Below are 55,933 nucleotides of genomic sequence, written 5' to 3' on the forward strand. Positions count from 1 at the left end.
CAGGCCGACGCGCTGGCGGTGTTCGAGGACTACTGGGCGGACTGATCGGCCTCGGGCCGTCGTGGGCAATCCATTTGTGGCCCGCGTCCGTCTCGACACCCGAACAGATGACATTCGAAGTCCCACGCGGAGACGGCTACGTCGAGGTCGATCTCCCCGACTGTGACGTGACGATCGCGGAACTCCCCGGCGGCGAACCGGTCGACGTTCGCGAGGCAGCCGAGGCGGCGGTGGCCGATCCACACGGCCCGCCACTCGCCGAGCGCGCGAACGCCGACGACGACGTCGCCATCGTCGTCACGGACGTCACGCGGGACGCCCCCGACGGGATTCTGGTCGACGTGCTCTTCGACGAACTCGAGGCCGCCGGCGTCGACCGCGAACAGGTCACCATCGTCCTCGGACTCGGCCTCCATCGCCCGATGGACGAGGCGGAGATCGAGGCCGAACTCGGCGAGTACGCCGACCTCGCGGAGAACCACGATCCCGACAACACTGTCACGCTTGGCGAGGTCAACCACATTCCGATCGAGATCTACACGCCGGTCGCGGAGGCTGATCTCGTGCTCACGACCGGTCAGAGCGAACCCCACCAGTACGCGGGTTTCTCCGGCGGTGCGAAGACAGTCATCATCGGCGCGGGCGGCGAGTCCTTCATCAAGTACACCCACGGCCCGGACATGCTGGGCCAGGAGTCGGTCAAGCTTGGCAAGATCGACGGCAACCCGTTCCGGGAGGCCGTCGAGGAAGCGGGCGAACTGGTCGGCCTGGACTTCTGTCTGAACGTCACGCCCGGCCCTGACGGGTTTCTGGATGCTTCCGCGGGTAACTCCGGCGCGGTGGTCCGGGACCTCGCCGAGACCGCCCGCGAGGCGCTGGCCTTCGAGGTCGACGGCAAGTACGACGCCGTCGTCTCGGGCGTCGGCGCGCCCAAGGACGCCCAGCTCTACCAGACGACCCGCGGGATCACCTACGTCGTGCTCTCCGATGGCGCACCGGTCAAGGAGGGCGGTCGCGTGGTCGTGCCCGCCGTGCTCGACGAGGGCTACGGTGCGGGTCGGGGCGAAGAGCGCTTCTACGAGTGGCTCTCGGGTGCCGAGGACGCCGAGTCGGCCTACCAGGCGATGCTACAGGGCTACGAACCCGGTGCCCAGCGCGGGTTCGTCACGGTGCGGTCGCTGCGTCACGCCGACGCCTACATCACCACCAGCGAGGACCCGGAACTCGTCGAGGAGTGTCTCATGCACGCCGAGGAAACTGTCGAGGACGCGATCGAACCCGGAAGTGATGTCCTCGTGGTGCCGAAAGCACCCAAGACACTGCTGGTCTGACGGTCTGGGGTCGACATTACCGCCAAGCGAACGTTTAACCGCGAATTTTGGCTAGCTCCGCGCGTGCCGTCGCCGTACCAGATCCTGGAAATCGACCGGGCTGCGAGCGAAGATGCCATCCACCGTGCGTACCGTCGTCGCGTCAAGGAAGCCCATCCGGACCAGGGTGGCTCGGCCGCCGAGTTTCAGGCTGTCCAATCCGCGTACGAAGCGTTGCTCTCACAGTGCCGCGAGGACGGGGACGAACAGGCCCGCTCGGATCAGTCAGTCGCACACGTCACTGTCGAGTATCTCGATTACGATGTCCTGGACGATCACGGATGGGATCTCGATGACGAGGATCTTTTCAGCAAGGCCGCCGGTGCGGATCTCGGTGGGGCTGAGCACGGGACGTTTTCAGTGACGTCCGAACGAACCCTGCTGGAATCCGCCGAAGCGACCGGTCACGAGTGGCCGTACTCCTGTCGCGGTGGGGCCTGTGCCAACTGTGCCGTGGCCGTACTTCGGGGGGAACTCTCCCAGCCGGTTAATCACATTCTGCCGGCCGACGCCATCGACCGCGGGATCCGCCTCTCGTGTGTCGGCGAACCGATCACCGACGAACTCACAGTCGTCTACAACGTCAAGCACCTGCCGTCGATCGCCGACCTCCGACTCCCGCCGCGGCCCGCCGACAGTCGCGGAATCGACTGACTCGACAGGGATCGGGCCGATAAAATCCGCATTTGACCCATCGGCACACCCTTTACAGTGGCCGTTTTATCGATCGATCATGGGGAAGTTACTGCCACGCCGTGGTGAGCGGGCCGACACCGCCGAGGAGCCGCGGGTGCTCGGCCTCAACGAGGGTGCTGCTGACGAGGCGTTTGCCGCCCTCTCCTCGGAGACGGCTCGTCGAGTCCTCTCACTGGTCTATGAGGAGCCCCGAACACCTGTCGAGATCCGCGAAGAGATCGGCACGTCGCTGCAGAACGTCCATTATCACATCGAGAAACTCGAGTCTGCGGATCTGATTGAGTCCGTCGGTACCGATTATTCAGTGAAGGGCAACGAGATGAACGTCTACGCGCCGACCAGCGAGGCGCTCGTCCTCGTCGCGGGTGAGAAAGCCGACGAATCGCTGCTAAAGAGAGCCGTCAGTCGACTGCTGGCTGGTGTTGGCGTCCTCGCCGCCGGGGCACTGGCGTTCGGATTCGCCGCCCAGCAGTTCCTGGCCGAGTCTGGGGTGGACGGAACTGATGGACAAAGCGGGACCGTCGGTGCGATGGACGCCGAAGCGACTGAATCAGCCGCTGAAGCCGCCGACCCGTCGACGCTGCTGACTGAGCCTGCTGTCGCCTTCTTCCTCGGCGGCGCGTTCGTCCTCGCTGTCGTCGGTGTCTGGTGGTACGCACGCAGGCGTTGACGGGTTTAGTGAGTCCTTCACTGTCGATAATCGCCATAGCGACGGATAGCAAGTAGTTTGTGACCTCGTCTGGAAGGCTACGGCGTATGGACGTACAGTCCATTTCCGACCTTTCGGACCGACGGCGACGAGCGCTCTTCGAGCGAGATTCCGGGATCGGCGAGATCCGCGAGGACGTCCAGGGGATCGTCGAGACGGTCCATCATGACGGCGACGAGGCCCTCCGGGAGTTCAGTCGCCGATTCGACGGTGTCGAGCTTTCGGACTTCGACGTCACCGAGGCGGCCGCCGCGGCGTACGAGTCGATCGACGACGAGATTCGGGAGGCCATCGAGACGGCCGCCGACAACATCCGCGCGTTTCACGAACGCCAGGTACCCGAGGACTGGGCGGTCGAACCGAGCGAGGGGCGGGAACTCGGTCGGAAGTACTACCCGCTCGATTCGGCAGGGGTCTACGCACCTGGCGGTACGGCCGCCTACCCCTCCAGCGTGTTGATGGGCGTCGTGCCCGCGAAGGTCGCCGGCGTCGAACACGTCGCCGTGGCGACCCCGCCCGCTGAGGAGATCAACCCGGTCACGATGGCGGCGATGCACGCGGCTGGCGCGGACGCCGTCTACCAGATCGGCGGCGCACAGGCGATCGCCGCGCTCGCCTACGGCACCGAGTCGATCGACCCCGTCGACGTGATCGTTGGCCCGGGCAACCGCTGGGTGACTGCCGCAAAGGCCGAGGTACGGGGCGATGTCCGCATCGACATGCTCGCCGGCCCCAGCGAGGTGCTGACGCTGACTGACGCGACGGCAGATCCCGAGATCGTCGCCGCCGAAGTGGTCGCACAGGCCGAACACGACCCGAACGCCGGCGTCGTCGCGGTGACGCCCGACGCTGCCCACGCCGAAGCGGTCGCCGATGAGATCGACCGCCAGGCACCCGAGCGCGAACGCGAGGGGATCGTCCGTGAGGCCCTTGCAAACGACGCCAGTGGCGTCTTCCTCGCCGGTTCGATGGATGCGGCCGTGGCGTTCAGCGAGGACTACGCGCCCGAGCACATCTTCGTCCACGCGGCGAACGAGCGCGATCTGCTCGACCGGATCACGAACTACGGGAGTGCGTTCGTCGGCGAGTTCACGCCGGTTGCCGCGGGTGACTACGCTAGCGGTACCAACCACGTGCTCCCGACAGGCGGCTCGGCAGCGATCGCCAGCGGACTCTCGGTTGACAACTTCGTCCGTCCGGCAACCTATCAGCAACTCTCCGAAGAAGGGCTCGAAACGCTCCGGGAGACGATCACGACACTGGCCGAGGCTGAAGGACTCGAAGCCCACGCCCACAGCGTCGAAACGCGCTTTGAGGACTGAGCCGGGGACCACGCCACTTACCGAACCGTAGAGTCGGCTTCGTCGACCGGTTGATCGTCCTCCCACTCGCGGAACCCGGACCCTGTTTTTTCGCCGAGTTCGCCGGCTTGGACTTTTGCCCGGAGAATCGCCGGGGGCTCGAAGCGCTCGCCGAGTTCAGCGGCGAGTCCGTCGAGTGTTTCCAGACGATTGTCCAGTCCGGCCCGGTCGGCGGCGGCCAGCGGTCCCTCGGCGTGCCCGAATCCCCCTTCGATGACAGCGTCGATCGCTGCGGGCGCGGCCACGTCAGCTTCGACGGCGCGCATCGCCTCGGCTTCGAGCGCGAGTTGGAGCCGACTCGATATTCGCCCCGGTGCGTCGTTGACGACGACGGGTGTCCACCCCAATCCGTCGAAAAACCCGGTCGTGGTGTCGACGGCTGCGTCATCGGTCTGGACAGCCCGGACCACCTCGATGACGGCACTAGCTTGCGTATCCGCCTGCGCCGGAGAACCGGGGACGACCATCGAGAGCCCGATCGCGCGCTCGGGGTTTTCCAGCGCGGCTGCCGCGGCGGTCGGGTCAGCGACGTCAGCCTGGATCGCGATGGTGGTCCCGTCGTCGAGGCGCTCTTCGACGCCGGCGAGGCGACGGCGGACCGTTTCGAGGTCGTCTGCCCGTGTTTCGATCACGATGTCCGCGTCGCCGACGGCGGTGTCGAGATCGGTTGTTCCATCGACGCGGTCGAGTCGGTCGGTCAATTCCGACTCGACCTGATTGTGGAGCGCGTCTTCGAGCGCGTCGACCGCATCCATCACTGCGCTGGCATCGGACCCATACAGCGTGACAGCCGGCGACTGGCCGGCGGCGTCCGAATCCCCAGTGTCTACCGTGCCTGTTTCGCCCGGTCCTGTATCGGACGACTCTTTGCCATCTCCAAAAAGACACGCGCGGGCGAATCGCTGACCCACCGCACCCGTTCCAAGGATCGCAACGTCCATGGGAAGTGGATCGACGGCGGGGCCGATAAGCGTTTGTCCCGGTCAGTCGTCGCCGGACCCGTATCCGGTCGCGTCGGCGACATCGAACGTTTCCAACGTCCCCAGGCCGTTCAGCGCGATCAGGCCGAAGCCGACCTTGGCCACCACGTCGATGTAGGTGATGACCAGCGACGCGGTTTCGTTGTCCATGAATCCGTAACCGGTCGGCGCGAGCAGCCAGATGATCGGATAGACGAGCCAGAGCACGATCACGAAGTTCCGGAGCTTCCGGTAGAGGCCCGCCGTCACGTCGTCGCGCTCCGCTGCGTCCTTGGCGGCCTCGATCACCAACAGGTAGACGACGCCGACGAACGCCAGGCTGCCGGCGATGAAGAACAGTTCCTTCAACGGCGTCGCGAAGACTGCGCCGAGAAAGCCCAGCACGATCGTCGCTGCCTGCAGCGCCGCGGCTTTCGCGATCAGCCGCCGCCCGGCCCCCGCGATGAGTGCGATGAAGACCACGTGCAGCGGCGTCGTCAGCAACCAGTCGACGTATCGCGGGACGAAGAGCTCCGCCCCGCTCGCCGTCGTGATCTCGCCGATGCCGAGGGCCATCAGTCCGTAGGCGACAGTCGCGATCAGCGTGACCACGACGACGTCGGCGTACTCGCGGTGCCGATCGCTCGAGAGAGTGACGAACCCGTAGGCGAGGCCGACGCTGCCAAGCGCCATTCCGAGCGTTCCGAGCGTAAACCAGAGTGTGATGTCGATGTCGATCATGCGTTATCCACCGTTGTTGCTTTTCCGCTGATTCCCGCATCCCCTGTCGATTGCTCGACCTCGAAGCGGTCAAGCAGCGACTGGAGTTCGTCGGCCCGATCGAGCAGGTCACCGGCCGAAGCCGTCACTTCCGCGATGGAGTCCGTCTGCTCGTCGGCTGCACTCGCGACCGTGTCTGCTTCCGTGACAGTCTGCTGGCTAATCGCCGTCAGGTCGTCGACCATCGCCATGACCTGCTGGGCCGTCTCCGCCTGGTCGCCCGTGGCGGCGTCGATCTCCTGGATCCCCTGGTCGGCCTCCTCGGCGCGCTCGACGATCGTCTCCAGGGAGTCGACCGTCTCGGTCACCGTTTCGACGCCGGCGGCCATCCGCTCGCTGGTCGCCTCCATCGTCTCGACGGTCTCGCCGGCCTGGGCCTGGATCTGTTCGATTCGCGCCTCGATGTCGCCGGCCGCTTCTTTGGTCTCTTCGGCGAGGTTCTTGACCTCGTCGGCGACGACAGCGAACCCTTCGCCGCCGTTCGAATGGGCGGCCTCGATCGAGGCGTTGATCGCGAGCATGTTCGTCTGCTCGACGATCTCGGTGATCACGTCGACGATCTCGCCGATTTCGTCCAAGTCGGCGTCCAGATCGTTGATCGCTTGTCTTGTCCGTTCGGTTTCTTCCTCGATCGCATTCATCTCCTCGATCGCATCCTCGGCCGCCTGGCGACCGGTCTCACCGACTTCGGCCGCCTGCTGGGAGGTCTCGGCGACCTCCTGGGCCGAGCTGGCGACCTCCTCGGCCGAGGCCGAAAGCGTCTCCATCTCCGCGGCGATGTCCTGGAGGCGCTCGCTCTGCTCGCTCGCACCGTCGAAGATTTCGTCGATGGACTGGCTGACCTGGCGGCTGGCTTCACCGACGCGATCGGCGTTCCGGCGGACGCTATCACTCGATCGGGAAACCTCGTCGGCGAACGCTTCGACATCGGCGACGGTCGTCTCCAGGGCCTCAAGTGCGGCGTTGAGTTCCTCGCCGACAGTTGCCATCGCGTCGTTTTCGCTGTCGGGGTCGACCCGCTGGGTCAGATCGCCGTCGGCGACCCGATCGAGCACTTCACCGTAGGCAGTCGCCTTCGCTTCCAGATGCGTTGAAAGATCTTCCATCTCAGCGCGCTCGCGCTCTGCATCTTCTCGTGCTGCTTCGGCTTCTTCCTGGGCTGTCTCGGCCTCGTCGATCTTGGCTCTGAGCGAGTCGCGCATCTCCCCGAAGGAACGATACAGCGTTCCGATCTCGTCCTCCCGCTGGGTCGTGAGATCGACCTCGAGATCGCCCGCACCCATCTCACTCGCGCGGCTTGCGAGTCGACGCAGGGAGAGGGCCGTGTTCGAGCCGATCGTGACGCCGATCAGTCCCAGGTTGATGATCGCGAGCAACACCAGACCCAGCAGATCGGAATTGATCTGCGCAGAGAGGGCGTAGGCCGCGTCGGCCGGCTGTTGGGTCAGCACTGTCCAGTCGTGGCTATCCATCGCTGTCACCCCCATCACAGTGTCCCCCTGGCGGAGAAACGACCCGTTGGTCGCGTTGGCCGAATCGATCGCCTCGCCGTCGTACGATTCGAGAATCTTACTCGCGTTGGGATGGGCGACGTATTGCCCGTTGCCGTCCACCACGACGGTCGATGTCTCCTCGCTCGTCGAGAGGCCCGCCGCCCGAGATTCGAGATCGATCATATAGACCAGCGCGCGATCCTCGGCACCCTCGATCGGCGAGAGGACAGCCACGATCGGATGGTCGACGATGGGTACTGAGAACGGCTGGGAAATGTAGACGTCGTTTGGGCTGTCGAAGGTCGGCGGATCAGTCGCAAATGCCGCGCCCTGATCGGCCGGATTGACGCCCTCCATGGCGTCGCTCGAACTGGCCAGGAACTGCATGTCGGCCGTATCGAGATAGTGGGCGGCGACGACATCGCCGGGCAGGTCGCCGTCCGCGATCATCCCATCGAGTTCTCGACCTATCTGATCGGCGTCACCCGAAGCGAAGACGGGGAGTTTCGTCGTCGTTCTGACGTCTCCCTCGACGGCTGATAGCCACGTTTCGAGTTGATCGGCCTGTGCATTCGACTGTGTCATCAGCTCCCGTTCGACGTCGTTGCGCAGTTCACCCGACGTCTGGGCACTGATGACCCCACCGAACGCGATCATGATGATCACTGCGAACGCGAGGGCCACCCCGAGCCGTGCGGTGTACCGTTCGCGCACGAACGAAGGGATTGCTCCGTTGCGTTTCTCTGGCATTGTGCAACGCGACGATTCGAATTACCGTAAATGGTGACTTCCTATTCTCAGGCCTGATAACTTGGGGCTGGCCAGGCTCCCTTCGACCGTGTTGAACATACCGAAACGCTGATATTCCTCCCCGATGAGATTCAGCTAACACACACTACGTGGTACCATATGGCGGACGCCGGCGATACGCGGAGTCCAATCGAGACAGTCCAGTCGGTCCTTGCTGAGCCAGCGGACAGCGCCGATCTCCTGCCGTATCTGGTCGGGTTACTTGACGAAGACGAGTCAGCGGTCCGACTCGCCGGCGCGTTCGCACTCTGCGTGATCGCCGTTGCCGACCCCGACTCAGTTACGTATGTCACCGATCGCCTGTCCGATCGCCTCGATACCGACAACGCGGAGGCGGAACTCGTCTTTGAGTACCTCGCCACGACGTTCCCGCGACGGGTCGATGCGGGACTGGGGGACGGCACCCGCCAGGAGCGTGACGGTCGGGAGAAGACCCAGGGGGACGCGGATGTGCCTCCGTCCAGGGACTCGCCGACGGACGAAGTCGGGCGGGTTCGGCCGCCGGGTGTTGGCTTCGATCCCCGAAACGTCGAGCCGAACCCGAGCGTCATCGATCCGGCGGATCCACAGCGTCACGACGATCCATCCCGCGAACAGACTGGGGGTGGATCGGACACCGGTGAGGCGGCGTCGGCCGATGTGGGGGGCCGATCGCCACAGCTGAGTACCGCGGATCGGCAGCGATGGAACGAACTGTTCGAACAACTGTCCGATATCGTCGCGTACAGTCGGTTCGACGAGTTGATGATGCTGTCGGGCCAGCAACGCGGTCGGTACGCCGATGTGGCACGCGTCCTGACGGTTGCCGACGGGAGCGAGCGTGCCCTTGGGATGCGGTTGTTCCACCGGCCGCCGTCGGACGCCCCGGAGTCGTTCCGTACCGAACTCGGGAACGCACTCGATCGTTGGCAAGGGATCGATGAGCACCCCCACATCGCCACCGTCTTCGACTGGAACCGCGCGCCACAGCCCTGGGCGGCGACTGAACTCTTCGAGGCGACGGTCGCCGATCGTGTCGAGCCGGTCGCTCCCGCCGCTGCGTTCGCGATCGCGATCGACATTGCCGACGCACTCGCATACGCTCATAACCACGGGGTGGTCCACGGCGGACTCGATCCACATACTGTTGGACTTCCTGGCGTTACAGACGGGCAAGCCGAGGAGACGGGAGCGACACTCCTCAACGTTGGCCTGCTCGAAGTGTATCGCTTTCACGTCACGCCGGCTTCGTGTCTCGATCCGCGATACGCGGCCCCCGAGTACTACGATCGGCAGTTCGGCCGGATCGATCACACGACCGACGTCTACCACCTCGGGGCACTCCTTTACCGACTCCTCACTGGTCGACCCCCGTTTCTCGGCGAGTTCGACGCAGTTCGTGACGACATCTTGAACGCAGCCCCACCGACGCCGTCGCTCCAGACCGACGTCCCGGAGGCCGTCGACAGCGTGGTCACCAAGGCGATGGCCAAACGCACGCTCCGGAGATACGAAACGATAAATGACTTGCGGCAGGATCTGGTGCGTGTGCACGACGAGTTAACCGGACGTGGCGGCGATCGTAAACGGAGTGACCTGTCGTGACCGATCGGGCGGGGTGGTACCGATGACCGATCGAATGGCTGGATCGGACGCCACGAGCTGTGTCGGGACCGGTGACTGGACATGATCGGCGGCGGTCTGTCGCTACAGGAGATCGCTGGGAACCCGAACCTGACGTTTATCTATTTCGTCGGGTTCGTACTGATCGGTGTGCTCGGCATCCGGTTCGGGGTGTATGCCCTCTGGAACCGGCGGGCGAGTCAACTACCGTCCCAGGCGTCGATCTGGACGCATCTCACTGGTGTGGGCGCGGCGGCCTCCCTCTATGGTCTGGTCGGTGTCCTCCAGATCATCACGCCGGAGATGCCGGCCATCCGGCGGCCGATCCTGCTCGCATTCGTCTTCCTGCTTGCGTTGACGATGCGGCTCATCGCCCGCCAGGGGACGCCGGCGAACGACGAGGCTGACGACGAAGTGACCGCTCGCCAGCCGGCAGTCGCGTTCTCGCTCGTCGTCGTTGCGGTATTGGTGGCCGAACTCGCGGGTGTCAAGGAGGGGATCGTCGTCGGGATTGCGGGGATCGGCGCGGTGGTTTTCGCCGGATACGGCTTCTGGCACGGCCGAACACAGCTATCCCGGTCGATGGTCCAGGGGACGATGCTCGATACGCTGTTGCGTCATCTTCTGCCGGTGCTGGCGTTCGGTGCCTTCGTCCCGGCAGTCGAACTCGTGACCCTCGTGGGGATCGACCGCGCGATCATCCTCCACGTCCAGATCGTCTTCGTGATCATGGCCGCAACGGCGCTGATGACTGCGAACATCAAGCTCCGGCAGAACCTCGCGCGGCTCTAATGGCCGGGACAGGCCGTCGGTTCCTCGGCGACGATCCCGTCGACGTCCATCTTTTCCAGTGACTCCGCGCGTTCGATGTCGTTGATCGGCCAGGCATAGACGGACAGGTCCGACCGATGGGCGCGTTCGATCAGCGCGAAGTCGATGAGTCGCCAGTGGGGAGCGATCCCCGCACATCCGATGCCGGCCGCGCGCTCGATCGCGGCTTCGGAGGCGTCCTCGACGATCAACACGACCGGCCAGTCGGTCGTCTCCGCGGCGGTCCCAACCACGTCCGTGTCGAACGACGAGAGCCAGACATCGACATCCGTCCCCGCGACGGCCGCCTGGATGTCCTCGATCAATCCTGACTCCTTGAGTTCTAAGTTCAATCCGACGGCCGGCGGCACAGCGTCAAGAACAGCAGACAACGTCGGCACACCTTCCCCGGAGCCGTCGACGTTCATGGCCGCGAGTTCCTCGACCGAATAGTCCGCTACTGCGCCCGTCTCGTCGGTGAGCCGATCGACGGTCTCGTCGTGAAAGACGACCAGTTCGCCCGACCCACATCGTCGGACGTCGACCTCGATCATGTCCGCCTGCGCGGCCGCTTGCCGGACGGCTGTCAGGGTGTTCTCGGGGTAGAGCCCGGCGAAGCCACGGTGAGCGATACAGCGCATACTGTCCGTTCCGCGCCCATCCTGAAAGGGCTTTTCGGGGTGGGTCCCGCGAGTGCGATCGATCGTCTCGGCGAGATGGCCCACAATAAATACCTATAATCCTGGCGCTTGAACCAACGCATGAACATATGAGTGGGGACGGGCCATCGACGAACACTGAGGAACCAGAACCCGGCGACGAGAACGGGTTGGTCGCAACGTACCGGCGATACGTCCGATCCGACGTCAGTCGCAGGGAGATCTACAGCGGCTTCGGGTTGTTCTTTGCCGGCGTGACGCTCGGTATTGCCGCGTTCGTCGTGTTTCTGTACAGTGGGACCTATCCCACCGGATCCGAGCCCTACTGGTACATTCGCGAGGTTGCGATCGTCGCCGGGTCACTGATGGTTCCCGCCGTCTCGTTGAGCGTCGTCATCCTGCTGCCGGTTGGACGTCGAACGCGCGCGGTCAGCGCGGTCGGAACGATCATCATCCTCCTGTCGGTCGTGTGGTTCACGCAGGTCTATCCCTGGCAGTGGAGCTCGGCCAACGACATGAGTGTGATCAGCCTCTACGCCGCGGGGGTCGCGTTACTCGTCGGGGCGACGGGGGCTGCGTTAGTTGCCCAGTACGTCGATCGGGTCACCGAACAGCCGGGCGAGGATGCCCAGGCCGGCGGCCAGGAGTCCTCGGCAGACGACGTCAGCGACGAGGACGTCCGTGCGGACATCGACGACGCGATGGCTGATTCCTCGTTGACGTGGGGCGGCGTCGAGACTGAACCGACCACGAAACGGCTCAAATTCGACATGCCAGATGCCGCGGAGGTGGGCAACGTCGACGAAACTGTCGATGCTGTCACGGAGACCAGATCCGCCAGTGGATCCGTCGACGATGCAGTCGACGGGTTGCGAAAGCTCCAGGGTGGAGAGGATGCGACGGCACGGGCGGAGAGTCCTGACGAGCAGGTCTCCGCGCTTGCAGCGATGCGCGAGCAACAACAGGCCGAGGCCGACGTCGAGACTGGGGTCGAGCGCCCGGGCCTGATTGCTCGCCTCCGAGAACGAGTGTTTGGCGGTGACGGCGAAGGGCGACTCGCGGCACTCCGGCGACGACTGTTCGATTGATTTTCGGGCTCCGCATATCGGTCGAATTCGACGCGGTACGACGAGACCGCCACGGACGCCCCTGTCGGGGGAGCTTGGATCAGGTCGGCAGGACCGGGTTCACTGTTTCGTCACGCGAAATGAAAGTATGATAAATTATTTCTAACCCCTGGTGCAATGTCCCCTCATGGCAAAGGGACTTGACGTGGGGACGATGAATCTCCTGTCCGCCAGACAGGAAGGGAACGAAACGGTCTTCGTGCAACAGCGTAACTCGTTCGTCGAGATCGACTACAGCGACATGGCCGATCAGATGCTGTCTCGCAGCGACGTGTTGCACATCCGAAAGGACGATAAGGTGTATATCGTCGGGGACGACGCGCTCAACTTCGCGAACATCTTCAACGAGGAGACGCGCCGGCCAATGCAGGCGGGGATTCTTTCGAGCGACGAGAAGTCGGCGATTCCGATGATCAAGCTCATCACCGAACAGGTGGTCGGTGATCCCCAGTATTCCGAGGAGCGGTTGTTCTTCTCGGTGCCGGCCGATCCGATCGACGACGATACGTCGACGTTGTATCACCAGAAGACCGTCGAGTCGCTGCTCAGCGACATGGGGTACGATCCCGAGCCGATCAACGAGGGGATGGCGGTCATCTACTCGGAACTGGCCGACAAGGAGTTCACCGGGCTGGGCATCAGCTTCGGGGCCGGCATGACCAACGTCTGCCTGTCGTACTACGCGGTGCCGGTCATGAAGTTCTCGATCGCCCGGGGTGGCGACTGGATCGACGAGAAGGCGGCCCAGGCGACCGGTACGCCCGTCGACAAGGTTACCTCCGTCAAGGAGGAGGACTTCGCGCTCGACTTCGAGACCGACGTGGGCGGGATCGAAGGTGCGTTGAGCATCTACTACGACAACCTGCTCGATTACGTCATCGAGAACATCATCAACGAGGTCGACGAGGAGGACATCGAGGAGGGGCTTGACGTCCCAGTCGTCGTCACCGGCGGGACCTCGACGCCGGACGGCTTCGAGGAACTGTTCGCCGAACGGCTCTCGGAAGCGGACCTGCCGTTCTCGATCCAGGGCGTCGATCGGGCCGATAACCCGCTGTACAGCGTTGCCCAGGGTGCCCTGGTGGCTGCCCGCTCGGAGGAAGAGCGCGACGGCACGAGGGCCGCAGTCGAGGCTGACGACGAAGTGGAAGACGAGCCAGAAGCGGAGGCGGAAGCCGAAACCGACGACTGAGGTCTCTTCACAGTTCGGTTTTTTGACCCGAGACGTAGCGATGCGTCCACGGACGAGACAGAGGCGGACGCGGACGCCGAAAGTGACGACTACGGTCTCGTCACGCTTCGTTTTCTGACTTGGTATGGAGCGACGCGGCTACGGTCACCGTCTCTTCGAAGTCGTCGATGTCGACTCGGGACTCCGTCTCGAAATCCGGATCGTCGACCGGGACTCGAACGCCTTCTTCCCGGACGACCAGACAGGTGTGCTCCGTCGAGAGATTCTCATTCTCGAACCGTTCCATCGCCCGATCCCAGCTTTCGGGGGCGGCCCCTTCATACCGGTGTGATGCTGGAACCCCACTGAACCCACAGGAATCACAGACCACAGCCGTCGCTTCGGTTCCTCCGACAGCGAAAGTCTCCAGGTTCCCCCCGCAACGTGGACACTCCATACGAACACTTAGGACTGTATGGTAATGAATGTGATGCGACCGTAGCAGGGACGGTATTATGGCTCAGGACTTCGTTGACTCCGAGTATGGCTGAGTTGTCCATTACCGAACGTCAACACGACCGACTGGAAGACGTGCGCCAGGAGGTCGAAGCCGCGTACGTCGAGTCCTACGGCGAGACCCGACCGCAGGATGCCATCGAGTACCTGCTCGATACCTACACGCCACCCGAGGAACGGGCGATCGTCGCCGCCTACGAGAAAGTCGCCACCGCCACGTACCCGACGCTGCAGCAGATCGCGAGCGACGTCGAGGACGTCCCGGGCAGCGGCATCGAGGCCGCGGAGATGCGCGGGCGCTTGCTGGCGGCACTAGGCCCGGAGGCACTTGCCGAACGACTCCGGGCGGCGGAGACGGAGACTGACGAGGACGAGAGATCGCCCGCCGACGAATCCGCGTCGGATGGGGAGCCAGATGTCGACAGTACGCCGACCAAGCAAGCGGGACCACCAGCCGAGAAGGGGTCGCCAGCCACGACCGAGGCATCAACGCAAGCGGGGACCGAGACGGACACCAGCGGGGCTGACAAGTCGACCGTCGACGGGGATGACGGGGACGGATCGCTGTCAGCAAGCCAGACCGGCTCGTCCGCCGAAAGCCACACCGAATCGGCGTCGGATGGCCAAGCTGAATCGGCATCGGACGATCAAACTGACGCTCCCTCGACGTCACCGCTCGCATCGGTCAACAAACTCCTGGATGACCACAGCGAGAAGTGGCGCAAGGGGGAAGGCGATGCCCCGTACGAGGTTGATCTGCCCGATGGGACGACGAAATCGGCCCGGACGAAGGACGACGTGCGCCAGTTACTGTTTCGGCACTACTAGGCGATGTCTTCGACCAGGTCGGCGACGTCGCTCGGCGTCTCGCCGACTTCGACACCCGCGGCCTCCAGGGCGTCGATTTTACTCTGGGCCGTTCCGGTGCCGCCGCCGGAGACGATCGCGCCGGCGTGGCCCATGCGCTTGCCCGGCGGCGCGGTCCGGCCCGCGATGAACCCGACGACCGGCGTGTCCATGTGTTCGGCGATGTATTTGGCAGCCGCTTCCTCGTCCTCGCCGCCGATCTCGCCGCACATCACGACGGCCTCCGTTTCCGGATCTGCTTCGAACAGTTCCAGCGCGTCGATGAAGCCCGTCCCGACGATCGGGTCGCCGCCGATGCCGACGGCGGTCGTCTGGCCGATCCCACGCTCGGTGAGGCTATCGACGATCTGGTAGGTCAGGGTGCCGGACCGCGAGACCAGACCGACCGACCCCTCGCTGAAGATGTTGCCCGGCAGGATGCCGAGTTTCGACTCGCCGGGGGTGATCACGCCGGGGCAGTTCGGTCCGACCAGGTGCGTGTCAGTGTCTTCGAGTTCGGCGTACACCTCGCTGACGTCCTGGGTCGGGATGCCTTCCGTGATCGCGACCACAACATCAAGTGGTGCATCGAGCGCTTCGAAGAGTGCGTCCGCAGCGAAGGCGGGCGGGACGAACACGACCGAGGCGTCGGCGTCCTCCTCGCGTGCTGCCCGATCGACGGTGTCGTAGACGGGGACGCCGTGGACTTCCTGGCCGCCTTTACCCGGGACCGCGCCGGCGACGACGTTCGTGCCGTACTCGATCATCTGCTCGGCGTGGAACTCGCCCTCCCCGCCGGTGATTCCCTGCACGATGACGCGGGTGTCCTCATCGACTAGGATGCTCATTGTGCCACCTCCTCGGCGTCGGCGACAGCACGCTGGACGGCTTCCTCGAGCGTTTCCTCGACGGTCACGAGATCGGTGTTGAGTATCTCCATGCCTTGCACGCTGTTGGTCCCCGCCAGTCGAACAGTGACTGGGTTGGGAATCGTGTCGAACTCTTCGAGGGCCTCGTTGATGCCGCGGGCGACCTCGTCGCCGCGGGTGATCCCGCCGAAGATGTTGAACACGACGCTGTCGACGTTGTCGTCGGCGAAGACGACCTCCAGAGCGTTGCGGACGCGGCCGGCTTTCGCTCCCCCGCCGATGTCGAGGAAGTTCGCCGGCGCGCCGCCGTAGTGATCGACGAGGTCCAGCGTCGTCATCACCAGGCCCGCGCCGTTGCCGATGATCCCGACGTTGCCCGAAAGCCGGACGTAATCGAAGCCGTACTCGTTGGCCATCGCTTCGAGATTGTCGTCGGTGGTTTCCCCTTCCAGTTGGGCGATCTCGGGCTGTCGGAAGAGCGCGTCGTCGTCGACGTTGAAGACGGCGTCGGCCGCGATCACCTCCCCCTCGTCGGTGATCATCACCGGATTGATCTCGGCGTCGCTGCCGTCTTTCTCGTCCCAGAGGTCGTACAGCGTCGAGAGGATCGAGGCGACGTCACCGGCGACCTCGCGGTCGACGCCCGCGTCGTAGACAGCCTTGCGGGCCTGGTAGGGATGGAGGCCGTAGCCCGGGTCGACGTGTTCGCGCGCGATGGCGTCGGGGTCCTCGGCGGCGACCTCCTCGATATTGACGCCACCTTTCGTCGAGACCATCGCGACCGGCTGGCCCTCCCCGCGGTCCATCGTCACGCCGACGTAGAGTTCGTTGACGAAGTCGACTGCCTGCTCGACGAGTACCCGGTCGACGGTGAAGCCTTTCAGATCCATGCCGAGGATGTCCTCGGCTGCCGCGCGGGCTTCCTCGGCGTCCTCGACGAGTTTGATCCCGCCGGCCTTGCCCCGGCCGCCGACGTGTACCTGCGCCTTGATCGCAACGGGGAATCCGATCTCCCCGGCGGCGTCGACCGCTTCCGCGACGGTCGTCGCGAGCGTCGCATCGGGGACCGGAATCCCGGCGTCGGCGAAGACGCGCTTGGCCTGATATTCGTGGAGTCGCATATCACGACCCGGGAGCGGCGGACGCTTAAATCCCGCTTTTTGCTACCGTTTCACATAGTCGCGGAGAGATCTGCCGGTACTGGCCGAAATGATGGGTTCCGGGTGGCATAGCAACCGCCGGCCGTCAGCTTTTGCGTCCACGGGGCAAAGGGGCCGTATGGGCCATCACACGTTCGACGCCGACCGGGCGGACGCGCTGGAAGACGACTCTCGGTACGCGTACCTCTCGGTCGACGAACTGCTGGGACTGTTCGACTTCGAAGAGACCGACTGCGTCGTCGACCTCGGCAGCGGGACCGGGTTTTATACCCGGTCGGTCGCCGCCCACGTCGATGCGGTGCTGGCGATCGACATTCAACCCGCCATGCACGCCGCCTTCGAGGCGTTCGGCCGCCCGGGCAACGTCCACCGGGTCACTGCCAGCATCGACGGGTTGCCGGTCGATACGGACGCCGTCTCGGCCGCGTACTCGACGATGACCTACCACGAATTCGTGAGCGAACGGGCACTTGATGAACTCGCCCGGGCGATCGAACCGGGTGGCCGGGTCGCGATCGCCGACTGGTCAGCCGACGGGACTGGCGATCGCGGCCCGCCGCTTGCCGAACGATACGACGCGGCGACGGTCGCCGAGCATCTCCGCGAACACGGCTTCGCGATCGACACCGCGGACGAGCGTCGGGAGACGCTGGTGGTGTCGGCACGGTACGTCCCGCCGTCGGCATGATCTGCAGGACAGCCCCCGCAGGCGCGTCCCGACAATCGTAAGGATGCCCCGTGGTGTAACCTATACAATGAGCGACACGGTCGACCCACCGGAACCGTCTGAGACCGGTGGCGAGGGGTCGATACAACTCGTCGGGACGGCACACGTCTCGGCGGAGAGTGCCGAGCGCGTCGAGCGGACGATCGAGGACGAACAACCCGACGTCGTCGCCGTCGAACTCGACGAGGGACGCTTTCGCCAACTCAAAGGCGAGTCGCCCGACGACATCGAGGCGAGCGACCTCTTGCAGGGCAATACGGTCTTTCAGTTCCTGGCGTACTGGATGCTTTCGTACGTCCAGGCGCGTCTCGGCGACCGTTTCGACGTGACGCCCGGCGCGGACATGATGGCCGGTGTCGAAACCGCCGAGGCCGAGGGAATCGACGTCGCCCTGGTTGACCGGGACATTCAGACGACGATCCAGCGGTTCTGGAAGCGCCTGACGGGCGTCGAGAAGGCGAAACTGTTTTTCGGCATGCTCGTCGGGATTGCCGGTCCGTGGACGGCGGCCTGGACGATCGGACTGATGGTCGGGATGTTCGCCGGCATACTCGGGTCTGCACTCGGGTTCTCCATTCTCGGGATACTCGGACTCACTGTGCCATACGCGTCAGTCCTTGATGTATTCCTCTTGGCTGGAGCCGTCGGAACGGTGATCGCCCTGCCGCTGGTGGCCGCGTTTTCGGGCTTCGACGAGGACGAGGACCCCGAGGAGTTCGACATCGAGCAGTTAACTGACACGGATGTCGTCTCCGCGATGATGGAGGAGTTTCGGCGGTTCTCGCCGGGCGGTGCCGAAGCATTGATCGACGAACGCGACGCCTACATCGCCCACCAGCTCGTCGGCCTGCGCGAGGAGGGCTATCACGTCGTCGCCGTGGTTGGGGCCGGCCACCGCGCCGGGATTCAGGGGTATCTCGATCGTCCCGCGGAACTTCCGCCGATGGACTCACTCACCGGCACGATCTCCGGTCGGCGGTTTTCGCTGTACAAGATCCTTGGGTATCTGTTCACGCTCGGCTTCGCCGCGTTCTTCGTCCTGCTGTTGCTTGGTGGGGCTGAACAGGGATGGTTGCTCAGACTGTTCGCAGCGTGGTTCCTCGTCAACGGCGTCATCGCGGCTGCACTGGCAAAGGTAGCCGGCGCACACTGGAGCAGTGCGGGCGTCGGCGGTGCGGTCGCCTGGCTGACGAGCGTCAACCCGCTGCTCGCCCCGGGCTGGTTCGCCGGCTACGTCGAGTTGCGCTATCTCGATGTCAACGTCTCGGACATCAGCCGTCTCAACGAGTTGCTCGACGATCAAGAGCTACCGATTCCCGAATTAGTCGCCCGGATGCGGGAAGTGCCGCTATTCAGACTCATCCTGATCGTCGCACTCACGAACATCGGGAGCTTCATCGCGAGCATGCTGTTTGCGAGCACGATCCTGCCACTCATGTCCAACGAGGTCGGCGGTGTCGCCGAGGTCGCCGAACTCCTGATAATGGGTGCGCAGAACGGGGCCGAAATGCTCTGGAACCTCCTCGGATGAGTGGACTGCGTTCGATTCGGTTTTCCCGGAAAGAGCTGTTCGATCTTCTCGCCGCGTGGCTCATCTTGAGCGTCGCCTTTACGCTGTTTTTGAACCCGGGACTGCTCGATAGGTGGTCCTACGCCCCCGACCCGTCGGTCGTGATCGCGGCCTTCGGCGAATCCCTCGTGACGAGCCTTCTGACGGTCGGCGTCGGGTTCATGCTTCACGAACTCGCCCACAAGGTGGTCGCGATTCGATACGGTCAGGTCGCGGCCTTCCAGGCCGATTACGGCATGTTGTTTCTCGCACTCGTCTCGGCGATGGCGGGCTTTCTCTTCGCCGCCCCGGGCGCGGTCGTCCACCGCGGCCGGCTCACGCTCCGGGAGTCCGGACTCATCGCGCTGGCTGGCCCGGTGACGAACCTGGCGTTGGCGAGTTGCTTTGCGCCGTTCGCCCTCCTTGCCGGTCCGGGACTCGCGTCAGTCGCCTCCTTCGGCGTCACCATCAATCTCCTGCTGGCCGGGTTCAACATGATCCCCTACGGCCCGCTCGATGGACGCACCGTTCTCAAGTGGAACCGTGGTGTTTACCTCGCTGTCGCGGTCCCGTCGATCGCGCTCGCGATCGTCGGGTTGTTCGGCCTGGGCTTCTGAACGATACGCTCTTTTTCCCCGGGCGAGATCCTCGATCATGTGCGAGTTTCGCCCGATTTCCCCGGCGGAGATGACGGCGTTTGACCGGGTTCGGCAGTACGCCTTCCATCCGGAGGATGGGCCGCTCCCACAGGAAGACAGCGATGACGTCGACCCGCCGCTGGGCACCCGATATGGGCTCTTCGATGGCGGGGATCTGGCGAGCATCTGCATCCACTACACCTTCGAGACGCGAGTACGGGGGTCCTGGATCGACCTGGGTGGACTCGGAGCCGTCGCGACGCCGCCGGAGCGTCGCCGTGCGGGCAACGTTCGGCGGCTGCTCCGGGAATCACTCCGGACGTTCGACGACGATATCCCGCTCGTCGCACTGTGGCCGTTTTCGACGGCGTTCTACCGGCAGTTCGGCTGGGCGAGCGCAAACGAGATCACGCGATACGAAATCACGCCGGAAACGCTGACCGATTTCTCAACGGAAGGTGGTCAATTCCGGCCTGTCGATCCGGACGACTGGCGGGATCTCCGGAAATGCCACCTGGCCTGTGGCCGCGGGGAGACGCTGTCGATGCGTCGCAGCGAGCAGTGGTGGCGACGCCGGATCTTCCACAAGTGGGGTGAGGATCGGCGTCATGCCTACGCCTATTACCGGGACGAGACGCCCGCTGGATACGTCATCTACGATATCGAACAGGACGGCGACCGCAAACTCGATGTCAACTATCTCGGCGCGCGCGATCACGAAGCCTTCCGGTCACTGCTTGGATTTCTCGGCGATCACGATTCACAGGTCGACCGCGTGACCCTCGACCGCCCAGATGATTCGGCGCTATTCGACGTTCTCGGAGATCCTCAGGCCGCCGACGCCGAACTCCGACCGGGGCCGATGGTTCGTCTCACCGACGTCACGACGGCACTCCAAGCGGTTCCGTATCCCGACGATGTCGAGGGGGATGTCACGCTTTCAGTTCGCGATCCCCTTCTCGAAGACAACGACCGAACGTATCGGCTGGTCGTCGAGGGTGGCGAGGGTCACTGTCGATCGACACCCGACGGTTCACCCGATGCAACCCTCGATGTCGGGTCCCTGTCGCGGCTCGTCGTCGGCGCGCGATCGGTCGAATCCCTCGCGACGGTCGGCAACCTCTCGGCGGAGTCGGACGCGCGCGGGACGCTCGCCGAGTTGTTCCCGCCTGAGCGGGTGTTTCTTCGGGAGTTCTTTTGAGAAGAGCGAGGTCTCCCTCCGGTCGACCGGAGAGACCTCGGAACGGCGAGCGGGGAGGCCTCGAACCAGGCGAGCGGAGCGGTGGGCTTTTGACCTCACCGGACGGCCACTCGGGTATGGCCGAACACGAGGCGGACGACGGCGACGAAGGGTCGTCGTCGGACGCGACTGACGAACCTGACGAGGGACTTACGTACGCGGACTCCGGCGTCGATATCGACGAGAGCGAAGCGGCGACCGACGCGCTGCTCGACGCGGCGGGCGAGTTCGCCGGCGACTTCGCCGGACTCGTCGACATCGGCGATCGATACCTCGCGCTGGCGACCGACGGCGTCGGGACGAAACTGCTCGTCGCCGAGGCCCTGGATGACTACTCGACGGTCGGCATCGACTGCATCGCGATGAACGTCAACGACCTGGTCGCGGCGGGCATCGAACCCGTCGCGTTCGTCGACTATCTCGCCATCGAAGCGCCCGACAGCACGACGACCGGCCAGCTCGGCGAGGGGCTTCAGATCGGGGCTGAACTCGCAGATATCGCGCTGATCGGCGGCGAAACCGCGGTCATGCCGGACGTCATCGATGGCCTCGACATCGCCGGCACCGCGGCCGGACTGGCTCCTAAAGACGGCCTCTTTTCCGGGGAGGCCGAGGCGGGTGACGCCATCGTCGGGTGGCCCTCCAGTGGCATCCATTCGAACGGTCTGACGCTCGCCCGGGAGGCTGTCACGCGCGATCACGAGTACGACGACCCGTTCCCGCCGGATCCCTCGAAGACGATCGGCGAGGAACTCCTCGCGCCGACGCGGATCTACACCGACCTGCTCGATCCGCTTCGCGAACACGGCGCGCATGCGGCAGCCCACGTCACGGGCGGTGGGTGGCGCAACCTCACCCGCATGGGCCCCTTCCACTACGAAATAGAGGAACCGTTCGACGCTCAACCGATCTTCGAGTTCGTCCAGACGATGGGTGCGGTCAGCGACGAGGAGATGCACCGCACGTTCAACATGGGGACGGGGTTCGTCGCAACCTTCGATCCCGCCGACGCGATGAACGTCGTCGAGGCGACCGAGGACGGACGGATCATCGGCCGCGTCGTCGACGGCGAGGAGGGCGTCTCGATCCGCGGGCTGGAACTGGCCTAAGCGCGGGCTGATAACGTCGACAGCGTGCTCAGTTCTCGATATTGACGACGAACACCGGCACGTCGGCGTTCTCGATGACTCGCTGGGTGACGCTTCCCAGGTTGGCAAGTCGGTCCCGACCGGTCCGACCGTGGGTCCCCATGACGATCAGGTCAGCCCCGATGTCTTCGGCGTATGAGAGGATACCACGGTGTGGGATCCCCTCCTGGAGTTCCGTTTCGACGGTGACGCCCGCATCCTCGACCTGTTCACGGAGGCGAGCCAGGGCCTTCTCGCCGTCGCTCTCGAGGGACTCCATGACTTCGTCCTGGGCATCGTCTTCCGCAGCGAGGTACATTCGGCGGTCGAGGACGTATAGCCCGTGGATCGTCGCGTCGTTGTCACCGGCGATCGAGATCGCGTGGTCGAGCGTCTTGGCCGTGCCGCTGCTGCCGTCCGTCGGTGCGAGGATGGTCTCGTACATGCTCCGTCCGAAAATTGAATCGCCAGGCAAATAGTTGTATGTGCCAGGGTGACACACGGTGCCGGGCAACCCCCGTTTCTGTGTTACCGTCCGGTGAAGTTCGGGTGGTTGCTGACGTGCCGGGGCAGATACCGGCTTTTCTGGGGGAGGCCGTCGACGTCGTCGAGGACCGCCTCGCGGAGGTCCGCGGGCGTCATGTCGATCTCGTCGTCGTCTGCGCGCACGTTGACGCCGATCGTCTCGCCCTCGATCTCTCGATCGCCGACGACGACGTAGTAGGGCACCCAGTCAGTCTCGGCTTTGGCGATACGCTTGCCGACGGACTCGTCGCGGTCGTCGATGTCCGCCCGTACGTCAGCGTCTTCGAGTTCGTCGACCAATCCTTCGCAGTAGTCCAAATGCGAATCAGGATTGACCGGAATGAACCGGACCTGGGTCGGCGAGAGCCACGTCGGCAACTGGGGGGTGTCCATCGAGGCAGTGTCCTCAAGCAGGGCAGCCAGCACACGTTCGATGCCGCCGGAAGGCGAGTAGTGGAGGATCGGGGGGTGGTGGCTGTCGGTGCCATCGGTGTACTCGATGTCGAAGCGCTCGGCGCTCTCGACGTCGATCTGAACCGTGGGGTTCTCGATCGGGCGGCCCAGACCGTCGATCGCGGCGAAGTCGATCTTGGCCGACCAGTAGTGGTGGCGTTCGGGGATGATCTCGATGAGCGAGGGCTTGCCGAGTTCCGCGACCACGTCTTCGACCCACGCCTCGTTGTCCTCGTAGAACTCACGAGTCATCCGGATTGCCGGTTCGTAGTTGAGGTCGAGGTCCTCGGAGGTCTGGAGCGCGAGTTCGGCCTGCTTGCGGAGTTCCTCGCGGGCTTGCTCCATGCTCTCCGTGGCGGTGTGCATGTCCGGCATCGTAAAGGCGCGCAGGCGCTTGAGGCCGGTCACCTCCCCCTTCTGCTCGCGGCGGAAGGAATAGGTCGACATCTCGTAGATCCGCAGTGGGAGATCGTTGACCGAAATGTGCATGTCCCGCATGATCGAGAACTGGCCGAAACAGGCCGCAAACCGCAGCATCATCCGGCGATCGCCCGATTCGAAGCGGTACTGGCGCTCGCCGAACTTCCCGGCGTGCTCGTCGATCGATCGCGCGCCGAGGTCGTACATGATCGGCGTCTCGACCGGCATCCCGCCGTAGTCGACGACGAGGTCGTTGACGTACTCCATGAGGGCGTCCCGGACGAGTTTGCCGCGGGGGTACCACCGGAGGTTTCCGACGTCGCTCAGATCGTCGTAGCCGACTAGTCCCTTCTCCTGCATGAGATCGACGTGGGGTGGCTGCTCGCCCTCGTTGCTGGTGATCCCCTCGACCTCGTCTTCGATGAAGGCGACGAGATCCTCGCCAACCGACTCTTTGGCATCGACGGCGTTCGTTACGTCTCCGTCGGGCGTCATGACCTTCCACTCGCTGGGTTCGCGGTCGGGCTCTCCTTCGGATTCGGCTTCGTCATCGTCTTCGTCTCGGTGAGCGGCGACGTGGCGGGACAGTTCCGAGAGCGGGTGGCCCTTACACGAGACCTCGAAGGCCTTGTACCAGCCGAATGGTGCCCGGAGAATCTCGTAGCCGGCCGACTCCATCTCCGCTTCGAGTCGTTGCATGACTTCTTTTGCGGCGTCAGGGCCGGCGAGATCCTCGCTGAGGTGAGCGTAGGGATAGAGGACGACATCGTTGGTGTTGAGCTGGCCGGCGACGTCTTCGAGCTCCGTCAGGGCGTTTTCGACGACGCCATCGAGGTCCGCCTCGTCGTCGCTCTCGACGGTGATGAATACCGTCACACAGTCCTCCATGCGGCCTTCCATCGGGACCCCTTCGGTCTCGGCGAGGCCGTCGGGACCCGCTTTATCGGTCGTCTCGAACTCCAGGTGGTCCGAGTGGACGAACAGTAGTTTCATAGCAAAACCGTTCCGGCGGCCGGTAAAAAGGGTGCCGAATGCGGTCACACGACTGGGAGCGGATGTGCATCCCAGCGCATCCGATCGAATACGCTCGTCGACGACAGCAATCAACGACACTTGACAACAAGTACCAAAATATAAGTAACGGGGCCGAGAACTCATTTTCCGGAGTGGTCCGAATGCAAAAGAACGTCGGTGGCATGGACCGTATCGTCCGGCTCGTGGTCGGGATCGTGTTGCTCGCTGTCGCACTTGCAGGGTTCGCCGAACAGTTCACCTACGAGATCGGACCGATCACCACGATGATCGGGTCAGCAGTTCTGGCTGTCGTTGGCCTGATTCTCGTGGTAACCGGTGCGCTCCAGCAATGTGTCCTCAACGACCTGCTGGGGATCGACACCTATCGGGCCTGATCGACCGGGGAACCAACACCCTGAACGATTTCTGTCGGCGGACAACGGCCTTGGCGAATCAGTTCTCCTCGTCTTTGAGTGTCTCCAACTCTTCTTCGACGGCCGCATCCTCGACGTCGCCGAGGTCGACGTCGGCTGTGTCAGCTTCCGTGTCTGCCTCGGCATCCTCGTCGCCGGACTCGTCTCCGACCTCGGATTTCAGCGTCTCTAGCTCGGCGTCGACTGCCCCCGAGGTCCGGACTTCTTCGAGCTCGCGGTCGAGTTGATCTTGATCGCCAATAGCGTCCTCGATCGCCCCCGTATCGCGAAGTTCGTCCATCGCGGCCGAGCGGGCTTCCATCTCTTCGGTCTGCTCCTGGGCTCGCTCGATCGCTCGCCCGACGTCCTCGAACTGATCACCAGCGCCCGTCATAGCTTCCGAGACGCGTGAGGAGGCTTCGGCCGCCTGATACCGAGCTTTCATCGTCTCCTTTTTCGTCCGGAACTGCTCGACCTGGCTCTGGAGTTCGTTTTTCTGCTCGATCAATCGATCCTGTTGGCCCTGGAGGTCGGCGATCTGGGTCTCCAGGTCCTCGATCTGGTTCATCTTCTGCTTTTTCTTCTCCAGCGCGCGGCGGGCGAGGTCGTCTCGCCCCTGCTCGACCGCCTCACGGGCCTGGTCGTTGTGTTTCTCGACGTTCTCCTCGAGGCGGCGCTTCTGGATTTCCAGGCGCTTTTTCTGGGTCGTCAGGTCGGCGATCCCCTGTTTGACGTCCTGGAGTTCGTCCCGGAGCTGTTCGTAGGAGTAATCCAGCGACTCCGAGGGGTTCTCCGCCCGGTTGAGCAGCGAATTGACCTTCGAGCGGATGACGTAGGAGGCGCGTGAGAGGATTCCCATATGTCTCCGTTGGTGGCTCCGGCCTTAATTTCTTTTATGGGGGTGGTGACCCACGAACACGGGCGAAAATTAAATTTGGTGTCCGCCGGCATTCCAAACGATGGGCCTCGCTGAACCGTTCGGCACGCAGGAACCAACTCATCAACTCGTCGTCCGCGAGCGTGATGCCATCGACGATGCTGACCCTGCAGGCGGTCTCGCCGTCGAGAATCGCGTCATCAACGTGTCCATGCGGCAAGCCACCGCCATCCACCTCTGTATCGACGACACGCTGAACGCGGATCGGCTCGCACATCTTCGAGAGACGCTCCCTGGGGTCGAGGACGACCGCGTTCTCGAAAACGCCACTCCCGAATACCGTGCCGAACTCCCTGCCGACGCAGATATCGTCACCACCGCACTTTCACTCCCGGAATCGGACACGGCTGTCTGGCTGGATCGGCTGTTCGGACTCGCGGAACTCGCCGTCGTGACCGACGATTCGTGGCTCTATCGATCCGTCCCACACGAGACGCATATCCGGGAGATCAACGCCGAGGCGGTCGAGGCGTATCTCCGGACACTTCACCGGGAACTCAGTGACATCCCGGGAACAGCGATCGTCCCCCATGGCCCACTCGCATCCTGGCATACGGACGGCTACCGCTACGAACTGACCTGGGACGCGCTTCGGGAACGCCGAAACGAGGATCAGTGGCGCTCGATCAGCCTCGAACGACTACGCCGGGTCAAGTCCGAACCCGAGCGATCGGAGATTGTCTTCCAGTGGGACCTTCCCACAGGCGGGTCCCGCGTGGTCCGTGGACTTCGGCGCGCGTTCGGTCGTGAAGCGGACATCTCACCGATGCGAGTTTCGATCGCGACAGCGGAGGTTGCAACGGTTCTGGACGCGCTTGAAGATCTCAACGGCCGCCTCGGTTACGAGTACGAGATCATCGAGTGAGATAAACGAGCGATTCCGAATCGGTCCCGAAACGGTTTAGGTTCGCGCCCGCCCACCGTCGGTATGCCGAACGAGCCTGCAACCGACTACGACCCGGAACTGGGTCGGAAGTTCATTTTCGTCACTGGCGGCGTGATGTCCGGACTGGGGAAGGGGATCACCGCCGCGAGCACCGGCCGCCTGCTCGCCAACGCCGGCTTCGACGTGACCGCGGTCAAGATCGACCCGTATCTCAACGTCGACGCCGGGACGATGAACCCCTACCAGCACGGCGAAGTGTACGTCCTCAAGGACGGCGGCGAGGTTGACCTCGATCTTGGGAACTACGAACGCTTCCTCGACATCGACATGACCTCCGATCACAACGTCACCACTGGAAAGGTCTACCGCGAGGTCATCGAGAAGGAACGCGCCGGCGATTACCTCGGCCGGACGGTCCAGATCATCCCGCACATCACCGACGACATCAAGCGCCGGATCCGCGAGGTCGCCGAAGGCAGCGACGTCTGCATCATCGAGGTCGGTGGCACTGTCGGCGACATCGAGGGGATGCCCTACCTCGAGGCGCTCCGGCAGTTCGCCCACGAGGAAGACGAGGACGACATTCTCTTTACGCACGTCACGCTCGTCCCCTACTCGAAGAACGGCGAACAGAAGACCAAGCCGACCCAACACAGCGTCAAGGAACTCCGATCGATCGGCCTCCAGCCGGACATCCTGGTTGGTCGGTGTGAGGACAGACTCGACCCCGACGTCAAGGAGAAGATCGCGCTGTTCTGTGACGTCCCGACCGAGGCCGTCTTCTCGAACCCCGACGTCGCGGACATTTATAAAGTGCCACTGGTCGTGCAGGACGAGGGCCTCGATCAGTACGTGATGGACGAACTCGGACTCGCGGACGAGGCGCTTCCCGCGAGCGAGCGCAGGAACGAATGGCGCGACCTCGTCACTCAGGACACGACCGGATCGATCAACGTCGCACTCGTCGGGAAGTACGGCCTGGAAGACGCCTACATCTCGATTCACGAGGCGTTGAAACACGCCGGCCTCGAAACGAACGTCGAGGTCGAGACGACCTGGATCCACTCCGAGGACCTCGCCGAGGGCCACGACGGCCAACTCGACGACGTCGACGCCGTCGTCGTCCCCGGCGGATTCGGTTCCCGGGGAACCGAGGGCAAGATCGAGGCGACCCGGTACGCACGCGAGAACGACGTGCCCTTCCTCGGACTCTGTCTCGGCTTCCAGATGGCCGTCGTCGAGTACGCCCGGAACGTGCTGGACCTCGATGGGGCACACTCGGCGGAGATGGAGCCCGAGACGCCCCATCCGGTCATTGACATCCTCCCTGAACAGGAGGGCGTCGAGGACATGGGCGGGACGATGCGACTGGGGGCACAGGACACCGAGATCGAACCCGGAACGCTGGCGCACGAACTTTACGACGACACGACGTGTCGGGAACGCCATCGGCACCGCTACGAGGTCAACCCAGAGTACATCGACGACATCGAGGCCGCCGGGATGACGTTCTCGGGCGTCTCGAACCGTCGGATGGAGATCCTGGAACTCGATCCGGACAGCCATCCGTACTTCATCGGCACGCAGTTCCATCCCGAGTTCCGGTCGCGACCCACGCGCGCCTCGCCACCGTTCGTCGGCCTCGTCGAGGCCGTGTTGAACAGTTCTGAATCGGACGAACCGAAGGAGGTCGAGCACTAATGGTCGACGTCGAGACGTTCATCCCGGAGGCGAAAGCCGAGATAGCCGAGGCGATCGGTGACGACAACGCCGTCATCGCCCTCTCGGGTGGCGTCGACTCCTCGACGGCTGCTGCGCTTGCCTACGACGCGATCGGCGATCAACTGACGCCCGTCTACGTCGACACCGGTTTGATGCGCAAGGGCGAGACCGAACAGATCCGCGAGACCTTCGAGTACATGGACAGTCTCCGGATCGTCGACGCCACGGACCGCTTTCTCGACGAACTCGAAGGCGTGACCGACCCTGAGGAGAAACGCCACGCGATCGGCGAGCAGTTCATCCGGGAGTTCGAGACGGTCGCCCGCGAGGTCGAGGCCGACTACCTCGTCCAGGGGACGATCTATCCCGACCGCATCGAGAGCGAGGGGACGATCAAATCCCATCACAACGTCGGCGGACTGCCCGACGTCGTCGACTTCGACGGGATCGTCGAACCTATGCGGGACCTCTACAAGGACGAGGTCCGGGAGGTCGCCCGGGAACTCGATCTCGAGGAGATCATCTCAGAACGGATGCCGTTCCCCGGCCCCGGCCTCGCGGTTCGGATCATCGGCGAAGTCACCGCGGAGAAACTCGAAGTTGCTCGGGAGGCCAACCACGTCGTCGAGGAGGAACTCGAAGAATACGAGCCCTGGCAGGCCCTGGCGGCGGTCATCGGCAAGGCCACCGGCGTGAAGGGGGACAACCGCGTTCACGGGTGGGTCGTCGCCGTCCGATCCGTGGAATCCCGGGACGGGATGACCGCCCGCGCCCAGGAGATCGACTGGGAGACGCTCCAGCGCATCCAGAGTCGCATCACCGGCGAGAACGACACCGTCTCGCGGGTCGTTTACGACGTAACTCACAAACCGCCCGCGACCATCGAATACGAGTGATGCGGGTAATTGTTGCTGGAGCCGACGAAGGCGGGATCGGCGAGGCGATCAGCGCCGAAGGTCACGAGGTCACGGCCGTCGATGTCGCCGATGGTGAGTCACTGGAAGCCGCCGGTATCGAGGAGATGGACGCGTACGTGCTGACCGAGATGGCACAGGCCACCTCGATCGCCGTCGCCAAGGACCACAACCCCGAGATACGGGTTGTGGTGTACGCCGAGGGGTCGCTGCCTGACTTCGCCACCCGACAGGCGGATCTCGTCGTGGATCCGTCGTTGCTCGACGCTGACGCCGTCGCCGCGGAGTTCGATGCGGGTGCCAACTAATCGGCCGAACTCACACCGGCTCTGTGTGTCACTCGTCTCGACAGCCCGGTCGTGAAAGTCGTCCCATTCATAATCTTTTTTCATGATGAACTTGTACGCCCATACAGATGCGCCACTCAGAAACGAGACAGTTGTTCGAACAGACGTTTGAGTTCCCGGCCGACCACGACACGGTTGTCGAGCAGTTAGGTGACGTGGAGTTGACGTCGCCGGTCGGCGACGTTGTCACGATTCGGAGTATCTTAGATCGAACGAACGAAACAGCCTACCACTCGGCAGATGGGCTCTATACGACGCTTTTGGGCGGTCTCGAAGACGGATTCATCGGCCGGAAGTACTACGACGACCGCGGCGGGACGGCCATGGATTCGGACACGTTCGGCGGCGAGGCGGAATCGTTTTGACCAAGCGTCCGTCGTCAGCGACACGCTTGATGTGTCCCGCAGGGCCGGCGCGCGGTGACTGACCGCGCGCCTACGGGTCAGTGGCTTGGGCGACGAGTGAGTCGAGCGTGTCCGCGAGGATGGTTTCGACGGCAAAGCGCGCCGCGTCCGCGTCGCCGGGGAGACAGAACACGGGCGTCTCGTCGCTGACACCCGCTGTGGGTCGCATTCCGACGACGTTCGGTCCAGCGCGGTCGAAGTACTGCACTCGAAATAGTTCGCCAAACCCCGGCATCGACGTATCGAGTAGGGGCTCGATCGCTTCGACTGTGACATCCGATGGACCGATGCCGGCGCTGCCGACGGTCACGACTGCCGAGACTGCTCGCCTGCCGAGGGTCCGATCGACGGTCCCCTGGACGGCGTCGTAGGTACTGTCAGCTGTCTCGTGGGCGACGACGGTCCAACCGGCACGCTCGATCGAGCCCGCGACCGCGTCACTCGCCGAGTCGCTGCTTTCGGAGTCGCCATTTTCGCCGATGGCGACGATCGCCACGCCGAGTTCGACTTCGGTCTCGTCCGTCTCTTGGATGTCCCTCGCGTCAGCAGTGTCCGCTGCCTGCTCGTCGGCTGTCGATGACTCGTCCGGTTCGTCGTCGGTCAGCGAGCCACGAGTGGTGTCACGTGACTGGAAATCGACCATGGTGGGGACGGGTCGCCCTGCCTCAAAAACCCGGTGGAGGCCCACGCCGGCACGGCTCGGATCTTTCCGTCCTCGATTCGATGCCCCAACCCCGAGGTTTTTGTCCAGCCCACCCCGACTCGCTGGGCATGGGTAACCCCTCGAGCCGATCGGAGAGCGAGACAACGTCCGCACGCGAGGGCTGGCTCATCGTCGTCGCACTGGCGATCGCGCTGGTCGTGATTCCGTGGTCGTTGATCGTTTTGCCGTCGGCGCAGGGGGTCGTCGAAGCCCTCGGGTTCACTCTCAGGGATGCGTATCTGGTCGTACCACTCGTGCCGGCGATCGGGCTGGGACTGGTCGGGGTCTGGACGGCGCTTCGATCCCGGCGCTCATGATGACGCCGATCGGTCGCCAATCCTTTTGTTCGCCCCGATGATGGTCCGAGTGTAATGGCGGTTATCTATCTGGCACTGGTCCTGTTTGCCGGGATACTCGGCACCGGCGTTGCGATGTACGCGCTCTTGCATCGGGATACTCCCGGTGTTGGGCCACTCGGCCTGCTGTTGCTCGCTGCCGCGATGTGGTCGTTCACCGAAGGGCTCAGCCTGGCGGCCAACGGCTTGGGTAGCACAGTGTTTTGGGCCAAGTTTCGGCTGTCGATCTCGACGATCATCCCTCTGGCCTGGCTGCTGCTGACGGTCGAGTATACCGGCAACGACCGGCATATCACATGCAACCATCTGATCGCGCTCTTGGTCGAACCGATCGTCTTTATTGCGATGGTCTGGACGAACGGCGTCCACAAATTGGTCTGGCAGTCGCGGGATCTCGTCTTCACTGTTGGTGGCTCTGGGGTGGTCGCGAACAGGGGCATCGCCTTTTGGGGCCACGTGAGTTACTCGTATCTGCTGGTTGCCCTCGGTGCCTTCCTGCTCGTCAGGCTATCGATGCGGACCGATCAGCTCTTTCGGTCCCAAAGTACGTCACTGCTCGCCGCGATCACCGTCCCACTTATCGCCAACGCGGCGTTCCTGTTTCAGTTCACGCCACCGGGGATCGATCCGACGGGCGTCGCCTTTGTTGCAACCGGGACGATCATCACGGGCGCGATCCTGCGCCGACAGTTGCTCGCTGTCACGGCCGGCACGCGCGAGCACGGCCGGGACGAAATCCTGGCCGAACTCGAGGACCTAGTCTTCATCGTCGATACACGGGGCGTCGTCGTCGATTGTAATCAGTCGGCACTCCAGGCGCTTGAGACGACGGCTGATGACGTGATCGGACAGCAACTTGCGACAGTCGCCCCGTCACTCACGGAGCCCCTTCCGGACGACGCCACCGAGTACCATCGCGTCGAGGCGGTCAATCTTGACGGCTCCGTCCGAAAGTTCGACGTCCAACAGTCGCTTATCGAGCGGCCGTTTGGCGATTCGGAGACGAGAATTCTCAGCCTCCGGGACGTGACCGACCGGACGCGCCGAGAACAGCAACTCGACGTGCTCAATCGACTGTTGCGTCACAACCTGCGCAACGAAATGAACGTGATCCGTGGTCACGCCGAGTTACTTGCCGAAGCCGCCGACGATCCGGCCGTTGATCGCCATCTCGACCGGATCTTCGACACCATCGATACTGTCACCGAACGCAGCGACAAGGTCGGGACGCTCACGCGTGCTTTCGACGCCGCTGGCCCTCAATCCGTTGACCTTACGCTCACACTCCGTGATGCGATCGGCACGGTACGGGAAGCACATCCCCCGGCAACGATTCAGTTCGACCCCGACGAGGCGAGCGGCTTACGGGTCAACAGCGGCGCGTCTATCGGCCTCGCCTTCGAGGAATTGCTGTCCAACGCGATCGAGCACAACGACGGTGATCCCACGGTTACAGTCGGTGTCGACTCCGACGCGACCGGCGTAACGGTGCGGATCGCCGACGACGGCCCCGGCATCGGTGAGCAGGAGCGAACGGTGATCGAGCGGGGACGCGAGACACCGCTCGCACACAGCAGCGGCATCGGACTCTGGCTGGTCGCCTGGATCGTCCGGACTGTCGGCGGGACGATCCGCTTCGAGACGACTGACGACGGGACGACTGTCGTCGTCCGGTTACCACGGGACGGGGATTCCGACCGCGCCGCCACGGAGCGTTAGGCTTTGGCTTCGTAACCGGCGTCTTCGACCGCTTCGATGAGTGTATCCGGGTCGGCGTCGCCGTCGACGGTGGCCTGTTCGGACTCGTGATCGGCCGTCGCGCTCGCCACGCCGTCGACGGCCTCGAGCGCTTCTTGGACGGTCTGTTCACAGTGTTCACAGCTCATGCCGGTGACGGTCAAGGTCTGTGGCATACACCGACGTATGTGCTGGTGGTTTTTCGGGGTTGCGACTATCATTCCACGCCTGGTTCGCCGGCGCACGTTTGGAAAAGAAAATCAGATACCGGTCAGGGCTGTAATTCGAACCTGGATCCGGATACTGACGATGCGCTTAGTCGAGATCCCGGCGCATTGCGATCTCGAACCACGGACACAACCGGAGTTGGCGGTACCAGCGCGGGTTCTCGTAGAGGCGGTCGTATGGGACCCACATCAGGCCGGCGACTTCCGCGGGATCGGGGTCGAGTGATCGGTCCGTCAGCGTCGCCTGCAACACCGAGCAGACCTCGTATTCGAGGCCCTCGTCCATGTAGTAGCGCTTGTACTCGAACCGGTCGGTCACCTCCAGACTGTCGTACTGGTCGGGCGTGACGCCGAGCTCTTCCTCTAACCGCTGGCGGGTCGCCTCGACCTGTGTCTGCCCCTGGACGGGATGGGAGGCGACGGTCCCGTCCCAGTAGGTGTCCCAGAGTCGTTTCTCGGGTGAGCGTTGGGCGAGTAAGATGTTGCCCTCGGTGTCGAACAGCAACGCCGTGAACGCCCGGTGGCGAATCCCCTCGCCGGTATGGGCGTCGAGTCGGTTGACGAGACCCTCCGGATTGTCCTCACCGTCGACCGCGATGACGTCCTCGCCCGCGTTCTCGTGTGCCACCGTCGAATCAGCGTCCGTACTCATTAGCTACCACGTAGGAAGGCTGGTTCAAACAGTCTTCGCTTCCGCCCCTAGGAACTCATTCCAGAACGCATTCCTGCGTCGACGGATCCTCGACATCTCCGACAGCCGCTCACTACCCCACTCGCTCCTCAAGGATCAACCGCGTCTTCGTCCCCATGACTTCCTCCCGCTCCCGGGCCCGCGTGATCAGGTCGTTCACCTCTCCGGTGTCGGCACAGTCGACGATCAACACGACGTCTTCCTCGCCGCTGACCTCCCAGACGAAGTCGACCTCGGCCCACTCGACGAAGTCGTCCGCCAAGGCGTTGTGGTCGACGTCGACGTCGACGGCGATCTCGATCATCGCCTTGACATTACCCGTCCGAGTCGCGATCGTGAACCGTTCGATGACACCCTCCTCGGTCAGGCGTTCGACGCGGTTGCGGACCGTCCCCTCGGAGGTACCCACCTCGTCGGCGATCTCCGTGTAGGGCGTGCGGGCGTCCCGCCGGAGGATGCTCAGGATCTTGCGGTCGAGGTCGTCCATCGAGATGTGTGGCTACCGCGGGTCGGTACTTGAGAATTACGAATTTCGTAACTCTGCTTCGAAAGCAACGCTTATCTGCCGACCTTTCATACGGATCTCGTAATGACAGACGCCTATGTGGCCCTGGAAGGTGAGCGCGTCGTTCAAGCGCGTGCTCGCGCACCGGGAACGACCCGCGGCGAACTCGTCTTTACGACTGCCTACACCGGCTACGAGGAGAGCCTGACGGATCCCTCCTACGAGGAGCAGATCCTCACCTTCTCGTACCCGCTGATCGGTAACTACGGCGTCCGGGAGGAACGCTTCGAGTCCGATCACGTCCACCCGAAGGGCGTCGTCGCGCGTGAGTTGACCGACGACGTCGCCGAGTGGCTCCAGGCAGAAGGGCGGCCCGCCGTCGATCATATCGACACGCGCGAACTCGTCACGGAGATCCGGGACGAGGGCGCGATGAAATGTGGCATCGCGGCCGGCGAGGACGTCACCGAAGAGGACGCACTGGCCGAACTCCGCCAGTGCAAGCACATGAGCGATCACGCGGACATCGGGAGCCAGGTCAGTGTGAGCGAGCCGACGGTGTACAACGCCGACGGCGACGGCCCCGACGTCGCGCTGATCGACTGTGGTGCGAAGGGTTCGATCCAGGAATCACTGGTCGAACGCGGCGCGGTCGTCCACGTCCTGCCCTACGATACGACGCCTGCCGAGGTCGAAGAGCTCGATCCCGACCTCCTGTTTATCTCGAACGGGCCGGGCGACCCCGAGAACTTCGAAGCGGCGGCCGATCTCGTCGACGAGTACGTCGGTGAAACGCCGCTGGCTGGTATCTGTCTCGGCCAGCAGGTCGTCGCCAACGCGCTGGGTGGCGAGACCGAGAAGATGGAGTTCGGCCACCGCGGCGTCAACCAGCCCGTCCGGGACCTCCGGACCGACCAGGTCGTGATGACGACCCAGAACCACGGCTATACGGTCGCCGAACCCGGCGACACGCTCGAAGTGACCCAGATCAACGTCAACGACGACACGCCGGAGGGCTTAGAGAACGACGACCTGGGGATCATCACGCGCCAGTACCACCCCGAAGCGAACCCGGGACCCAACGACTCGCTGTCCTTTTTCGACGACGTGCTCGACCTGGTCGAGGGGTAGGACTCGCCGATCAGGAATCCTCGACCGGCTTTCCGCGATAGGTCACGGTGCGATCGCTGTCCGACTCTCCGGAACTCCCGGTCAACTGGTCGCGGTTTACAGGCCGCCCGCGGTACATGACCCGGCTCGCGTCGTCGCCGTCGGTCGGCTCCGGGTCCTCGGGCTGTCGCTCCTCGATGAACTCGGTCGTCGCATCCAGCAGCGCTTCCGTCGTTTTTCGGTGAATCCAGCAGTGATACTGCTGACGAGGCGTCCGGAGGGCGATCCGATTGGCACGCAGGCCTGTGCTGTAGGCGGCTTTGGCAACTGACTCGTGGGGGATCTCGATCACTTCGTCGTCGGATTCTCCCCCGACCAGACATAGCGTTCGCCGCCCAGTTACCAGGATAACTGTCCGGCGCTCGCCCGTCGGTGACGTCGTGTTTCGCTTCGATCCGAGTCCGATCCCTCGCTTCTTGTTCGTCAGAACGTACGCCGGGGCTTCCGTGTCTTGGAGGTATGTCACCGGCGGTGCGGCGAGCGGTGTCGTCGTCGAGAACTGCCCTTCCCGGCCAGCCAGTACTTCCGCAGTCACTGAGTCGTCCGGCGCCATCTTCGCGAGCGTTTCGGCTTTCTCGACGATCCGCTGGTCGATCATTCCGGCTCCCACCTGACCCGTCTCCCGGTCAGCCGTTGCATGACAGATCGATCCGGCGTCACTGATATTAGCGTTACGAACGTGTCGGTATTATCCGCTCAGGAGATTTATTATGGGGTTTTTCACCGGAAACAGAAACGCAATCGTCGTCATCACTCCGGGATTTCTTGAAATATCTGCAGTTTTACCTCCGCGGTCCGGCTTCGATCACCGCCGCGCCGTCGCTGTCTGCATCGCGTCACTGTTGTACGCACTGCCGGCGGTTCCATCCTCAGCCAGGACGATGACGCCCGCGGTGCCCACGGCACGTTCCTCGAACGATTCGATCGCTTCCCGGGCTGCGGTTTGCGGGGAGCCCCCTGATTCAAGGCGTTCGACTGCGGCCCGCGCAAGCGCCTCGCGGGCGATGTCCTCGCCGGCCCCGGTCGCGCTCGCGCCGCCCGCCGAAGACGTATAGAAACCCGCGCCGATCTGTGGCACGTCACCGACACGGCCGGCGAGTGCGCCCCACCGCCCGCCAGTCGACGTCCCGGCGGCGATTCGTTCGCCGTCGGTTGCGACCGCGCCGACGGTGTCGTGGCCCCCGAAGTGGTCGGCGAGCCACGCGAGGTGGTCGCTGACTGACTCCCCTGGTGAGGCGTCCTGCCAGCGATTTCGTGTCCGTTCCGTCCAGAGGTTGCTGTCCGTCTCGATCCCGTGGGCGAAAGCGAAGTCCCTGGCCGGCTCCCCGGCCAGGAGGACGTGGGGCGTCTCTTCGAGGACGGCGCGGGCAACGTCGACGGCGTGTTCGACGCCCGTCATCGCACAGGCCGCGCCGACCTCGCCGTCGTCGGTCATCAGTCCCGCGTCGGTCCGAATGTCCCCGTCGCTCTGGACTGCGCTCCCGACGCCGGCGTTGAACGCGGGGTCGGATTCGAGGACGTTGATGGTCGCGACGACAGCGTCGAGCGGGGTCGCCGCGTCGAGTCCGCGTGCGGCGGCATTGTCGAGAACGGCCTGGCGTGAGGACGGGTCGTCCGGCGGTGAACCGGCCCCGCCGTGAGCGATTACATCCACGGGCGTCACTCCGACTCGGGGGGTGCGAGTTCGACCTGTGTGAGATCGCGATCCAGCATGCAGTACTCGTGTGGTGGATCGCCGATCACGCTGTCGATCCGGTAGGTCGTCTCGAAGTCGGCCCCCGCCGGCTCACAGAGGCCGTGGCTCGGACACTCCTCGTGGGGACAGGGGCCGTCGAGTTCAACCTTACTGCCGGCGTAGGCACTTTGCTTCGGGACGTTCGCCTGGATCGGTGCCGGTTCAACCTCGACGGCGGTGACGCCGTCGTCGTGGACGGCACATTCGAGGGTGTTGGCCCCCTCGCGGATTGACGTGACCCGGTACCGTCGGCCGATGTCGAGATTGAGACACTGCTCACGGTAGGGACAGCCGTCGCAGGCGGGTGATTCTCCCTGATACACAAATTCCGTGTCGGGTTCGGCGAGACGGGTTCCGAGAAGCGTGATCTGAGCCATTACGGCGACTTACGCCGGCACGCCGATTAAGTCCCTCGGCCCGTAAGTTCGTCGAGACGATCGAGGTACGCCGATCGGGGCACCTGATACCACGAGCGATAGTCCAGATCGCCGGCGTCGAACGCCTTCGCGAGCTCGCGTGCACCGGAGAGCGCCCCCTCGCGATCGTCGTAGACTTCTCTGGCTCCCTCCACCTCGGGTTCGAGATAGAGCGTCACGTACCACGGATCGTCAGCGTCGGGATCCGGGCGACCGGGACGGCGGTCTCGTGATCCTTTTGTCACGTACAGCGTCGGCAGACACGGGGCAGGAAACGCCTCGGTGTCGAAAATGTCGGGTCGGTACACGACGACGAGTCTGGTCGGCTCCTCGCTCCAGACCTCCCACCCGGTCGGTAGCTCTGCAATGGTCACAGATTCCGTTCGGTCCCTCGATGCAAGAACGTCTCGTTTGGAGTCGTCTCCCCGAGTGTACCGCGGCATGGTCCAAGACACTGTCCCCGGTCTCCGTCCCCCCGCCACCGATCCCCCGATGATATTGTCGTCGGTTGTGGCCCGCTCAGTTTTCCATCGAAGCCGATGCGACTTTCCGGCCCATCTCAGCGCAGTATCGATGTGTCCGGTCTGCTGGGGTTCTCGTGTGGGTCACGTCTCCCGTGCCAGGACAACGTTTAAGTACTTGAAAAACTTCTAGCATAAAACGTCGGTGGTTTCCTGCTATCGCCGCTCTGCCGGGATGCGTCTCTCTCGGGCCGGCCTTGGTATGTACACACATCACAATATATGCACCCGCATCAATACCCGGCCCCGGACAGGTCGCTGGCGTGTCCCGGAAACAGGCGAGGTGGGATGAACCGATCGTGATAGCATGAATGGCACCAGAAACACCCTCGAAACGCTCAACGAACACTACCGGGATTCGATCCCGGCCGACCTGCGGGAAACCCGTTCGTTCCAGTGGTATCTGGACGAACTCCAGGCATCACCGAAGATCGCCCGCAACGCCCACCAGCGGGTCGCGGACATGTTCGACCACTACGGGACGACCTACGACGAGGACGAGGGCGTCGTCGAGTATGCACTCGCCGCGACAGACCCGCTCGACGAGGGTGAAAACACCTTCTACGGACGGGTGATCCACGAAGCGATCCACGAGTTCGTCAACAAGGTCAAGAGTGGCTCGCGGGGACTCGGCCCCGAGAAACGGATCAAACTCCTGTTGGGTCCCGTCGGGTCCGGCAAATCCGACTTCGACCGACAGGTTCGGCGGTACTTCGAGGATTACACCATGCGGGACGCCGGCCGGATGTACACCTTCCGGTGGACGAACCTCCGGGACGTCATCCCCGACCAGGACCCTGACGACGATACCGTGCGATCGCCGATGAATCAGGACCCACTGGTCCTGTTGCCCCAGGAACAGCGCGACCGGGTTCTCGAGGATCTCAACGAAGCCCTGGAGGCACCGTATACGATCCGTAACGAGCAGTCTCCCGATCCCGCCAGTGAGTTCTACATGGATCGCCTGCTCACCCACTACGACGATGACCTCCAGGCTGTCCTTGAAAACCACGTCGAGATCATCCGGCTGGTGGCCGACGAGAACATGCGTCAGGCGATCGAGACGTTCGAGCCCAAGGACAAGAAAAACCAGGACGAGACGGAACTCACCGGTGACGTCAACTACAGCAAGATCGCCGTCTACGGTGAAAGTGATCCGCGCGCGTTCGATTATTCGGGGGCCTTCTGTAACGCCAATCGCGGGATCTTCTCCGGAGAGGAGCTCCTCAAGCTTCAACGGGAGTTCCTCTATGACTTCCTCCATGCGACCCAGGAGCAGACGATCAAACCGCGCAACAACCCGCGGATCGACATCGATCAGGTGATCGTCGGTCGGACGAACATGCCCGAGTACCGCGAGAAGAAGGGCGACGAGAAGATGGAGGCGTTCAACGACCGGACCAAGCGCATCGACTTCCCGTACGTGCTCTCCTACGGGGACGAGGCGATGATCTACCGGAAGATGCTCCGGAACGCCGACCTGCCGGACATCCACGTCGAACCTCACACCCTGGAGATGGCCGGCCTGTTCGGCGTGCTCACCCGCATCGAGGAACCCGACGAGTCGTCCGTCACGATCCTCCAGAAGGCAAAGGCCTACAACGGCGAGAGCGAGGGGGCCGAGGACGTCGACCTCAAGAAACTCCGGGAGGAGGCCGCCGAATCGGCCGATATCGGCGAGGGCATGGACGGCGTCTCGCCGCGGTTCATCGGCGACGAGATCGCCGAGGCGATCATGGACTCGATGCACCGCGATCGGGACTTCCTCTCGCCGTTGACGGCGTTCAACCACTTCGAGGCCAACCTCGAACACCACGGGTCGATCCCCGCCGAGCGCTTCGATCGGTACTACCGCTACCTCGAACTCACCCGCGAGGAGTACCGCGACCGGGCGATCGACGACGTGCGCCACGCGCTCGCCTACGATGTCGAGGAAATCCAGCGTCAGGGCGAGAAGTACATGGACCACGTCATGGCCTACATCGACGACGACACCGTCGAGGACGAACTCACCGGCCGGGAGGCCGAACCCGACGAGCAGTTCCTCCGCAGTGTCGAGGAGCATCTCGACATCCCCGAGGATCGCAAGGACGACTTCCGCCAGGAAGTGTCCAACTGGGTCTCCCGTCGTGCCCGTGAAGGAGACACCTTCAGCCCGCAGGACAACGAACGGCTTCGTCGGGCCCTCGAACGAAAGCTCTGGGAAGACAAGAAACACAACATCAACTTCTCCGCGCTGGTCGCCAGTTCGGAGATGGACGACGACGACCGCAACGCCTGGATCGAGGCCCTGATCGAACAGGGCTACTCCCGGGACGGTGCCGTCGAGGTCCTGGAGTTCGCGGGCGCGGAGGTCGCCAAGACCGAACTGGAAGAATGAGTCCCGAACGCACCGATCGACGGGGAAGCGACCGGGCCGGCGGAGACGCCGACAGCTACGTCGCCGCCGCCGACCGCCAGCTGGCCGAGACCTACGAGCCCCCGATGAGTCTCGCGGCCTACGTCGAGACGATCCTCGAAGAGCCACACCTGGCCGCGGGCGCGAGCACGTATCTCCTCGACGCGATCGAGGCCGCCGGGACCCGGACCGTCGTCGAGGAGGGCGAGGAGCGCGAGCGCTACTGCTTCTTCGACGATCCCTACAACGACGGCGAGCACGCCATCCTCGGCAACACGGACGTCCTCAACGGGCTGGTCGAGGACCTCCGGACGATCGCCGCCCGCCGCGGGAAGGCCGAGAAGATAATCTGGCTGGCCGGCCCGACCGCGACCGGCAAGTCCGAACTCAAACGGTGTCTGATCAACGGCCTACGAGCGTACTCCTGGACGGAAGAAGGACGGCGATACACCGTCGAGTGGAACGCCTCGGGTGCGGGGAGTGCCGGCGGCGGGCTCACCTACGGCGACGTCCCTGACAGCGACGATGAGGACTGGCTGGAGAGTCCGGTCCAGACTCATCCCCTCTCGGTCTTTCCGCGGGAGGTCCGTGCCGACGTTGTCGCCGATCTCAACGACCGACTCGGCGACCATCCCGACGTGACCATCGAGACCGACCTCGACCCGTTCTCGCGGGAGGCCTACGAGTACCTCGAAGAGCAATACCGCCGGGACGGCGTCGAGGGGCTGTTCTCGGCCGTGACCGACCCCCACCACCTCCGGGTGAAGAACTACGTCGTCGACGTCGGCCAGGGGATCGGCGTCCTCCACGCCGAGGACGAGGGCACGCCCAAGGAACGGCTGGTCGGCTCCTGGATGGGCGGGATGCTCCGGGAGTTGAACTCCCGGGGCCGGAAGAACCCTCAAGCCTTTTCCTACGACGGCGTCCTCAGCCAGGGCAACGGCGTCCTGACGGTCGTCGAGGATGCCGCTCAGCACGCCGACCTCCTGCGGAAGCTGCTGAACGTCCCCGACGAGCGCTCGGTGAAACTCGATCGGGGCATCGAGATGGACGTCGACACCCAGCTGTTGATCATCTCCAATCCCGATCTGGAAGCCCAGCTCGATCAACACGAACAGCGCGGTGACGCCGATCCGCTGAAAGCACTCAAACGCCGCCTGGACAAACACCGCTTCGCCTACCTCACGACGCTCTCGCTGGAGGCCGAACTCCTCCATCGGGAGCTGACCGGCGAGACGGCCGTCTGGACGGCTGATTCCTACGCGGAACTTGCAGAACGTATCCGCGAACCCGTCCACGTCGAGGTCCGGGAAGCCGAGGGCACGACCGACATCGAACTCGCCCCCCACGCGATCGAGGCCGCAGCGCTGTACGACGTCGTCTCGCGGCTCTCGACGTCGGACCTGCCCGACGCCCTGGACCTGGTCGACAAGGCCCTGCTGTTCGATCAGGGCTACCTGGAGGAGGGTGACGAGCGCATCGACGCCGCGGAGTTCGCCTTCGAGGAGAACACCGAGGACGGCGAGCGCGGCATCCCCGTCACCTACACCCGCGACGTGATCGCCGACCTGCTGTACGCCGACCGCGACCGTCACCACCCCGACCTGGACGTCGGATCGGTGATCATGCCCCGGGACGTGCTGGAGGCGATGGCCGAGGGCCTGTCGGGTGCGCCCGTCTTCGGCGAGAGCGAGGTGGAAACCTTCGAAGAGCGAGTGAATCAGGTCCGGACGTACGTCAGTTCTCGCCAGGAGGAGGACGTGCTGGCGGCGATACTCAAGGAAAAGCGCGTCGAGCGCGAGACCGTCGCCGAGTACGTCGAAGCCGTCTACGCGTGGGCGACCGACGGCCGCGTCGAGAACGACCGCGGCGAGGAGGTCCCACCGGACCCGCTGACGATGCGGGTCTTCGAGGTCGAGCACCTCGGGCGCTTCGACGAGAGTCACTACGACGGCGACGAACCCGGCGAGGCCGTCCGTGCATTCAGGAACGACAAGATCGTGACGGCGATCAACCGCCACGCCTGGGAGTCCCGCGACGAGGGCTTCGCCGTCGAGGCGTTCGACCCCGAGTCGATCCCGGTCATCGAGTCGATCCTCGGCAGTCACGACTGGGACGCCGTCCGGCGCACCTTCGAGGACTTCGACCCCCACCAGTGGGCCGATCCGCCGGCGGGCACCGAGACCGAGCGCGTCAAGGAGCGGACGATCGACGTGCTGGTCGGAGATTACGGCTACAGCCCCGCCTCGGCGGAGTTGACCAGCCGGTACGTCTTGGCGGAGGTGGCCCACCGATGGGACTGAGGGAGGACCTCGAGCGCTACCGCGAGGTGGGCGAGCAGCGCCGCCAGGACCTCGCTGAGTTCATCCAGTACGGCGACCTCGGGGAGAGCCGCGCCGACGCGGTGCGGATCCCCATCAAGATCGTCGACCTTCCGGAGTTCGTCTACGACCGCCGCGATCGGGGCGGCGTCGGCCAGGGCCAGGGGGAACAGCCGGACGTCGGCGATCCCGTCGGCCAGCCCGAACCCGGTGACGGCGACGAGGAGTGGGATCCGGGCGAGGAGGGTGGCGAACACGATTACTACGAGATGGATCCAGAGGAGTTCGCCCAGGAACTCGACGAGGAACTCGGCCTCGACCTCGAACCGAAGGGCAAGACCGTCGTCGAGGAGACCGAGGGCGAGTTCACCGACGTCGCCCGGACGGGCCCCTCGAGCACCCTCGATTTCGAGACGCTGTTCAAGCGCGGGATCACCCGCAAGCTGGCGATGGACTTCGACGGCGAGTACGTTCGCGAGGCACTGAAAGTCGAGGGCTGGGGGCCCGAGACGGTCTTCAAGTGGGCCCGGGCCGACGGCATCCCCGTCTCGCTGGGCTGGATCGAGGGCGAGTACGACGACCTGCCGGCGGGCGAACGCGGCAAGTGGGATTCGATCGAGGCGATGGAGGCGGCCGTCGAGCGCGAAGGGGCGGTCGAGCGGGTCCGCCGGGAGGGCATCGACGACGTGCCCTTCCGCCGGCAGGACGAGCGCTACCGCTACCCCGAGACGATCGAACGCAAGGAGCGCAACGTCGTCGTGGTCAACATCCGGGACGTCTCGGGGAGCATGCGCGAGCAGAAGCGCGAACTCGTCGAGCGGACGTTCACGCCACTGGATTGGTACCTCCAGGGCAAGTACGACAACGCCGAGTTCGTCTACGTCGCCCACGACGCCGACGCCTGGGAGGTACAGCGTGAGGAGTTCTTCGGCATTCGGTCGGGCGGCGGAACGCGGATCTCAAGCGCCTACGAACTGACCCAGGAGATCCTCGAGGCCAAGTACCCCTTCAGCGAGTGGAACCGCTACGTGCTGGCGGCCGGCGACAGCGAGAACTCCAGCAACGACACCGAGGAACGCGTCATCCCCCTGATGGCGGAGATCGACGCCAACCTCCACGCCTACGTCGAGACCCAGCCGGGCGGCGAAGCGATCAACGCGACCCACGCCGAGGAGGTCAACCGCAACTTCGCCGGCAGCGACGACGTGGCGGTCGCGTTCGTCAACGAGCCGGGCGACGTCACCGACGCCATCTACGAGATTCTCAGCACGGAGGAATCATGAGCACCATCGACAACCGCACCGACGCGAAAGAGACCGCACGGCGACTCCGGGAACCGGTCGAGGAGGCCCGAAAGCTGGCTCGCAGCCTCGGACTCGATCCCTACCCCGTCAACTACTGGATCGTCGATCACGACGAGATGAACCGCCTGATCGCCTACGGCGGCTTCCAGGAGCGCTATCCCCACTGGCGGTGGGGCATGGCTTACGACCGCCAGCGAAAGCAGGGGCAGTTCCTCGGCGGAAAGGCCTTCGAGATCGTCAACAACGACAACCCGGCCCACGCGTTCCTCCAGGAGTCCAACGCCCTGGCCGACCAGAAGGCCGTCATCACCCACGTCGAGGCCCACGCCGACTTCTTCGCGAACAACGAGTGGTTCGGGCTGTTCACCGACGGGGTCGACGACCGGGCCGCCGCCGACCGCCGCGGACCGGACGCCACGGCGATGCTCGCCCGTCACGCCGACCGCATCCGGGAGTTCATGGAGGACCCCGAGATCGACCGGGAGGCCGTCGAGCGCTGGATCGACCACGTACTGTGTCTCGAGGACACGATCGACCAGCACGCCGCCTACGCCCCCGTCAAACAGACAGAGGAGGACGGAGAGATCGACGGCCCCGATCCCGAGGCGGCTATCGAGGAACTCGATCTCTCGGCGGAGGTCACGGGCCAGGTGTTCGACGAGGCGTTCTTCGCCGACAGCTCCGACGAGGACGCGGGCTTCCCGCCCGAACCCGTCGAGGATCTCATCGGGTTCCTGGCTGTCCACGGCAAACAGTACGACGAGGAGACCGACAGAGCCCTCGAGATGACCGACTGGCAGCGGGAGATCCTCGAACTACTGCGCCGGGAGGCCTATTATTTTGCCCCGCAGAAAATGACAAAAGTAATGAATGAAGGGTGGGCGGCCTACTGGGAGTCGATGATGATGGGCGAGGAGGCCTTCGCCGGCACTGACGAGTTCCTGACCTACGCCGATCACCAGGCTCGCGTGCTGGGATCCGGCGGGCTGAACCCCTACAAGCTGGGCAAGGAGCTCTGGGAGTACGTCGAGAACCGGACCAACCGCCGGGAAGTCCTCGAACGCCTGCTCCGGGTCGAGGGGATCACCTGGCGCAATCTCGAAAGCGAGGTCGACTTCGCGGCCGTCCGTGAGCGACTCGAACCGCCGGCCTGGGTACAGAACGTTTCCGGGTGGCTGGAATCCATCGCTCCGGACGATTCACGGGTCGACGCCGACGCACTCGCAAAGGCCCGTGACGGCGGGATCGACGTCGATCGCTACCCCTGGAAGGTCCTGACCTACGAGGGACTGGCACAGCGACACTACTCGCTGTTGAAGCCACAGTCTCGGGGCTTTCTCGAGCGGGCGAGCAACTCGGAGCTCGAGTCGATCGCGCGGTACCTCTTTGACGACCAGCGCTACGATAGCATCGAGGCGGCCCTGGCAGATGTCGCGTACACCCGCGGCTGGGATCACATGCGGGAGCTCCGGGAGAGTCACAACGACGTGACGTTCATCGACGCGTTCCTGACTGGTGAATTCGTCACGGCCAACGACTATTTCGCCTACGAGCACAGTCACAAGACCGGCGACTTCCGGGTCTCCAGTGTCGATCCCGAGGACGTCAAACGGAAGCTGATGCTTGAGTTCACGAACTTCGGGAAGCCGACGATCGTCGTCGAGGACGCAAACTACGATAACAGCGGGGAACTCCTGCTGGCTCACCGGTACAACGGGGTTATGCTCGATATCGAGGAGGCGACCGACGTCCTCAAACGTATCTTCGAGTTGTGGGGTCGGCCAGTCAATCTGCTCACAATCACGACGGAGTTCGACGATCGCGATGTCGAGATGGCGCGACGGCGCGATCAGGAACCCAAGTCCGTCGAGGTCGGCAAGCGTCTCCGATACGACGGCGACCACGTCACGGTCGAAACCGTGGAGTGGGAGACTGTCGAGCATCTGGCGGCCGAGGACATCGATTACGACACCAAACCCGACGAGTGGCTGTGAGTGGGCAAGCGTTTTTGTCCGGCATCGCCGACATTACGGTATGGTTGGGAGCCTATCTATCAGTACTGACGAACGGCTGTCAGTCATCGACGTGACTGACAAGGTCGAAAATGCGCTACCGCCAAATGCGAACGGAACGGCAACCGTGTTCGTCCCGCACACCACGGCCGCAGTCACGATCAACGAGGGCGAGCCTCGGCTCATCGGTGACCTCGAAACGGCGTTGTCCGAACTGGTCGACGACAATGGCTGGCACCACGACCAGATAGACAACAACGCCGATTCCCACATTCGAGCGTCGCTGATCGGCCCCAGCGAGACAGTGCCAGTCAGCGACGGTAGTCTCGATCTGGGGACCTGGCAGTCGATCCTTTTCGTCGAGTGTGACGGTCCCCGGACCCGGTCGCTGGAAGTTCGAGCCTGAGCGGACTGTCGGAATCGCTGGGTCGCCAGTCGCGTGCTTTTTCGCCGTGGGGGGCCAACGGACGGGCATGAATACTGAGGCAGCCTGGTTTCAAGGTCTGTCAGCCGACGACGAATCGGCTGCCCAGGCCCGGATTCGGGATGGGGAGGCCGACGAACCGGCCGATTGGCCACACCGTGCCGTCGAGGCCGGCTACGCCGCGGATGCCCAAGCGTATTACGATGCGTTACATTCAATCACAACGGCAGCAGCCAAGGCCACAGTCCAGGAGCGCGAACGGGCCGACGATCAGCAGCTGAAACACGCGGTTCGGGCGATGGACGACTGCGAGCGAACGGCGAACGAACTCGCCGAGCGGGTCGCCGAATGGGCGGGGACGCGGTTGCCGGATGCCGGGTCCGGCGTCGAGTACGCCCGGGAACTTCTGGACGACGAGCCGGCCGATTCTGCTGAGGCTGCACTCGTCTCGCTGGCCCAGCGGGTCGTCGATCTCGCTGATGAGGCGGCCGACCTTCGAGGGAACATCGAGACGACTGCGCCGGCGGTCGCGCCGAACCTGTCGGCGCTCGCGGGACCAGTGTTGGCCGCACGACTCATCTCGCTCGCCGGTGGACTGGAATCCCTGGCGAAAAAGCCCAGTGGGACAGTCCAGGTTCTCGGTGCCGAGGACGCACTGTTCGCACACCTCCAGGGATCCGCACCCTCGCCGAAACACGGGATCATCTACACCCACGAGTACGTCAGCGGAACGGCCCCAGCCGAGCGCGGTTCGGCCGCACGGGCGCTGGCTGGCAAGCTGACTATCGCCGCACGGATCGATCACTACAGCGGTGACCGACGAACCGAACTCGACGCGGAACTCGACGACCGCATCGAAACCATTCGCTCGCGGGGTGATACATGACGCTGCCCGATGGCGTCCGGCGACGTACGTTCGACGGCATGGACGCGCTGGCAACAAGAGGAGAGCCCGTCTACGGGGAAGCCGTTGCGGACGGATGGCGACAGTGGATCGCCGATCGGTCGAAGCTGGGGGCCATGCTGGAACTCGGTATCGATACTGGACTGGCGGGTGGCGAGACTGTCCTGTATCTCGGAGCGGCGAGCGGGACGACTGTCAGTCACGTGGCCGACTTCGCGGGGCCGACTTACGCGGTCGAGTTTGCGCCCCGGCCGATGCGGGATCTGGTCGAGGTCGCCGAAGGTCGTGATCGACTTTTTCCCCTCCTGAAGGATGCACGGGCCCCCGAAACGTATGCTCACGTCGTCGAGCCGGTCGACGTGATCGTTCAGGACGTGGCCACACGTGGCCAGGCGGACGTGGCCCTGGCCAACCGGCGATTTCTCACCGACGACGGGCGGCTCATCATGGCAATCAAGGCCCGAAGCGAGGACGTCACCCGGGAGCCGGATGCCGTCTTCGCGGACGTGATCGACCGGCTGGAGACCGGCTACGAGATCCTCGACCGCCAGTCTCTGGAGCCCTATCACGACGATCACCTGGCCGTGATCGCTCGTCCCCGCTGAGTTGCTGCCGTACCGATTCGATACGCCGTTCCGTCGGGGAACAGAACCCTTTAGCCGGCCCGAATCTAACGCTCGTAGCGATGGAGACGGCTTCGGAGAGTCCGTTTACGGAGCTGGGAACGCTGGGTATCGAAGAGGAGTTCTTCGTCGTTGATGAGTCCGGCCGGCCGGTCTCTGGAACTGACACACTCGTCTACGACACCGAACCGCCGGCGATCCTCGAGGACCGCCTCGACCACGAGCTGTTCAAGTTCGTGATCGAGTCACAGACGCCGATCATCGAGGAGCCGGGGGACGCTGCAGCCATGCTCGCCGCTGTCCGCGGGGCGCTCGTCGAGCACGCACGCGAGCACGGATTCGGTATCGCCGCGGCTGGATTACACCCCGGTGCCAGATGGCGGGAGCTCGAACACGCCGAAAAGCCCCGATATCAGTCACAACTCGATCGAATCCAGTACCCACAACACCGGAATACCACCGCAGGCCTTCACGTTCACGTCGGCGTCGATGACGCCGAGAAGGCGGTGTGGATCGCCAACCAGCTCCGGTGGCATCTGCCGATCATCCTCGCGCTATCCGCTAATTCGCCGTACTGGAACGGGTTCGATACTGGGCTGGCTTCGGCGCGGGCAAAACTTTTCGAGGGGCTGCCCAACACCGGCATGCCGACGGCGTTTGATTCGTTCGCGGCCTTCCAGCGGTTCGAACGACGGATGATCGAGACAAACTCGATCAGCGATCGGGGGGAACTCTGGTTCGACGTGCGCCCACACACGGAGTATGGGACTGTGGAGGTGCGCACGGCCGATGCCCAGGCCGACATCGACCGCGTGCTGGCGCTCGTTGAGTACGTCCACGAACTCGTCCTCGATTTCGCCGCGCGATACGAGGACGGCGAGCGCGGCCAACCGATTCGCCGAGAACTGCTGGACGAAAACAAGTGGCGCGCGATCCGGCACGGCCGGGACGCCTCGTTCATTACTCGCGATGGTGCGGACACGATCGATCTCACAACGGCCATCGAACGTGATGTTTCACGCCTCACTCTGGACCGCGTCGCGCCGTTCTTGGCCGGCGAGAGCGGTGCAACCCGTCAGCGTCGTCGACATGAAGAGGGTGTCGACGCGCTGTACTCGTCGTTGCTGGTCGAAGATCCCCGGTGAGCCGAGCTATCTGAGGCGAGGACTTTTCACTTTCTGGACCTCCCGTCCTTATAGAGGCAACAGTATGGAGGACGACACCACCGACGAGGAGCACACTGATAGCGACGTTCGGTCGCGACTGGAGGAGGGGGCAGACCGGGCCGTCGAAGAGTTCGACGAGCGGCTGATCGACGTGCTGTCGTGGGTTCTGGATACGGAGACGCGCGCCAGACTCTACGTTCATCTGCGGGCCACCCCGGAGCAGACGAGCGAAGAGATCGCGAGCGGGACCGGATTGTACCCGAGTACCGTCCGGGAAACACTGGCCAACCTCCACGCCGAGGACATCGTCACTCGTGAGAAACGCGAACACGAGGGGACCGGAAACAACCCCTACGAGTACAGCGCGATCGCGCCGAGCGAACTCGTCACCGACGTGATCGGGGAGATCCAGGACGAGTTAAACACCGTCGTCAACCTGGACGCGTACCTGAGTGACGAGAACGAAGAGACGAACGAACCCGTCACGATAACGGTCACGGATGCATCTGAAGCAGACGATACTGGCGAAGCTGAGCCGAGTGAGGATGTCGACGACTAGATAGTGTCGACCGGACACGTCGTGACACTCATGTATTGTCCGTAGTTCGGTGGATTTCCTGACCAGATAGAAACAGGTCCGCACCGAGCATCGTAGAAGCTAAATCGCCAGGCGCAGTTGCCAACGGTATGAAGGTCGCGCTGGGGGGTACGTTTGATCCGATCCACGACGGCCATCGGGCACTGTTCGACCGTGCCTTCGAACTCGGGGACGTGACAGTTGGGCTGACCAGCGACGAACTCGCTCCGACGACTCGACAGGAGGGCCGGCCCGTTCGCTCGTACGACGATCGACTCGCCGACCTCGACGCGGAACTCTCGGACTTTGCTACCGAGTACGATCGCGATTACACGATCAGAAAACTCCGGGAGCCGACCGGAATCGCAACCGAGGAGCAATTCGACGTACTCGTGGTTTCACCCGAGACCGAGACCGGGGGCAAGCGGATCAACGAGATTCGGGAGAAACACGGGCGTGATCCGCTTTCGATCGAGGTCGTCGATCACGTCACGGCCGAAGATGACAAACCGATTTCGAGTACGCGCATCGTCCGCGGCGAAATCGACGAGCATGGCAATCTCACACCGGACCGCGACGGACGCCAGCCGGCGGAGTGATCACCAGTCGGGCGCGTCGAATCCGGTTTCTTCGAGCAGTTCCTTCCAGCGTTGCTGGATGGTGAGTCGGGAGACATCGGCAGCTTCGGCGACGGCCGACTGCGAGCGCCGGTCGCCGGCAACCAGCGCGCCAACGTAGACGCTCGCCGCGAGAACCGCCCGTTTGGATCGCTTTTCTTCCGGCAGATTCGAGAGGAAAACGTCCGTGGCGCGTGACTGGGCGGTGTCACTGAGACCGAGGCGATCGGCAACGGATTCGATGGCTTCGATCCACTCTTCGTTGGCCAGTTGGTCGCGAGCGCGATACACAAGGTCGCTTTGGCGTGATGGAATATAAATCACCGCCCGGCGAAAGGTAAGTTTCATTTGATTCGGGTCGAAGGTGAAATTGCGCGCGGGTAGCCAAGCCAGGAAACGGCGTAGCGCTTAGGACGCTATCCCGTAGGGGTCCGCCGGTTCAAATCCGGTCCCGCGCATGAGCGAACGAAGTGAGCGAAGAGCAGGAGCGGATTTGTGGTAGACCGAGGTTCTGCGCCGACGGCGCAGGTTCTCGGGGGTGGTTCAAATCCGGTCCCGCGCACTTCTCCGCGAACAAACCGTGAGCGGAGAATGCGTCATTAGGATTTGTACCCTGGAAGTCGCGCGCAACGAGCGAAGCGAGTGAGCACGTCTTCATCCGGTTCAAATCCGGTCCCGCGCATTGCTGGCGGGTTCTATGACACGCTGGCCAACGAGTGCAACCCAGTGTCAGTCTTCGACGAGGCAGTAGGCGTGGCCGGGTTCGACGAGTTCGAATTCCTCATCGTCGTCGTAGTAGCCGTCGATGACAGCCCGTTCGGCGTAATAGATCCGTCCGTCGAGCGGGACGGGCGCGCTCGTGACGTCGCCGCGATTCTCGATACGCCATCGTCGCTTGCCCGTCTCCTTTTCGAGAGCGTAGACGTACGAACCGGAGGACCCGACCAGCACCGTTTCGTCAGTGACAGTCAGCGAGCCGATGACGCGACCGCCGACGTTCGTCGACCACAGCTTCTCGCCACTTTCGGCGTCGAGCGCGTAGACGTTGTGATCCGAACTCCCGACGTAGACAACGCCCGCGTTCGGATCGGCACCTGGATTCGACATCACGATGTCTCCGGTCTCGAACGACCACAGCTCCTCGCCGTCCGTGACGTCCAGACAGTAGACGTGGTCGTCCCAGGAGCCGACGAAGACGCGGCCGTCGAACGTCGGGGCCGTGCCCTTGACCTGTGCGCCGTGGTTGAACTCACCGTCAGCCTTGGTTTTGCCGTCTGGCCCTCCCTCCGGACCCGTCTGAAACTTCCACTCGAATTCTAGACACGGGAATCGCCAGCAGTAGACGACGCCGTCGTTCGACCCGGAGATGAGCCGCTCCTCCTGGATGTCGATCGTCGCCGAGGGATGTGGTTGACCCCACATGCGATCGTCGACGTGGATCGGCTCGCCGGTCTCGGCGTCGATGGCCCACAGCGCCCCGGAGGACGGGTCCCAGTACTCGGCGACGACGTAGAGAATGCCCTCGTAGTATGCTGGACTGGAGCCGATAGCCAGCGCGCCGGCGAGATCCTCCGACGTAGTGTGCCACTCCAGTTCGCCCGATTCAACGTCGAGCGCGTAGAGGTCGCCGTTGTAGCCGCCGATGTACGCGGTGCCATCCACGATGGCCGCCGAGCCGTGGAATCCCTTCTCCGTGGCGTTCGTTTGGGTCGACCAGTCCATCTTGCCCGAGGGTGCGTAGGATTCGACGCGACCGGTATCCCCGGCGAAGAGGATCTGCTCGCCGTCCGGTGTCGGGACCGGACTGGATTTGGCGGCGGTGTGACCGACGTAGTTGATCGGGAACGTCCAGTTGACCGAGACTGAATCGGGGACGGTCTCCTCGGGATAGTAACCGAGTCGCCGGAGCCCCCCTCGCCACATGCGCACATCGCCGTTCGGATGACTCCGGTACTCGGCGTTCGTCTCTTCGACATCGATCGGACATGACTGGAGTTCCCCAGCCCCCTTGTTTCCGCCGAGTGGCAGCGTACACCCGGCCAGCCCTGCTGTCACAGCAGCGCCGCCGGCACGGAGCAGCTTCCGTCTCGATGGCGTCGCTGTGGCGGGCTCCTTGTTTGGTTGCCGATCCGCTCGGTTCATTACTGTCCTATCTCGATGGGGACGATGCAAAAAAGATCACGGAATCGGGTCTGGGTGGTTGCATGCTGGGTACGGACCGACAGTCGGACGGGTTTTCAGTCAGAGGTCGTCACTGCATCCGGATAGCAACAGCCAAAGGTCGATGCCGACTACGAACGGCCGTGCAGATTGTGGGCTATCGACCGCGTGTCGAGGAACCAGCCGCGCTCCTGGTGAGTCGCGACGCCGATGTCCAACGCATCTGGCTCGAACCTGGCGTCGAACTCACGTACACCCTGGCGAACCGCCACTGTGCAGGGACGGTCGACGACGGGACGCACATCGCCTGTGATAATGCAACGGCCCCGTACTGTTCGAGCCATACCGACCGCTGGCCGTGTGCTCGGTGTCAGGGGGAGTGCACGCTACCAGTAGCATCCTGTCGTGAGGAACACGCCATCTATCTCGCGGCGTTCGCGCCGGACGCGTTCAAGGTCGGCGTCACCCGCTCGTGGCGACTCGAAACCCGTCTCCGCGAGCAGGGGGCCGATCGTGCGGCACACATACGAACCGTCGAAAACGGTCGAACCGCCCGCCGGATCGAACGCGATATCGCGACCGCTGTCGGCGACAGCGTCCGGGTCGACCGCAAGCGGCGGGGACTTCATCGGACCGTCGATAGTGACGCCTGGGAGCGACTACTCGCGGACTTCGAAGTCATCGAGCGCTTTGCCTTCGAGCACGGGCTGGAGCTGACGGAGCGACCGGTCGCGGAGACGTTGGCAACGGGGACGGTTCGCGGGACCAAAGGGCGGTTGCTGGTCATCGAATACGGCGGGAGTACCTATGGAGTGGATATGCGGGACCTAGTCGGATTCGAACTGCACGACGGCAAGACCGATCGAAATCTGCAGGCAAGCCTCGGCTCGTTCTCGTGATGGACAACGCGAACGGCCGCTCGCCTTTTCAGTCGACATCGGACGGCAACGCTTTTCCGACGCCATCGCAAATTTCGCCCCATGACGGACGACGCCGAGGAGCCGACTGAATCGGATGGAGAATCAGGCGACGACGAACAGTCGTTCCGTGAGCGTGTCGAGGAGATCCGCCAGGAACGCGCTGAGGAAGGGAGCGAGGACATGGACATGGAGGATCGACGCGAGCGCATGGAGGAGGCCATGGGTGGCGGCGGTCCCGGCGGTATGGGTGGCGGCAACCCGTTTGCCCAGATGATGAGCGGCATGATGGGTGGCGGACCGGGCGGTCCCGGCGGACGTGGCCCCGGGCAGATGGGTCCCGAAGACGAGAGCGAGACCGGCGGGAACGAGGAACTCACCCGGGAAGTTCGCAAGCTCCGGGACGAAGTCCACGACGTGCGACGGGAACTCGGACGGATCGCCGACGCCCTCGAAGAGTAGCTGGTTGTCCTGCCGTTTCGTCGAGAATGTCACATTCCACGCGGTATACGTTATTTTCCGCTGATCGAAACGACTATTGGCTCGCTCGTTGCATATAAACCACGTAGATGGAGTCTTCCCGTCCGCGGTCGTGGATTCCGATAGTGGGGTTCGCCATCTTGCTGATCGGTAGTAGCGTCGCGGTCGGGGTCTGGGTCAGTGCTGACTCTCAAGCCCCGAACTTTGCGGGGTCCGTCAGCGAGCGATACGATTCCCTCGATGGATTTTCAGCCGAAAAGCGGACTGTGATCCATCGTGAAAACCGGACGTTCCGCTCGCTGGATCACGTCTCTCGACGGCCGGGGACGGGGCAGTTTCGCATCGAGGACATCACGGATAATCTGACGGCTCGGGAAATACAGGTCTCCGATGGGAACACGCTATGGATCTATACGCACGGCGAGAGCGAAGCGAAACGGATCGACGGCGTGAACACCTCTCGATCGCTCCCGTCGCGTCTCGATCGATTGTTTTCGGTTGTCGAACGCGGGGCTTCGGCGGACGGGACCACTCACGACATTGAACCACTGCCTTTCGTGCCGGAAGGAAGCGACCGGACGGATGGAACCGCCGGATCGATGGCAGTGAGTTACGAGGGGGTCGAAACCGTCGACGGTAGGCCGACGTACGTGTTGTCTCTACACTCCAACGCCACCACGGCGGGCGTCGTCGAGGACTTCGAGCAACGATTGTGGATCGACAAGGAGTGGTACGTTCCGCTCAAGCGGACGACCGAGTACGTCCGGGACGGCGACGCCGTTTCGATAACCGTCTCGTACCGAAACGTGACGTTCAATCCCGGCTTGCCCGCGGACACGTTCCAGTTTGACCCGCCATCGAACGTGACTGTCGTCGACGCCGATAGCACACGACAGGAGCAGTTCGTCGATATCGCCGGTCTCCGTGCTGTCGCGTCGTTTTCAGTTCCAGATCCGGACGTTCCCGAAACGTTCCGGCTGGTCGAAGCGACACAGACTGTGACCGACCGCGTCCGAAGTATCGGCCTCAAGTATGCGAACGAAACGGCTGTCCTGTCGGTCTCGAAGAGTAACCTCACCGGATACGTCCCGAATACGGACGGACAGGCGGTACCGGTCGGCGACTACGATGCAACGCTTCGCAACCTTGGCACCGAGTTGCGCGTCTCCTGGACGACGCCAAACGCCCGGTACTCGGTTGCCGGGAGCGGCGTTTCGAAGTCGGTACTCGTTGAGTTCGCCCGTTCCGTCGCAAGAGCGGACTCCTGACTGCCTTCTCGGCCGGCCGTGAGTCCCTGCAATCCCCACGTAAGCCAGTCGCACTTCAATTCGCCACGAGCGGGCCGGCGAGGCTTGAATCACGTCCAGACGTGCTCGCTTCATTGTGCGCGACTGGTCTCCGTCAAACCCTTTCGCCGACGCACAGCAGACGCTCGCGAGTTTGCGAGCGCCAGAGAGAGCGGGCCGGAAGGGATTTGAACCGCGCCGAGACATTCCGGGTCGCTCGCTCCGCTCGCTTCCCGGGCTGTGACTCGTCTACTTCAAATCCCTTCATAGCGCATTTGCTGCTCGCGGGTTGCTCGCAGCAAAATGCTACGGGCCGGAAGGGATTTGAACCCCTGACCGTCTGATTAAGAGTCAGACGCTCTGCCGGACTGAGCTACCGGCCCCAAGCACTCATGGGTTTCGTCGGGCGATTCAAATACGTTTCCTTTC

Annotated in this window: 57 protein-coding genes and 2 tRNA genes (1 of these 59 only partly in view); 38 read left to right on the plus strand and 21 right to left on the minus strand. The window is 63.8% G+C overall.

The features are described 5' to 3' along the window. The 5 genes from HBNXHr_RS05580 to hisD form a co-directional block, all read left to right on the plus strand. Positions 1-45 carry the final stretch of a TIM barrel protein gene (locus tag HBNXHr_RS05580; protein ID WP_275883478.1) on the plus strand. 639 nt of this gene lie to the left of the window's left edge, so only the last 45 of its 684 coding nucleotides appear in the window; its start codon lies beyond the left edge, outside the window; the stop codon is at positions 43-45. A 62-nt stretch (positions 46-107) separates the two neighbouring features. Beyond that, positions 108-1,331, plus strand: coding sequence for a lactate racemase domain-containing protein (locus HBNXHr_RS05585; protein ID WP_275883479.1), 1,224 nt, complete (start codon positions 108-110; stop codon positions 1,329-1,331). A gap of 63 nt (positions 1,332-1,394) precedes the next feature. Next, positions 1,395-2,024 carry a ferredoxin Fer gene (gene fer, locus HBNXHr_RS05590; protein WP_275883480.1) on the plus strand — a complete coding sequence of 210 codons (630 nt, stop codon included), beginning with the start codon at positions 1,395-1,397 and terminating at the stop codon, positions 2,022-2,024. Between the two features lie 79 nt (positions 2,025-2,103). Further along, entirely contained in the window at positions 2,104-2,736 is a 633-nt protein-coding gene (locus tag HBNXHr_RS05595) for a helix-turn-helix domain-containing protein (protein WP_275883481.1), read from the plus strand. Between the two features lie 86 nt (positions 2,737-2,822). After that, entirely contained in the window at positions 2,823-4,097 is a 1,275-nt protein-coding gene (gene hisD, locus HBNXHr_RS05600) for a histidinol dehydrogenase (protein ID WP_275883482.1), read from the plus strand. A 17-nt stretch (positions 4,098-4,114) separates the two neighbouring features. Here the strand turns inward: hisD and HBNXHr_RS05605 are convergent, their stop codons facing one another. Genes HBNXHr_RS05605 through HBNXHr_RS05615 form a run of 3 tightly spaced genes read right to left on the minus strand, consistent with a single transcriptional unit; the run spans position 4,115 to position 8,118 of the window. Further along, entirely contained in the window at positions 4,115-5,077 is a 963-nt protein-coding gene (locus HBNXHr_RS05605; protein WP_275740254.1) for a 3-hydroxyacyl-CoA dehydrogenase family protein, read from the minus strand. Positions 5,078-5,119: 42 nt separating this feature from the next. After that, positions 5,120-5,836 (minus strand): bacteriorhodopsin, encoded by a 717-nt coding sequence (locus tag HBNXHr_RS05610; protein WP_275740256.1) that lies wholly within the window; start codon positions 5,834-5,836, stop codon positions 5,120-5,122. Beyond that, complete coding sequence (locus tag HBNXHr_RS05615) at positions 5,833-8,118, minus strand: methyl-accepting chemotaxis protein (RefSeq protein ID WP_275883483.1); 2,286 nt, start codon at positions 8,116-8,118, stop codon at positions 5,833-5,835. Before HBNXHr_RS05615 ends, HBNXHr_RS05610 begins: the two co-directional genes overlap by 4 nt. A gap of 159 nt (positions 8,119-8,277) precedes the next feature. Here HBNXHr_RS05615 and HBNXHr_RS05620 point away from each other — a divergent pair, with 159 nt between their 5' ends. After that, positions 8,278-9,762, plus strand: coding sequence for a serine/threonine protein kinase (locus tag HBNXHr_RS05620; RefSeq protein WP_275883484.1), 1,485 nt, complete (start codon positions 8,278-8,280; stop codon positions 9,760-9,762). Positions 9,763-9,843: 81 nt separating this feature from the next. After that, the gene (locus HBNXHr_RS05625) at positions 9,844-10,572 is read left to right on the plus strand and encodes a hypothetical protein (RefSeq protein ID WP_275883485.1); all 729 of its coding nucleotides are present in this window, start codon (positions 9,844-9,846) and stop codon (positions 10,570-10,572) included. Here the strand turns inward: HBNXHr_RS05625 and HBNXHr_RS05630 are convergent. Continuing rightward, on the minus strand, positions 10,569-11,231 hold the full coding sequence (locus HBNXHr_RS05630) for a glycerophosphodiester phosphodiesterase (protein ID WP_275883486.1): 663 nt from the start codon (positions 11,229-11,231) through the stop codon (positions 10,569-10,571). The genes HBNXHr_RS05625 and HBNXHr_RS05630 overlap by 4 nt on opposite strands. A 128-nt stretch (positions 11,232-11,359) precedes the next feature. Between HBNXHr_RS05630 and HBNXHr_RS05635 the strand changes: the two genes are divergently transcribed. Both HBNXHr_RS05635 and HBNXHr_RS05640 read left to right on the plus strand, forming a co-directional pair. Continuing rightward, entirely contained in the window at positions 11,360-12,337 is a 978-nt protein-coding gene (locus HBNXHr_RS05635) for a permease (RefSeq protein ID WP_275883487.1), read from the plus strand. Positions 12,338-12,503: 166 nt separating this feature from the next. After that, positions 12,504-13,568, plus strand: a complete 1,065-nt coding sequence (locus HBNXHr_RS05640) for a hypothetical protein (protein ID WP_275883488.1) — start codon at positions 12,504-12,506, stop codon at positions 13,566-13,568. A 100-nt stretch (positions 13,569-13,668) separates the two neighbouring features. Here the strand turns inward: HBNXHr_RS05640 and HBNXHr_RS05645 are convergent, their stop codons facing one another. After that, positions 13,669-14,004, minus strand: a complete 336-nt coding sequence (locus HBNXHr_RS05645; protein WP_275883489.1) for a hypothetical protein — start codon at positions 14,002-14,004, stop codon at positions 13,669-13,671. Positions 14,005-14,090: 86 nt separating this feature from the next. Here HBNXHr_RS05645 and HBNXHr_RS05650 point away from each other — a divergent pair, with 86 nt between their 5' ends. After that, the gene (locus tag HBNXHr_RS05650; protein WP_275883490.1) at positions 14,091-14,891 is read left to right on the plus strand and encodes a hypothetical protein; all 801 of its coding nucleotides are present in this window, start codon (positions 14,091-14,093) and stop codon (positions 14,889-14,891) included. On the opposite strand, the gene sucD is transcribed toward HBNXHr_RS05650, so the two are convergent. Both sucD and sucC read right to left on the minus strand, forming a co-directional pair. Next, positions 14,888-15,757, minus strand: coding sequence for a succinate--CoA ligase subunit alpha (sucD, locus tag HBNXHr_RS05655; RefSeq protein WP_275740274.1), 870 nt, complete (start codon positions 15,755-15,757; stop codon positions 14,888-14,890). The genes HBNXHr_RS05650 and sucD overlap by 4 nt on opposite strands. Beyond that, entirely contained in the window at positions 15,754-16,899 is a 1,146-nt protein-coding gene (gene sucC, locus HBNXHr_RS05660) for an ADP-forming succinate--CoA ligase subunit beta (protein ID WP_275883491.1), read from the minus strand. The genes sucD and sucC overlap by 4 nt, the downstream gene beginning before the upstream one ends. Positions 16,900-17,056: 157 nt before the next feature. Here sucC and HBNXHr_RS05665 point away from each other — a divergent pair, with 157 nt between their 5' ends. From HBNXHr_RS05665 to purM, 5 genes are all read left to right on the plus strand, one after another. Further along, complete coding sequence (locus HBNXHr_RS05665; protein WP_275883492.1) at positions 17,057-17,626, plus strand: methyltransferase domain-containing protein; 570 nt, start codon at positions 17,057-17,059, stop codon at positions 17,624-17,626. A 67-nt stretch (positions 17,627-17,693) separates the two neighbouring features. Continuing rightward, a complete protein-coding gene (locus HBNXHr_RS05670; protein WP_275883493.1) occupies positions 17,694-19,196 on the plus strand; it encodes a TraB/GumN family protein in 1,503 nt (500 codons plus the stop codon). Then, a complete protein-coding gene (locus tag HBNXHr_RS05675) occupies positions 19,193-19,831 on the plus strand; it encodes a metalloprotease (protein ID WP_275740282.1) in 639 nt (212 codons plus the stop codon). Before HBNXHr_RS05670 ends, HBNXHr_RS05675 begins: the two co-directional genes overlap by 4 nt. Positions 19,832-19,868: 37 nt before the next feature. After that, entirely contained in the window at positions 19,869-21,053 is a 1,185-nt protein-coding gene (locus HBNXHr_RS05680; RefSeq protein WP_275883494.1) for a GNAT family N-acetyltransferase, read from the plus strand. 116 nt (positions 21,054-21,169) lie between these two features. Beyond that, the gene (purM, locus tag HBNXHr_RS05685; protein WP_275740286.1) at positions 21,170-22,201 is read left to right on the plus strand and encodes a phosphoribosylformylglycinamidine cyclo-ligase; all 1,032 of its coding nucleotides are present in this window, start codon (positions 21,170-21,172) and stop codon (positions 22,199-22,201) included. A 28-nt stretch (positions 22,202-22,229) separates the two neighbouring features. On the opposite strand, the gene HBNXHr_RS05690 is transcribed toward purM, so the two are convergent. Continuing rightward, positions 22,230-22,664: a universal stress protein gene (locus HBNXHr_RS05690; protein ID WP_275740288.1), complete on the minus strand. Its 435-nt coding sequence runs from the start codon at positions 22,662-22,664 to the stop codon at positions 22,230-22,232. A gap of 83 nt (positions 22,665-22,747) precedes the next feature. Next, a complete protein-coding gene (locus HBNXHr_RS05695; RefSeq protein ID WP_275883495.1) occupies positions 22,748-24,610 on the minus strand; it encodes a threonine--tRNA ligase in 1,863 nt (620 codons plus the stop codon). 182 nt (positions 24,611-24,792) lie between these two features. Here HBNXHr_RS05695 and HBNXHr_RS05700 point away from each other — a divergent pair, with 182 nt between their 5' ends. After that, positions 24,793-25,026 (plus strand): DUF2892 domain-containing protein, encoded by a 234-nt coding sequence (locus HBNXHr_RS05700; protein ID WP_275883496.1) that lies wholly within the window; start codon positions 24,793-24,795, stop codon positions 25,024-25,026. A 58-nt stretch (positions 25,027-25,084) separates the two neighbouring features. Here HBNXHr_RS05700 and HBNXHr_RS05705 read toward each other — a convergent pair whose 3' ends face one another. Beyond that, positions 25,085-25,903 carry a PspA/IM30 family protein gene (locus tag HBNXHr_RS05705; RefSeq protein ID WP_275883497.1) on the minus strand — a complete coding sequence of 273 codons (819 nt, stop codon included), beginning with the start codon at positions 25,901-25,903 and terminating at the stop codon, positions 25,085-25,087. Positions 25,904-26,003: 100 nt separating this feature from the next. On the opposite strand from HBNXHr_RS05705, the gene HBNXHr_RS05710 reads away from it, so the two are divergent. From HBNXHr_RS05710 to HBNXHr_RS05730, 5 genes are all read left to right on the plus strand, one after another. Then, positions 26,004-26,846: a hypothetical protein gene (locus tag HBNXHr_RS05710; protein WP_275883498.1), complete on the plus strand. Its 843-nt coding sequence runs from the start codon at positions 26,004-26,006 to the stop codon at positions 26,844-26,846. A 63-nt stretch (positions 26,847-26,909) separates the two neighbouring features. Next, positions 26,910-28,568, plus strand: a complete 1,659-nt coding sequence (locus tag HBNXHr_RS05715; protein ID WP_275883499.1) for a CTP synthase — start codon at positions 26,910-26,912, stop codon at positions 28,566-28,568. Continuing rightward, the gene (gene guaA / locus HBNXHr_RS05720; protein ID WP_275883500.1) at positions 28,568-29,485 is read left to right on the plus strand and encodes a glutamine-hydrolyzing GMP synthase; all 918 of its coding nucleotides are present in this window, start codon (positions 28,568-28,570) and stop codon (positions 29,483-29,485) included. Before HBNXHr_RS05715 ends, guaA begins: the two co-directional genes overlap by 1 nt. Further along, a complete protein-coding gene (locus HBNXHr_RS05725; RefSeq protein WP_275883501.1) occupies positions 29,485-29,811 on the plus strand; it encodes an NAD-binding protein in 327 nt (108 codons plus the stop codon). The genes guaA and HBNXHr_RS05725 overlap by 1 nt, the downstream gene beginning before the upstream one ends. A gap of 107 nt (positions 29,812-29,918) precedes the next feature. Continuing rightward, a complete protein-coding gene (locus tag HBNXHr_RS05730; protein ID WP_275740302.1) occupies positions 29,919-30,215 on the plus strand; it encodes a hypothetical protein in 297 nt (98 codons plus the stop codon). A 70-nt stretch (positions 30,216-30,285) separates the two neighbouring features. On the opposite strand, the gene HBNXHr_RS05735 is transcribed toward HBNXHr_RS05730, so the two are convergent. Continuing rightward, positions 30,286-30,897, minus strand: coding sequence for a molybdopterin-binding protein (locus HBNXHr_RS05735; RefSeq protein ID WP_275883502.1), 612 nt, complete (start codon positions 30,895-30,897; stop codon positions 30,286-30,288). 128 nt (positions 30,898-31,025) lie between these two features. Here HBNXHr_RS05735 and HBNXHr_RS05740 point away from each other — a divergent pair, with 128 nt between their 5' ends. Beyond that, complete coding sequence (locus HBNXHr_RS05740; protein WP_275740306.1) at positions 31,026-31,274, plus strand: hypothetical protein; 249 nt, start codon at positions 31,026-31,028, stop codon at positions 31,272-31,274. Positions 31,275-31,328: 54 nt separating this feature from the next. Then, positions 31,329-33,032 carry a histidine kinase N-terminal 7TM domain-containing protein gene (locus HBNXHr_RS05745; protein WP_275883503.1) on the plus strand — a complete coding sequence of 568 codons (1,704 nt, stop codon included), beginning with the start codon at positions 31,329-31,331 and terminating at the stop codon, positions 33,030-33,032. Here HBNXHr_RS05745 and HBNXHr_RS05750 read toward each other — a convergent pair. The 3 genes from HBNXHr_RS05750 to HBNXHr_RS05760 form a co-directional block, all read right to left on the minus strand. After that, on the minus strand, positions 33,029-33,226 hold the full coding sequence (locus HBNXHr_RS05750) for a heavy metal-associated domain-containing protein (protein WP_275883504.1): 198 nt from the start codon (positions 33,224-33,226) through the stop codon (positions 33,029-33,031). The two genes, HBNXHr_RS05745 and HBNXHr_RS05750, sit on opposite strands and share 4 nt — an antisense overlap. Positions 33,227-33,365: 139 nt before the next feature. Continuing rightward, positions 33,366-33,929 carry an NUDIX domain-containing protein gene (locus HBNXHr_RS05755; protein WP_275740312.1) on the minus strand — a complete coding sequence of 188 codons (564 nt, stop codon included), beginning with the start codon at positions 33,927-33,929 and terminating at the stop codon, positions 33,366-33,368. Positions 33,930-34,041: 112 nt separating this feature from the next. Continuing rightward, positions 34,042-34,455, minus strand: a complete 414-nt coding sequence (locus HBNXHr_RS05760) for an Lrp/AsnC family transcriptional regulator (RefSeq protein WP_275740316.1) — start codon at positions 34,453-34,455, stop codon at positions 34,042-34,044. A 102-nt stretch (positions 34,456-34,557) separates the two neighbouring features. On the opposite strand from HBNXHr_RS05760, the gene carA reads away from it, so the two are divergent. Continuing rightward, positions 34,558-35,604: a glutamine-hydrolyzing carbamoyl-phosphate synthase small subunit gene (gene carA, locus HBNXHr_RS05765; RefSeq protein WP_275740317.1), complete on the plus strand. Its 1,047-nt coding sequence runs from the start codon at positions 34,558-34,560 to the stop codon at positions 35,602-35,604. A gap of 10 nt (positions 35,605-35,614) precedes the next feature. Here the strand turns inward: carA and HBNXHr_RS05770 are convergent, their stop codons facing one another. The 4 genes from HBNXHr_RS05770 to HBNXHr_RS05785 form a co-directional block, all read right to left on the minus strand. Further along, positions 35,615-36,241 carry a hypothetical protein gene (locus tag HBNXHr_RS05770; protein WP_275883505.1) on the minus strand — a complete coding sequence of 209 codons (627 nt, stop codon included), beginning with the start codon at positions 36,239-36,241 and terminating at the stop codon, positions 35,615-35,617. A gap of 207 nt (positions 36,242-36,448) precedes the next feature. Further along, entirely contained in the window at positions 36,449-37,297 is an 849-nt protein-coding gene (locus tag HBNXHr_RS05775; RefSeq protein ID WP_275883506.1) for an isoaspartyl peptidase/L-asparaginase, read from the minus strand. 5 nt (positions 37,298-37,302) lie between these two features. Then, positions 37,303-37,755 (minus strand): UPF0179 family protein, encoded by a 453-nt coding sequence (locus tag HBNXHr_RS05780; RefSeq protein ID WP_275740322.1) that lies wholly within the window; start codon positions 37,753-37,755, stop codon positions 37,303-37,305. Between the two features lie 26 nt (positions 37,756-37,781). After that, positions 37,782-38,168, minus strand: a complete 387-nt coding sequence (locus HBNXHr_RS05785) for a DUF5820 family protein (protein WP_275883507.1) — start codon at positions 38,166-38,168, stop codon at positions 37,782-37,784. Positions 38,169-38,622: 454 nt separating this feature from the next. Between HBNXHr_RS05785 and HBNXHr_RS05790 the strand changes: the two genes are divergently transcribed. The 10 genes from HBNXHr_RS05790 to HBNXHr_RS05835 all read left to right on the plus strand — a co-directional run bounded on the left by HBNXHr_RS05790 (position 38,623) and on the right by HBNXHr_RS05835 (position 50,643). Continuing rightward, positions 38,623-40,695 carry a serine protein kinase PrkA gene (locus HBNXHr_RS05790; protein WP_275883508.1) on the plus strand — a complete coding sequence of 691 codons (2,073 nt, stop codon included), beginning with the start codon at positions 38,623-38,625 and terminating at the stop codon, positions 40,693-40,695. Beyond that, on the plus strand, positions 40,692-43,016 hold the full coding sequence (locus HBNXHr_RS05795; RefSeq protein WP_275883509.1) for a kinase anchor protein: 2,325 nt from the start codon (positions 40,692-40,694) through the stop codon (positions 43,014-43,016). The genes HBNXHr_RS05790 and HBNXHr_RS05795 overlap by 4 nt, the downstream gene beginning before the upstream one ends. Next, the gene (locus tag HBNXHr_RS05800) at positions 43,007-44,317 is read left to right on the plus strand and encodes a YeaH/YhbH family protein (RefSeq protein ID WP_275883510.1); all 1,311 of its coding nucleotides are present in this window, start codon (positions 43,007-43,009) and stop codon (positions 44,315-44,317) included. The genes HBNXHr_RS05795 and HBNXHr_RS05800 overlap by 10 nt, the downstream gene beginning before the upstream one ends. Then, positions 44,314-46,332 (plus strand): SpoVR family protein, encoded by a 2,019-nt coding sequence (locus HBNXHr_RS05805; protein ID WP_275883511.1) that lies wholly within the window; start codon positions 44,314-44,316, stop codon positions 46,330-46,332. The genes HBNXHr_RS05800 and HBNXHr_RS05805 overlap by 4 nt, the downstream gene beginning before the upstream one ends. A gap of 40 nt (positions 46,333-46,372) precedes the next feature. After that, positions 46,373-46,756: a secondary thiamine-phosphate synthase enzyme YjbQ gene (locus tag HBNXHr_RS05810; RefSeq protein WP_275883512.1), complete on the plus strand. Its 384-nt coding sequence runs from the start codon at positions 46,373-46,375 to the stop codon at positions 46,754-46,756. Positions 46,757-46,823: 67 nt separating this feature from the next. Beyond that, on the plus strand, positions 46,824-47,660 hold the full coding sequence (locus HBNXHr_RS05815) for an NOP5/NOP56 family protein (protein WP_275883513.1): 837 nt from the start codon (positions 46,824-46,826) through the stop codon (positions 47,658-47,660). Further along, positions 47,657-48,283, plus strand: a complete 627-nt coding sequence (locus HBNXHr_RS05820) for a fibrillarin-like rRNA/tRNA 2'-O-methyltransferase (protein ID WP_275883514.1) — start codon at positions 47,657-47,659, stop codon at positions 48,281-48,283. The genes HBNXHr_RS05815 and HBNXHr_RS05820 overlap by 4 nt, the downstream gene beginning before the upstream one ends. An 80-nt stretch (positions 48,284-48,363) precedes the next feature. Continuing rightward, positions 48,364-49,446, plus strand: coding sequence for a glutamate--cysteine ligase (locus HBNXHr_RS05825; RefSeq protein WP_275740339.1), 1,083 nt, complete (start codon positions 48,364-48,366; stop codon positions 49,444-49,446). A 64-nt stretch (positions 49,447-49,510) separates the two neighbouring features. Continuing rightward, complete coding sequence (locus tag HBNXHr_RS05830) at positions 49,511-50,026, plus strand: ArsR family transcriptional regulator (protein ID WP_275740341.1); 516 nt, start codon at positions 49,511-49,513, stop codon at positions 50,024-50,026. A gap of 128 nt (positions 50,027-50,154) precedes the next feature. Continuing rightward, complete coding sequence (locus HBNXHr_RS05835; RefSeq protein ID WP_275883515.1) at positions 50,155-50,643, plus strand: phosphopantetheine adenylyltransferase; 489 nt, start codon at positions 50,155-50,157, stop codon at positions 50,641-50,643. On the opposite strand, the gene HBNXHr_RS05840 is transcribed toward HBNXHr_RS05835, so the two are convergent. Continuing rightward, positions 50,644-50,952, minus strand: coding sequence for a transcription initiation factor IIB family protein (locus tag HBNXHr_RS05840; protein ID WP_275740345.1), 309 nt, complete (start codon positions 50,950-50,952; stop codon positions 50,644-50,646). Between the two features lie 83 nt (positions 50,953-51,035). Here HBNXHr_RS05840 and HBNXHr_RS05845 point away from each other — a divergent pair. After that, a tRNA-Leu gene (locus tag HBNXHr_RS05845) sits at positions 51,036-51,119 on the plus strand. A 271-nt stretch (positions 51,120-51,390) separates the two neighbouring features. On the opposite strand, the gene HBNXHr_RS05850 is transcribed toward HBNXHr_RS05845, so the two are convergent. Beyond that, positions 51,391-52,803, minus strand: coding sequence for a PQQ-binding-like beta-propeller repeat protein (locus tag HBNXHr_RS05850; RefSeq protein ID WP_275883516.1), 1,413 nt, complete (start codon positions 52,801-52,803; stop codon positions 51,391-51,393). 161 nt (positions 52,804-52,964) lie between these two features. On the opposite strand from HBNXHr_RS05850, the gene HBNXHr_RS05855 reads away from it, so the two are divergent. The 3 genes from HBNXHr_RS05855 to HBNXHr_RS05865 all read left to right on the plus strand — a co-directional run bounded on the left by HBNXHr_RS05855 (position 52,965) and on the right by HBNXHr_RS05865 (position 55,486). Then, positions 52,965-53,720, plus strand: coding sequence for a DUF2797 domain-containing protein (locus HBNXHr_RS05855; RefSeq protein ID WP_275883517.1), 756 nt, complete (start codon positions 52,965-52,967; stop codon positions 53,718-53,720). Between the two features lie 81 nt (positions 53,721-53,801). Then, positions 53,802-54,200: a hypothetical protein gene (locus tag HBNXHr_RS05860; protein ID WP_275740351.1), complete on the plus strand. Its 399-nt coding sequence runs from the start codon at positions 53,802-53,804 to the stop codon at positions 54,198-54,200. A 143-nt stretch (positions 54,201-54,343) separates the two neighbouring features. Next, complete coding sequence (locus HBNXHr_RS05865; protein WP_275883518.1) at positions 54,344-55,486, plus strand: outer membrane lipoprotein carrier protein LolA; 1,143 nt, start codon at positions 54,344-54,346, stop codon at positions 55,484-55,486. Between the two features lie 327 nt (positions 55,487-55,813). Here HBNXHr_RS05865 and HBNXHr_RS05870 read toward each other — a convergent pair. Further along, positions 55,814-55,887: transfer RNA gene (locus tag HBNXHr_RS05870), tRNA-Lys, on the minus strand. Positions 55,888-55,933 lie beyond the last annotated feature (46 nt).

The organism is Halorhabdus sp. BNX81 (genome assembly GCF_029229925.1).
GTDB lineage: Archaea > Halobacteriota > Halobacteria > Halobacteriales > Haloarculaceae > Halorhabdus.

Coding starts and splice junctions, on each gene's coding strand:
- HBNXHr_RS05585 (WP_275883479.1), top strand. CDS start 108: ATGACATTCGAAGTCCCACGCGGAGACGGCTACGTCGAGGTCGATCTC.
- HBNXHr_RS05595 (WP_275883481.1), top strand. CDS start 2,104: ATGGGGAAGTTACTGCCACGCCGTGGTGAGCGGGCCGACACCGCCGAG.
- hisD (WP_275883482.1), top strand. CDS start 2,823: ATGGACGTACAGTCCATTTCCGACCTTTCGGACCGACGGCGACGAGCG.
- HBNXHr_RS05605 (WP_275740254.1), bottom strand. CDS start 5,077: ATGGACGTTGCGATCCTTGGAACGGGTGCGGTGGGTCAGCGATTCGCC.
- HBNXHr_RS05610 (WP_275740256.1), bottom strand. CDS start 5,836: ATGATCGACATCGACATCACACTCTGGTTTACGCTCGGAACGCTCGGA.
- HBNXHr_RS05615 (WP_275883483.1), bottom strand. CDS start 8,118: ATGCCAGAGAAACGCAACGGAGCAATCCCTTCGTTCGTGCGCGAACGG.
- HBNXHr_RS05620 (WP_275883484.1), top strand. CDS start 8,278: ATGGCGGACGCCGGCGATACGCGGAGTCCAATCGAGACAGTCCAGTCG.
- HBNXHr_RS05625 (WP_275883485.1), top strand. CDS start 9,844: ATGATCGGCGGCGGTCTGTCGCTACAGGAGATCGCTGGGAACCCGAAC.
- HBNXHr_RS05630 (WP_275883486.1), bottom strand. CDS start 11,231: ATGCGCTGTATCGCTCACCGTGGCTTCGCCGGGCTCTACCCCGAGAAC.
- HBNXHr_RS05635 (WP_275883487.1), top strand. CDS start 11,360: ATGAGTGGGGACGGGCCATCGACGAACACTGAGGAACCAGAACCCGGC.
- HBNXHr_RS05640 (WP_275883488.1), top strand. CDS start 12,504: ATGGCAAAGGGACTTGACGTGGGGACGATGAATCTCCTGTCCGCCAGA.
- HBNXHr_RS05645 (WP_275883489.1), bottom strand. CDS start 14,004: ATGGAGTGTCCACGTTGCGGGGGGAACCTGGAGACTTTCGCTGTCGGA.
- HBNXHr_RS05650 (WP_275883490.1), top strand. CDS start 14,091: ATGGCTGAGTTGTCCATTACCGAACGTCAACACGACCGACTGGAAGAC.
- sucD (WP_275740274.1), bottom strand. CDS start 15,757: ATGAGCATCCTAGTCGATGAGGACACCCGCGTCATCGTGCAGGGAATC.
- sucC (WP_275883491.1), bottom strand. CDS start 16,899: ATGCGACTCCACGAATATCAGGCCAAGCGCGTCTTCGCCGACGCCGGG.
- HBNXHr_RS05665 (WP_275883492.1), top strand. CDS start 17,057: ATGGGCCATCACACGTTCGACGCCGACCGGGCGGACGCGCTGGAAGAC.
- HBNXHr_RS05670 (WP_275883493.1), top strand. CDS start 17,694: ATGAGCGACACGGTCGACCCACCGGAACCGTCTGAGACCGGTGGCGAG.
- HBNXHr_RS05675 (WP_275740282.1), top strand. CDS start 19,193: ATGAGTGGACTGCGTTCGATTCGGTTTTCCCGGAAAGAGCTGTTCGAT.
- HBNXHr_RS05680 (WP_275883494.1), top strand. CDS start 19,869: ATGTGCGAGTTTCGCCCGATTTCCCCGGCGGAGATGACGGCGTTTGAC.
- purM (WP_275740286.1), top strand. CDS start 21,170: ATGGCCGAACACGAGGCGGACGACGGCGACGAAGGGTCGTCGTCGGAC.
- HBNXHr_RS05690 (WP_275740288.1), bottom strand. CDS start 22,664: ATGTACGAGACCATCCTCGCACCGACGGACGGCAGCAGCGGCACGGCC.
- HBNXHr_RS05695 (WP_275883495.1), bottom strand. CDS start 24,610: ATGAAACTACTGTTCGTCCACTCGGACCACCTGGAGTTCGAGACGACC.
- HBNXHr_RS05700 (WP_275883496.1), top strand. CDS start 24,793: ATGCAAAAGAACGTCGGTGGCATGGACCGTATCGTCCGGCTCGTGGTC.
- HBNXHr_RS05705 (WP_275883497.1), bottom strand. CDS start 25,903: ATGGGAATCCTCTCACGCGCCTCCTACGTCATCCGCTCGAAGGTCAAT.
- HBNXHr_RS05710 (WP_275883498.1), top strand. CDS start 26,004: ATGGGCCTCGCTGAACCGTTCGGCACGCAGGAACCAACTCATCAACTC.
- HBNXHr_RS05715 (WP_275883499.1), top strand. CDS start 26,910: ATGCCGAACGAGCCTGCAACCGACTACGACCCGGAACTGGGTCGGAAG.
- guaA (WP_275883500.1), top strand. CDS start 28,568: ATGGTCGACGTCGAGACGTTCATCCCGGAGGCGAAAGCCGAGATAGCC.
- HBNXHr_RS05725 (WP_275883501.1), top strand. CDS start 29,485: ATGCGGGTAATTGTTGCTGGAGCCGACGAAGGCGGGATCGGCGAGGCG.
- HBNXHr_RS05730 (WP_275740302.1), top strand. CDS start 29,919: ATGCGCCACTCAGAAACGAGACAGTTGTTCGAACAGACGTTTGAGTTC.
- HBNXHr_RS05735 (WP_275883502.1), bottom strand. CDS start 30,897: ATGGTCGATTTCCAGTCACGTGACACCACTCGTGGCTCGCTGACCGAC.
- HBNXHr_RS05740 (WP_275740306.1), top strand. CDS start 31,026: ATGGGTAACCCCTCGAGCCGATCGGAGAGCGAGACAACGTCCGCACGC.
- HBNXHr_RS05745 (WP_275883503.1), top strand. CDS start 31,329: ATGGCGGTTATCTATCTGGCACTGGTCCTGTTTGCCGGGATACTCGGC.
- HBNXHr_RS05750 (WP_275883504.1), bottom strand. CDS start 33,226: ATGCCACAGACCTTGACCGTCACCGGCATGAGCTGTGAACACTGTGAA.
- HBNXHr_RS05755 (WP_275740312.1), bottom strand. CDS start 33,929: ATGAGTACGGACGCTGATTCGACGGTGGCACACGAGAACGCGGGCGAG.
- HBNXHr_RS05760 (WP_275740316.1), bottom strand. CDS start 34,455: ATGGACGACCTCGACCGCAAGATCCTGAGCATCCTCCGGCGGGACGCC.
- carA (WP_275740317.1), top strand. CDS start 34,558: ATGACAGACGCCTATGTGGCCCTGGAAGGTGAGCGCGTCGTTCAAGCG.
- HBNXHr_RS05770 (WP_275883505.1), bottom strand. CDS start 36,241: ATGATCGACCAGCGGATCGTCGAGAAAGCCGAAACGCTCGCGAAGATG.
- HBNXHr_RS05780 (WP_275740322.1), bottom strand. CDS start 37,755: ATGGCTCAGATCACGCTTCTCGGAACCCGTCTCGCCGAACCCGACACG.
- HBNXHr_RS05790 (WP_275883508.1), top strand. CDS start 38,623: ATGAATGGCACCAGAAACACCCTCGAAACGCTCAACGAACACTACCGG.
- HBNXHr_RS05795 (WP_275883509.1), top strand. CDS start 40,692: ATGAGTCCCGAACGCACCGATCGACGGGGAAGCGACCGGGCCGGCGGA.
- HBNXHr_RS05800 (WP_275883510.1), top strand. CDS start 43,007: ATGGGACTGAGGGAGGACCTCGAGCGCTACCGCGAGGTGGGCGAGCAG.
- HBNXHr_RS05805 (WP_275883511.1), top strand. CDS start 44,314: ATGAGCACCATCGACAACCGCACCGACGCGAAAGAGACCGCACGGCGA.
- HBNXHr_RS05810 (WP_275883512.1), top strand. CDS start 46,373: ATGGTTGGGAGCCTATCTATCAGTACTGACGAACGGCTGTCAGTCATC.
- HBNXHr_RS05815 (WP_275883513.1), top strand. CDS start 46,824: ATGAATACTGAGGCAGCCTGGTTTCAAGGTCTGTCAGCCGACGACGAA.
- HBNXHr_RS05820 (WP_275883514.1), top strand. CDS start 47,657: ATGACGCTGCCCGATGGCGTCCGGCGACGTACGTTCGACGGCATGGAC.
- HBNXHr_RS05825 (WP_275740339.1), top strand. CDS start 48,364: ATGGAGACGGCTTCGGAGAGTCCGTTTACGGAGCTGGGAACGCTGGGT.
- HBNXHr_RS05830 (WP_275740341.1), top strand. CDS start 49,511: ATGGAGGACGACACCACCGACGAGGAGCACACTGATAGCGACGTTCGG.
- HBNXHr_RS05835 (WP_275883515.1), top strand. CDS start 50,155: ATGAAGGTCGCGCTGGGGGGTACGTTTGATCCGATCCACGACGGCCAT.
- HBNXHr_RS05850 (WP_275883516.1), bottom strand. CDS start 52,803: ATGAACCGAGCGGATCGGCAACCAAACAAGGAGCCCGCCACAGCGACG.
- HBNXHr_RS05860 (WP_275740351.1), top strand. CDS start 53,802: ATGACGGACGACGCCGAGGAGCCGACTGAATCGGATGGAGAATCAGGC.